The 55818-nt window shown below is 68.1% G+C and carries 58 protein-coding genes and 1 tRNA gene (2 of these 59 running past the window's edge); 25 read left to right on the forward strand and 34 right to left on the reverse strand.

Annotated features, from left to right (window positions below; genetic code table 11):
• Positions 1 to 167 carry the 3' portion of a MocR-like transcription factor YczR gene (gene yczR, locus EV650_RS35175; protein WP_134123463.1) on the forward strand. The gene continues 1267 nt to the left of window position 1, outside the view, so the window shows 167 of its 1434 coding nt (coding positions 1268-1434); the start codon falls outside the window, past its left edge; it ends in the stop codon at positions 165 to 167.
• A 184-nt stretch (positions 168 to 351) separates the two neighbouring features.
• The gene (msrA, locus tag EV650_RS35180) at positions 352 to 996 is read left to right on the forward strand and encodes a peptide-methionine (S)-S-oxide reductase MsrA (protein ID WP_134123464.1); all 645 of its coding nucleotides are present in this window, start codon (positions 352 to 354) and stop codon (positions 994 to 996) included.
• 5 nt (positions 997 to 1001) lie between these two features.
• On the opposite strand, the gene EV650_RS35185 is transcribed toward msrA, so the two are convergent.
• Positions 1002 to 1922 (reverse strand): lysylphosphatidylglycerol synthase transmembrane domain-containing protein, encoded by a 921-nt coding sequence (locus EV650_RS35185; protein WP_202875198.1) that lies wholly within the window; start codon positions 1920 to 1922, stop codon positions 1002 to 1004.
• Positions 1923 to 2013: 91 nt separating this feature from the next.
• Complete coding sequence (locus EV650_RS35190; protein ID WP_238174679.1) at positions 2014 to 3030, reverse strand: glycosyltransferase family 4 protein; 1017 nt, start codon at positions 3028 to 3030, stop codon at positions 2014 to 2016.
• Between the two features lie 81 nt (positions 3031 to 3111).
• Between EV650_RS35190 and EV650_RS35195 the strand changes: the two genes are divergently transcribed.
• Positions 3112 to 5412 (forward strand): CDP-alcohol phosphatidyltransferase family protein, encoded by a 2301-nt coding sequence (locus EV650_RS35195; RefSeq protein WP_202875199.1) that lies wholly within the window; start codon positions 3112 to 3114, stop codon positions 5410 to 5412.
• A gap of 14 nt (positions 5413 to 5426) precedes the next feature.
• Here EV650_RS35195 and EV650_RS35200 read toward each other — a convergent pair whose 3' ends face one another.
• On the reverse strand, positions 5427 to 6188 hold the full coding sequence (locus EV650_RS35200; protein WP_134123466.1) for a class I SAM-dependent methyltransferase: 762 nt from the start codon (positions 6186 to 6188) through the stop codon (positions 5427 to 5429).
• Between the two features lie 63 nt (positions 6189 to 6251).
• The gene (locus tag EV650_RS35205) at positions 6252 to 6872 is read right to left on the reverse strand and encodes a histidine phosphatase family protein (RefSeq protein WP_134123467.1); all 621 of its coding nucleotides are present in this window, start codon (positions 6870 to 6872) and stop codon (positions 6252 to 6254) included.
• A 190-nt stretch (positions 6873 to 7062) separates the two neighbouring features.
• Here EV650_RS35205 and EV650_RS35210 point away from each other — a divergent pair, with 190 nt between their 5' ends.
• Positions 7063 to 7428, forward strand: a complete 366-nt coding sequence (locus EV650_RS35210; RefSeq protein WP_134123468.1) for a YciI family protein — start codon at positions 7063 to 7065, stop codon at positions 7426 to 7428.
• Here the strand turns inward: EV650_RS35210 and EV650_RS35215 are convergent.
• The 4 genes from EV650_RS35215 to EV650_RS35230 form a co-directional block, all read right to left on the reverse strand.
• Positions 7423 to 8058 carry a hypothetical protein gene (locus EV650_RS35215; RefSeq protein ID WP_134123469.1) on the reverse strand — a complete coding sequence of 212 codons (636 nt, stop codon included), beginning with the start codon at positions 8056 to 8058 and terminating at the stop codon, positions 7423 to 7425. The genes EV650_RS35210 and EV650_RS35215 overlap by 6 nt on opposite strands.
• Positions 8059 to 8116: 58 nt before the next feature.
• A complete protein-coding gene (locus tag EV650_RS35220) occupies positions 8117 to 8638 on the reverse strand; it encodes a DinB family protein (protein ID WP_134123470.1) in 522 nt (173 codons plus the stop codon).
• A gap of 74 nt (positions 8639 to 8712) precedes the next feature.
• The gene (locus EV650_RS35225) at positions 8713 to 9225 is read right to left on the reverse strand and encodes an RICIN domain-containing protein (protein ID WP_134123471.1); all 513 of its coding nucleotides are present in this window, start codon (positions 9223 to 9225) and stop codon (positions 8713 to 8715) included.
• Between the two features lie 85 nt (positions 9226 to 9310).
• The gene (locus tag EV650_RS35230; RefSeq protein ID WP_134123472.1) at positions 9311 to 12037 is read right to left on the reverse strand and encodes an AfsR/SARP family transcriptional regulator; all 2727 of its coding nucleotides are present in this window, start codon (positions 12035 to 12037) and stop codon (positions 9311 to 9313) included.
• Positions 12038 to 12157: 120 nt separating this feature from the next.
• Between EV650_RS35230 and EV650_RS35235 the strand changes: the two genes are divergently transcribed.
• The 4 genes from EV650_RS35235 (at position 12158) to EV650_RS35250 (ending at position 15110) form a co-directional block, all read left to right on the forward strand.
• Positions 12158 to 12982: an alpha/beta fold hydrolase gene (locus EV650_RS35235; RefSeq protein ID WP_134123473.1), complete on the forward strand. Its 825-nt coding sequence runs from the start codon at positions 12158 to 12160 to the stop codon at positions 12980 to 12982.
• A gap of 63 nt (positions 12983 to 13045) precedes the next feature.
• A complete protein-coding gene (locus EV650_RS35240) occupies positions 13046 to 13489 on the forward strand; it encodes an alpha/beta fold hydrolase (protein WP_369409977.1) in 444 nt (147 codons plus the stop codon).
• Between the two features lie 87 nt (positions 13490 to 13576).
• Complete coding sequence (locus EV650_RS35245; RefSeq protein WP_134123475.1) at positions 13577 to 14077, forward strand: GNAT family N-acetyltransferase; 501 nt, start codon at positions 13577 to 13579, stop codon at positions 14075 to 14077.
• Between the two features lie 10 nt (positions 14078 to 14087).
• On the forward strand, positions 14088 to 15110 hold the full coding sequence (locus EV650_RS35250; RefSeq protein WP_134123476.1) for an NADPH:quinone reductase: 1023 nt from the start codon (positions 14088 to 14090) through the stop codon (positions 15108 to 15110).
• Here the strand turns inward: EV650_RS35250 and EV650_RS35255 are convergent.
• The 3 genes from EV650_RS35255 to EV650_RS35265 are packed head-to-tail and all read right to left on the reverse strand — an operon-like array spanning position 15094 to position 16842.
• Positions 15094 to 15918, reverse strand: a complete 825-nt coding sequence (locus EV650_RS35255; RefSeq protein ID WP_134123477.1) for an AAC(3) family N-acetyltransferase — start codon at positions 15916 to 15918, stop codon at positions 15094 to 15096. The genes EV650_RS35250 and EV650_RS35255 overlap by 17 nt on opposite strands.
• 9 nt (positions 15919 to 15927) lie before the next feature.
• Complete coding sequence (locus EV650_RS35260) at positions 15928 to 16326, reverse strand: nuclear transport factor 2 family protein (protein WP_134123478.1); 399 nt, start codon at positions 16324 to 16326, stop codon at positions 15928 to 15930.
• Between the two features lie 36 nt (positions 16327 to 16362).
• Positions 16363 to 16842, reverse strand: a complete 480-nt coding sequence (locus tag EV650_RS35265; RefSeq protein ID WP_238174680.1) for an NUDIX domain-containing protein — start codon at positions 16840 to 16842, stop codon at positions 16363 to 16365.
• Positions 16843 to 16861: 19 nt separating this feature from the next.
• Here EV650_RS35265 and EV650_RS35270 point away from each other — a divergent pair, with 19 nt between their 5' ends.
• On the forward strand, positions 16862 to 17602 hold the full coding sequence (locus EV650_RS35270) for a hypothetical protein (protein WP_238174681.1): 741 nt from the start codon (positions 16862 to 16864) through the stop codon (positions 17600 to 17602).
• On the opposite strand, the gene EV650_RS35275 is transcribed toward EV650_RS35270, so the two are convergent.
• A complete protein-coding gene (locus tag EV650_RS35275; RefSeq protein ID WP_134123480.1) occupies positions 17568 to 18926 on the reverse strand; it encodes an FAD-binding oxidoreductase in 1359 nt (452 codons plus the stop codon). The two genes, EV650_RS35270 and EV650_RS35275, sit on opposite strands and share 35 nt — an antisense overlap.
• A gap of 80 nt (positions 18927 to 19006) precedes the next feature.
• Here EV650_RS35275 and EV650_RS35280 point away from each other — a divergent pair, with 80 nt between their 5' ends.
• Positions 19007 to 20233 (forward strand): lactate racemase domain-containing protein, encoded by a 1227-nt coding sequence (locus EV650_RS35280; RefSeq protein ID WP_202875201.1) that lies wholly within the window; start codon positions 19007 to 19009, stop codon positions 20231 to 20233.
• Between the two features lie 126 nt (positions 20234 to 20359).
• Positions 20360 to 21811, forward strand: a complete 1452-nt coding sequence (locus tag EV650_RS35285) for a flavin-containing monooxygenase (protein ID WP_134123481.1) — start codon at positions 20360 to 20362, stop codon at positions 21809 to 21811.
• Between the two features lie 93 nt (positions 21812 to 21904).
• Here the strand turns inward: EV650_RS35285 and EV650_RS35290 are convergent, their stop codons facing one another.
• From EV650_RS35290 to EV650_RS35300, 3 genes are read right to left on the reverse strand one after another with little or no spacing between them, the layout of a single operon-like run.
• Positions 21905 to 23869 carry a PEP/pyruvate-binding domain-containing protein gene (locus EV650_RS35290; protein ID WP_166678383.1) on the reverse strand — a complete coding sequence of 655 codons (1965 nt, stop codon included), beginning with the start codon at positions 23867 to 23869 and terminating at the stop codon, positions 21905 to 21907.
• A gap of 44 nt (positions 23870 to 23913) precedes the next feature.
• Entirely contained in the window at positions 23914 to 24480 is a 567-nt protein-coding gene (locus tag EV650_RS35295; protein ID WP_134123483.1) for a hypothetical protein, read from the reverse strand.
• A 30-nt stretch (positions 24481 to 24510) separates the two neighbouring features.
• On the reverse strand, positions 24511 to 25629 hold the full coding sequence (locus EV650_RS35300) for a hypothetical protein (RefSeq protein WP_134123484.1): 1119 nt from the start codon (positions 25627 to 25629) through the stop codon (positions 24511 to 24513).
• Positions 25630 to 26140: 511 nt separating this feature from the next.
• Between EV650_RS35300 and EV650_RS35305 the strand changes: the two genes are divergently transcribed.
• Positions 26141 to 27484, forward strand: coding sequence for a helix-turn-helix domain-containing protein (locus EV650_RS35305; protein WP_202875203.1), 1344 nt, complete (start codon positions 26141 to 26143; stop codon positions 27482 to 27484).
• 547 nt (positions 27485 to 28031) lie between these two features.
• On the opposite strand, the gene EV650_RS35310 is transcribed toward EV650_RS35305, so the two are convergent.
• Entirely contained in the window at positions 28032 to 29405 is a 1374-nt protein-coding gene (locus EV650_RS35310; RefSeq protein WP_134123485.1) for a cystathionine beta-synthase, read from the reverse strand.
• Between the two features lie 88 nt (positions 29406 to 29493).
• Between EV650_RS35310 and EV650_RS35315 the strand changes: the two genes are divergently transcribed.
• Together EV650_RS35315 and EV650_RS35320 are read left to right on the forward strand one after the other, a co-directional pair.
• Positions 29494 to 30522: an SGNH/GDSL hydrolase family protein gene (locus tag EV650_RS35315; RefSeq protein ID WP_134123486.1), complete on the forward strand. Its 1029-nt coding sequence runs from the start codon at positions 29494 to 29496 to the stop codon at positions 30520 to 30522.
• Positions 30523 to 30636: 114 nt separating this feature from the next.
• Positions 30637 to 30867: a DUF4287 domain-containing protein gene (locus tag EV650_RS35320; protein WP_134123487.1), complete on the forward strand. Its 231-nt coding sequence runs from the start codon at positions 30637 to 30639 to the stop codon at positions 30865 to 30867.
• A 60-nt stretch (positions 30868 to 30927) separates the two neighbouring features.
• Here the strand turns inward: EV650_RS35320 and EV650_RS35325 are convergent, their stop codons facing one another.
• From EV650_RS35325 to EV650_RS35340, 4 genes are all read right to left on the reverse strand, one after another.
• Positions 30928 to 31767, reverse strand: coding sequence for an LLM class F420-dependent oxidoreductase (locus EV650_RS35325; protein ID WP_166678384.1), 840 nt, complete (start codon positions 31765 to 31767; stop codon positions 30928 to 30930).
• Positions 31768 to 31772: 5 nt separating this feature from the next.
• Entirely contained in the window at positions 31773 to 32909 is a 1137-nt protein-coding gene (locus tag EV650_RS35330) for a VOC family protein (RefSeq protein WP_134123489.1), read from the reverse strand.
• A gap of 110 nt (positions 32910 to 33019) precedes the next feature.
• Entirely contained in the window at positions 33020 to 33847 is an 828-nt protein-coding gene (locus EV650_RS35335) for a Bax inhibitor-1/YccA family protein (RefSeq protein ID WP_134123490.1), read from the reverse strand.
• Between the two features lie 137 nt (positions 33848 to 33984).
• Complete coding sequence (locus EV650_RS35340; protein WP_238174683.1) at positions 33985 to 34359, reverse strand: winged helix-turn-helix transcriptional regulator; 375 nt, start codon at positions 34357 to 34359, stop codon at positions 33985 to 33987.
• A gap of 78 nt (positions 34360 to 34437) precedes the next feature.
• On the opposite strand from EV650_RS35340, the gene EV650_RS35345 reads away from it, so the two are divergent.
• Positions 34438 to 35349, forward strand: a complete 912-nt coding sequence (locus tag EV650_RS35345; RefSeq protein ID WP_134123492.1) for an NADP-dependent oxidoreductase — start codon at positions 34438 to 34440, stop codon at positions 35347 to 35349.
• Positions 35350 to 35453: 104 nt separating this feature from the next.
• On the opposite strand, the gene EV650_RS35350 is transcribed toward EV650_RS35345, so the two are convergent.
• Entirely contained in the window at positions 35454 to 36203 is a 750-nt protein-coding gene (locus tag EV650_RS35350; RefSeq protein ID WP_134123493.1) for a DUF4118 domain-containing protein, read from the reverse strand.
• A gap of 74 nt (positions 36204 to 36277) precedes the next feature.
• On the opposite strand from EV650_RS35350, the gene EV650_RS35355 reads away from it, so the two are divergent.
• The 4 genes from EV650_RS35355 to EV650_RS35370 all read left to right on the forward strand — a co-directional run bounded on the left by EV650_RS35355 (position 36278) and on the right by EV650_RS35370 (position 39266).
• Positions 36278 to 36778, forward strand: coding sequence for a DinB family protein (locus tag EV650_RS35355; protein ID WP_134123494.1), 501 nt, complete (start codon positions 36278 to 36280; stop codon positions 36776 to 36778).
• A 43-nt stretch (positions 36779 to 36821) separates the two neighbouring features.
• Positions 36822 to 37280, forward strand: coding sequence for a GNAT family N-acetyltransferase (locus EV650_RS35360; protein WP_134123495.1), 459 nt, complete (start codon positions 36822 to 36824; stop codon positions 37278 to 37280).
• A gap of 26 nt (positions 37281 to 37306) precedes the next feature.
• The gene (locus EV650_RS35365) at positions 37307 to 37681 is read left to right on the forward strand and encodes a VOC family protein (RefSeq protein ID WP_134123496.1); all 375 of its coding nucleotides are present in this window, start codon (positions 37307 to 37309) and stop codon (positions 37679 to 37681) included.
• 277 nt (positions 37682 to 37958) lie between these two features.
• A complete protein-coding gene (locus EV650_RS35370; protein WP_134123497.1) occupies positions 37959 to 39266 on the forward strand; it encodes an NAD(P)/FAD-dependent oxidoreductase in 1308 nt (435 codons plus the stop codon).
• Here the strand turns inward: EV650_RS35370 and EV650_RS35375 are convergent.
• Positions 39263 to 39919, reverse strand: a complete 657-nt coding sequence (locus EV650_RS35375) for a response regulator (RefSeq protein ID WP_134123498.1) — start codon at positions 39917 to 39919, stop codon at positions 39263 to 39265. The genes EV650_RS35370 and EV650_RS35375 overlap by 4 nt on opposite strands.
• Complete coding sequence (locus tag EV650_RS35380; RefSeq protein ID WP_134123499.1) at positions 39916 to 41037, reverse strand: sensor histidine kinase; 1122 nt, start codon at positions 41035 to 41037, stop codon at positions 39916 to 39918. Before EV650_RS35380 ends, EV650_RS35375 begins: the two co-directional genes overlap by 4 nt.
• Before the next feature lie 104 nt (positions 41038 to 41141).
• On the opposite strand from EV650_RS35380, the gene EV650_RS35385 reads away from it, so the two are divergent.
• The 3 genes from EV650_RS35385 (at position 41142) to EV650_RS35395 (ending at position 42289) form a co-directional block, all read left to right on the forward strand.
• On the forward strand, positions 41142 to 41648 hold the full coding sequence (locus EV650_RS35385; RefSeq protein ID WP_134123500.1) for a glycine cleavage system transcriptional repressor: 507 nt from the start codon (positions 41142 to 41144) through the stop codon (positions 41646 to 41648).
• Positions 41645 to 42187, forward strand: a complete 543-nt coding sequence (gene def / locus EV650_RS35390; RefSeq protein ID WP_134123501.1) for a peptide deformylase — start codon at positions 41645 to 41647, stop codon at positions 42185 to 42187. The genes EV650_RS35385 and def overlap by 4 nt, the downstream gene beginning before the upstream one ends.
• Positions 42188 to 42206: 19 nt before the next feature.
• Positions 42207 to 42289 (forward strand) — tRNA-Leu (locus tag EV650_RS35395).
• A gap of 1 nt (position 42290) precedes the next feature.
• Here the strand turns inward: EV650_RS35395 and EV650_RS35400 are convergent.
• From EV650_RS35400 to EV650_RS35410, 3 genes are all read right to left on the reverse strand, one after another.
• The gene (locus EV650_RS35400) at positions 42291 to 43001 is read right to left on the reverse strand and encodes a hypothetical protein (protein ID WP_134123502.1); all 711 of its coding nucleotides are present in this window, start codon (positions 42999 to 43001) and stop codon (positions 42291 to 42293) included.
• Between the two features lie 39 nt (positions 43002 to 43040).
• Entirely contained in the window at positions 43041 to 43871 is an 831-nt protein-coding gene (locus EV650_RS35405) for a uracil-DNA glycosylase (RefSeq protein ID WP_134123503.1), read from the reverse strand.
• Between the two features lie 102 nt (positions 43872 to 43973).
• Entirely contained in the window at positions 43974 to 45416 is a 1443-nt protein-coding gene (locus tag EV650_RS35410; RefSeq protein ID WP_134123504.1) for an MFS transporter, read from the reverse strand.
• Between the two features lie 130 nt (positions 45417 to 45546).
• On the opposite strand from EV650_RS35410, the gene EV650_RS35415 reads away from it, so the two are divergent.
• Entirely contained in the window at positions 45547 to 46131 is a 585-nt protein-coding gene (locus tag EV650_RS35415; RefSeq protein ID WP_134123505.1) for a TetR/AcrR family transcriptional regulator, read from the forward strand.
• Between the two features lie 54 nt (positions 46132 to 46185).
• Here the strand turns inward: EV650_RS35415 and EV650_RS35420 are convergent, their stop codons facing one another.
• The 5 genes from EV650_RS35420 to EV650_RS35440 form a co-directional block, all read right to left on the reverse strand.
• Positions 46186 to 47142: a Ppx/GppA phosphatase family protein gene (locus EV650_RS35420; protein ID WP_134123506.1), complete on the reverse strand. Its 957-nt coding sequence runs from the start codon at positions 47140 to 47142 to the stop codon at positions 46186 to 46188.
• On the reverse strand, positions 47090 to 47569 hold the full coding sequence (locus tag EV650_RS35425) for a DUF501 domain-containing protein (protein WP_134123507.1): 480 nt from the start codon (positions 47567 to 47569) through the stop codon (positions 47090 to 47092). Before EV650_RS35425 ends, EV650_RS35420 begins: the two co-directional genes overlap by 53 nt.
• Positions 47566 to 48171: an FtsB family cell division protein gene (locus EV650_RS35430; RefSeq protein WP_202875207.1), complete on the reverse strand. Its 606-nt coding sequence runs from the start codon at positions 48169 to 48171 to the stop codon at positions 47566 to 47568. Before EV650_RS35430 ends, EV650_RS35425 begins: the two co-directional genes overlap by 4 nt.
• Before the next feature lie 17 nt (positions 48172 to 48188).
• Positions 48189 to 49469, reverse strand: coding sequence for a phosphopyruvate hydratase (gene eno / locus EV650_RS35435; RefSeq protein WP_134123508.1), 1281 nt, complete (start codon positions 49467 to 49469; stop codon positions 48189 to 48191).
• Positions 49470 to 49677: 208 nt separating this feature from the next.
• Positions 49678 to 50523, reverse strand: a complete 846-nt coding sequence (locus EV650_RS35440) for a phosphotransferase enzyme family protein (RefSeq protein ID WP_369409974.1) — start codon at positions 50521 to 50523, stop codon at positions 49678 to 49680.
• 179 nt (positions 50524 to 50702) lie between these two features.
• On the opposite strand from EV650_RS35440, the gene EV650_RS35445 reads away from it, so the two are divergent.
• Both EV650_RS35445 and EV650_RS35450 read left to right on the forward strand, forming a co-directional pair.
• Positions 50703 to 51164: a hypothetical protein gene (locus EV650_RS35445; protein WP_134123510.1), complete on the forward strand. Its 462-nt coding sequence runs from the start codon at positions 50703 to 50705 to the stop codon at positions 51162 to 51164.
• Entirely contained in the window at positions 51161 to 51451 is a 291-nt protein-coding gene (locus tag EV650_RS35450) for a transcriptional regulator (RefSeq protein WP_134123511.1), read from the forward strand. Before EV650_RS35445 ends, EV650_RS35450 begins: the two co-directional genes overlap by 4 nt.
• Before the next feature lie 24 nt (positions 51452 to 51475).
• Here EV650_RS35450 and EV650_RS35455 read toward each other — a convergent pair whose 3' ends face one another.
• The 3 genes in view from EV650_RS35455 to mfd are tightly spaced (at most 27 nt apart) and all read right to left on the reverse strand, a layout consistent with a single transcriptional unit that may run on beyond the window.
• Complete coding sequence (locus tag EV650_RS35455; protein WP_134123512.1) at positions 51476 to 52456, reverse strand: nucleoside triphosphate pyrophosphohydrolase; 981 nt, start codon at positions 52454 to 52456, stop codon at positions 51476 to 51478.
• A gap of 6 nt (positions 52457 to 52462) precedes the next feature.
• Positions 52463 to 53077 carry a hypothetical protein gene (locus EV650_RS35460; protein ID WP_238174685.1) on the reverse strand — a complete coding sequence of 205 codons (615 nt, stop codon included), beginning with the start codon at positions 53075 to 53077 and terminating at the stop codon, positions 52463 to 52465.
• A gap of 27 nt (positions 53078 to 53104) precedes the next feature.
• Positions 53105 to 55818, reverse strand: partial view of a transcription-repair coupling factor gene (gene mfd, locus EV650_RS35465; protein WP_134123514.1) — the 3' portion only. 916 nt of this gene lie beyond the right edge of the window; only the last 2714 of its 3630 coding nucleotides appear in the window; its start codon lies beyond the right edge, outside the window; it ends in the stop codon at positions 53105 to 53107.

Below are 55818 nucleotides of genomic sequence, written 5' to 3' on the forward strand. Positions count from 1 at the left end.
TCCTGGTCGCCGGCTCCCGCTTCTCCCCCGACGGCGGCCTCGAGTCCTTCATCCGCCTCCCGTTCACCCTCGACACGGACGCCCTCCGCGAAGGCGTCCGGCGGCTCGCCGAGTCGTACGGCGATCCGGGTACTCCGACCCGCCGAACCGGCGCGATGATCGCGTGACGGCGGACTCCCAGGCCATCACAATCGCGGTCGGCGAACGTACGTAGGCGGGGCTCCGGCGGGATCGCGCGATTGTGATGGCGTGGCCGTCCGGAGCGTCATCGTGCCGTAAGGGGTGCGGGGAAGGTTCGCCTTACATCCGGCGTTGAGAGACTATGAAAGTCACTCTGCGAGAGGCGTGAGAATGTCGTTCTTCACCCGCAACACCGCCATGGTCGAGGCCCAGGCCGCTCTGCCCGGCCGCGCCACCCCGGGCTTCGCCGTACCGGACGAGAACATCGTCCTGCACACGCCGCAGACCGCCGCCGCGCCCGAGGGGTTCGAGGAGGTCTGGTTCGGCACCGGATGCTTCTGGGGAACCGAGGAGATCTTCTGGCAGCAGCCCGGCGTGTACACCACCGCCGTCGGCTACGCGGGCGGTTACACCCCGAACCCGACGTACGAAGAGGTTTGCACCGGCCAGACCGGCCAGACCGAGGCCGTCCGAGTCGTGTACGACCCGACCAAGACCACCTTCACCGACCTGCTGAAGGTCTTCTGGGAGACCCACGACCCGACACAGGGCATGCGCCAGGGCAACGACCTCGGGTCGCAGTACCGCTCGGCCGTCTATTACACGACCGACGCCCAGCGCGCCGAGGCCGAACGCACCCGCGACCTCTACGCCCCCGTCATCAAGCCCCTCGGCTACGGCGACATCACCACCGAAATCGCCCCCGCCACCACCTTCTACTACGCCGAGGGCTACCACCAGCAGTACCTCTACAAGAACCCCAACGGGTACCGCTGCCACAGCAACACCGGCGCGAAGTTCCCGGCCGACGTCTGACGGATTTACCGCGATGCCTCTGGACTCTCTGAGTTCAGGGGCATCGGGCGTATTGGGGCGGGCGCGGTGCGGTGACGTGCGACTAGCAGGACGATGGCTCCGGGGAGGGTTGCGACCAGGGCGAGCATGCCGTAGACGACCGCGACGGTGACGCCTAGTGCCGCGCCCAGGCCGACCGCGCTGAAGGCCCAGGCGGCTGCGCCCTCGCGTGGGCCCCAGCCTGCGATGTTCGTCGGCACCGCCGAGGCCGTCAGCACGACCAGTGCGACAGGCAGCAGCCGAGCCGGCGATACATCCGCTCCGGTCGCTCGTACTGCGATCAGGAACACGGCGACGTGGCCGAGTACGGCGACGGTGGAGGCGAGCAGGACGCGCGGCCAGACCCGCGGCGCGAGGACCGCATTGCGGAGGTCGCTGGTGAAGGCGCGTCCGATCCGCGAGGAGAGGCGACGTCCGTTCAGAAAGAGGAGTACGGCGATCAGCACCACGCCTGCGACGACCACCACCGTCACGGCGATCGAGGGAACGAAGGAGCCGGCCAAGAACAGCACGCCCACCGTCAGCACGAGCTGTACCGCGAATCCCGACGCCCGCTCCCACGCGACGGCCCGCAGGCTACGGCCCAGGTCGCCGACCTCACGCCCGTGGCGTACGGCGCGGTGTACGTCGCCCACCACTCCGCCGGGCAGCGTGGCGTTGAGGAACTGGGATCGGTAGTACGCCGCCACCGCCGTCCTCAGCGGTAGCTCGACGCCGAGCCCGCCGGCGATGAGCCTCCACCGCCATGCACAGCACAACGTGGTCAGCGAGGTGATCGCGAGCGCGGCCGCGATCGGCCAACCGGTCGTCAGCCGGAGCCCGTCCACCAACGGGCCCGTGCCTACCCGCCAAACGAGAACGGCGAGGATCGCGGCGCCGCCCGCCACGCGGGCCCAGGTCCAGACGCTTCGGCTGATGGCGGTTCCGATCTCGTAGTAGGACGTCGTACCAGTAACACGACTGTCACCTGCTGCTGGTTCATCCGGCGACTTCCGACAGCACAGCCGACAGTTCGCGTGAGGTCTGTGACCAGTCGGTCAGAGTCAGGCGCCGGGATCTGGCCGCCACGCGCAGCCGTGTGCGCTCTTTCGGGTCACGCAGCCACCGACGCAGCGCCTGCGCGAGAGCCTGTGGGTCGCCCGGCGCGACCAGCAGGCCCGGTCGGCTGCCGTCGGGGGCGCGGCCAAGCGCCTCCGGCACGCCACCGACGTTCGTGGCGACGACCGGCAGCCCGCGAGCGAGCGCCTCGGTGACGACCATGCCGTAGGTCTCGAACTGGGAGGCCAGCACCAAGACGTCCGCCTCTGCGTAGGCGCGCTCGAGTTCGGCGCCTGTGAGCGGCCCGGTGAAGCACACCCGGTCGACCAGGCCCCGGTCCTTGGCCTGCCGCTGCAGTCCGTCGACGAACTCCACATCGAGGTTCAACGAACCGACGAAATCGCATCGCCACGCCGGATCGTCAACCGCGGCCAGCGCCTCAAGCAGGACGTCGGTGCCCTTGGTCGGGGTGACCGCTCCGACACAGAGCAACCGTCCTCCGGACGGCGAACCCGATGCCAGGTCGGCCACGTCGACACCCGGCGGTACGACGTACACGCGATCGTTGGGCAGCGGGTAGTGGTCGAGCAGCCACCGCCGGGTCCAGTTGCTCGTGGCCACGATCGCGGATGCCGCCGACAGCGTGGCGACCTCGCGCGCCTCGTCCCGCGGCATGTGCAGGAGTACGACGATCCGCAGGCGGTCGGCCTCCAGCTTCAGCACCTCGGGGACCACGGACGCCAGCAGGCCATCGACCAACACCAGTTCACCGTCCGGGACTCGGGCCAGCACCGCTCCCATGGCCGCCGCGTCCGGCTGGGGCCACTGGCCGGCCACGGCGTGCTCGTGTACTGACCAGCCGAGTGCCATGAGCCCATCACAGATCCGACGGTCGTAGACGTTGCCACCGCTGGGTCGCTGCGGGTCGTCGATCCCGTCCGGGACCAGGAAATGCACCGCAGCCTCCTTCGCTCGCACGGATGAACCGGTGCGACGCTGTTCTCGTATGACTGTCGTACCCGTAGCTACGGAGGCACTGTGCGTCTGGTTCAGGGTCGAGTGCGCAGCCGCATCCCGATCGGCCCGCTCGCCGGCTTCGCTGGTTTGCTCGTGCTGCTCGGCGTACTCGCAGCGGTCACCGACCTCGACGTCGCCGGCTGGGTGACCGGCGTCGCCTGCGGAGCCGGTCTTGCCGCGCTCGTCGCCCGCGCGATGGCCCATCACCGTCGTGACGGGCTCGGGCCTGCGGACAGAGTGACCCTGGCTCGCGCGGTCCTCGCCTGCGGGGTCGCGGCGCTCACGGCGGACTCGTTCGGCGGCCCGGCGCCGGTGGCGATCCTCGTGACGCTCGCGACGATCGGGCTGGTCCTCGACGGAGTGGACGGCAAGGTCGCCCGGCGTACCGGCACCGTTTCGGCGTTCGGCGCGCGGTTCGACATGGAAGTCGACGCGTTCCTGATCATGGTCCTGAGCGTGTACGTCGCCCGTACGACGGGCTGGTGGGTGCTTGCGATCGGTTTGGCCCGCTATCTGTTCGTGGTCGCCGGCTGGGCGTTGCCGTGGCTGCGCGGTTCGCTCCCGCCTCGCTACTGGGCCAAGGTGGTCGCCGCGATCCAGGGCATCGCCCTGACCGTCGCAGTGGCCGGCTTCCTGCCCGATGCCGTGACCACGGTCGTGGTGCTGATCGCACTGGGACTGCTGGCCGAGTCGTTCGGCCGTCAGATCTGGGGGCTGTGGCGCCAGGCCGGAAGTCCGCGCGGCACTCGCGCCACCGTGATGTCGGCGCTGGCAGTGCTGCTGGTTTGGGCCGCGCTCGTCGTACCGGACCACACCGGCAACCTGTCGCCGACCACCTTCCTCCGGATCCCGCTCGAGGGCCTGGTGTTCGTCGTCCTCGTCTGCGTGCTGCCGTCGAGACTCGCGCGGATCCTCGCGCTGATCGGCGGTTTCCTTGCCGGGGTGCTGCTGATTCTGCGGCTGCTCGACAGAGGCTTCTACTTCGCCTTCGACCGCGCCTTCCATCCCGTGTACGACGCGGCGTACGTCGGCTCCGGCCTTGGACTGCTCGGCGACTCGATCGGCCGCGTCGGCGCCCTCGCAGTCTTCATCGGAGTCGGAGTCCTCTGCCTGGCCCTGCTCACCGTGCTGCCGTTGTCGGCGGTGCGGGTGACCCGGCTCGTGGCGAGTCACCGGCGGCCGACGATCCGGATCGTCGCCGTCCTGGCCGCAATCTCGATCGTGCCCGCGCTGACCGGCGCCTGGCCGGAGCCCGTACGACCGCTCGCCTCGACCTCCGCGGCTCGGCTCGCCACGCAGGTCGGTGACGACCTCCGCGACCAGCGGGGGTTCGTCCAGGCGCTCAAGCAGGATCCCTTCCGCGACACCCCGGGCAACGACCTGCTGACCGGCCTGAAGGGCAAGGACGTGCTCCTGGTCTTCGTGGAGAGCTACGGACGTACGGCGCTCGACTCTCCTGTGGTCGGGTCGGCGCTGGAGGCCGGGGACCAGCGGCTGCAGCAGGCAGGCTTCTCCTCGCGCAGCGGCTTCCTCACCTCGCCGACGTACGGCGGCATCAGCTGGCTGGCGCACTCCACCCTGCAGTCCGGGCTGTGGGTGAACAGCCAGCAGCGGTACGACTACCTCGTCACCCTCGACCGGCTCACTCTCACCGACGCGTTCGGTCGCGCCGGCTGGCGGACAGTGGCCGACGTACCGTCCAACGACAAGGACTGGTCGGTGGCGACGACGTACTACCACTACGACATGGTCTACGACCGCAGGAACGTGGGGTACGCCGGGCCGTCGTTCAGCTATGCCTCGATGCCTGACCAGTACACCCTGGCCGCGCTCCAGCGGCTCGAGCTGGAGAAGCCGAACCGCGCTCCCGTCATGGCCGAGGTCGACCTGGTTTCCAGCCACACCCCCTGGGCACCGCTCCCCCGGCTGGTCGACTGGAGCCGAGTGGGTGACGGCTCGGTCTTCGACCCGATGCCGGCCGAGGGCGACTCGCCGGAAGACGTATGGCGGCAGCCGGACCGGGTGAAGGCCGCGTACGCACAGTCCATCGCCTACTCGCTCGACGCCCTGACCTCGTTCGTACAGCAACTCCACGACCGCAACCTGGTCCTCATCGTCCTCGGCGACCATCAACCGGCCAGCATCGTCTCAGGCAACGGTGCGAGCCACGACGTACCGGTAAGCATCATCGCCGCCGACCCAGCCGTAACGAACCTGCTAGCGACCTGGGGCTGGCAGACCGGCCTACGCCCAGCCCCCGCCGCCCCAACCTGGCCAATGGACACCTTCCGAGACCGCTTCCTAACCACCTACAGCCACTAGCGTCCGGCGTGTTGTCAGTGGTTGCGGCGGGCGAGGTGGGTGGTGATTTGGGCGTCGATTTCTACGGTTTCGGGGAGGGCTTCGAGGGTTCGGCGGAAGACGTGGTCTCGGTCTGTGGGCGGGAGCATGACGTACGCCGAGACGGTCGAGAGATATCCGATGAAGTCGTGGGCGGTCATCGTCAGACGCTGTTCGATGGTCGCTTGCCGGACGTCGGTGAACGACTCGGTCTGCTCGAGCTCGGTGCCGGGCCACTGCATCGGTCGATCCGCGGGCGTGCCGTCGGGTGACGGGACGCCGTCGTACCCCATGTACGGCTCACGTGCCACGCGCGCGGCCTCCTGGACGGCCGGGTCGGCCAGCTGGATAGGTACGCCGAACGAGGCGAACACACCACCCGGCCGGACCAGCGCGGCCATGCGGTCCCACCGGCCTTCGGGGTTGGTCCAGTGGAGCGCGGCGGCCGAGTACACCAGGTCGTACGACGTATCGAGCGGCAGGTCCTCGAATGCCGCCTGCATGGTGGTGACGTCTGCCGGCAGGTGCTTGCGCAGCTCCGCGAGCATCGCCGCGTCAGGCTCGGTCGCCGTAACCGCGATCCCGCCCTGCGCGAACAGCCGCGTCGCCTTCCCCGTCCCGGCACCGATCTCGAGAGCAGTCCGGATCGGCTCACCGGCGTACCCCGTCACCAGCTCAAAAAGCTCCACCGGATACCCCGGCCGAAACCGCTCGTACGCCTCCGCTACCGCCCCAAAACTCAACGCCCGAACAACCATGCCAGCATCCTGACAGCCCCACACCCACAGCGCCTGCCATTTTCCCCGGCGTCGCTGAGGTGCTCAGATGTGTTGCTCTGCGGGGAAGCCGGTCCAGCGTAGGTCAGCGGGTAGATGTTGCATGTCGTTGTACAGCAGGACCGTCGAGGGGCGGCCGGGTGTGTAGCGGATGACGGTTAGCGCGGCATTGCAGTGGGAAAGGCTGAGCCACCGCCACTTCGGCGCATCCATCGCGTCTCGGACGAGCCAGCCGATCAAGAAGTTGTGGGTCACCACGAGCTCGTGCACTTCGTCGTCCACCGGCCGGGTAAAGCGCTCCACGGCCAGGCGGGCCAACTCAGGTCCGCGCTCGAGTTCCTCGGGTGAAGCCTGCTGGAGGAATCTGAGCAGGTAGTCAGCGGACTCCACCGGTAACTCGTGCTTCTCCGGCGCGTACGGGACGTAGTCACCGGCCGCCTCCGAAACGTCCAGCGGGACGTCCTTCGTCAACTGCTCCCTGACCAGGCGCGCGGTTTGGGCTGCCCGTGGGAGCGGACCGTGATGAACGGCGGACAGAGGGACATCCTGCAGTCGCCGGCCGAGCAGGACCGCCTGACGACGACCTCGCTCGGTCAGCCCACTCTCGTCCGGCAGAGCCTCGGCATGCCTGACGAGGTACAGGTACCGGCTGACCGTTCTGTTCATTCGGTACTCCGTCCGCGGCTGACGACCCATCCCTCTTCTGTGGACGCCGCCTACCCAACCCCGGTTCGCTAACGCCAGCCCAGTGCCACACCGGCGTACCGTAAATCCGCGCCAGGTGTCGGATCGGGCTGCTCTTGTTCGTGGTGAGGGTAGAGGTGGCCGTGGGGGTCACTGTGGTGGAGGAGGAAGCATGACCGAGTACGTCATTCTCTTTAATGATGAGTGGGTGCCGGAGCATACGGATGAGGAGTTGCTCGGGAAGTCCAGGGCGCTCAGGCCGTTGCTGGCCGAGATGCGGGCTGCCGGGGTGCTCATCTTCACCGGCGGGCTCGACACCGATGCCCCCGTGTTCAGTGTTGACGCGTCCAGCGGTACGCCGTTGTTCACCGACGGGCCGTACGTCGAGTCGAAGGAGCACCTCGGCGGGTTCGCCGTCGTCGATGTGGCCGACGAAGAGGCGGCGCGCCTGTGGGCGGGAAAGATCGCGGTGGCCTGCGGTTGGCCGCAGGAGGTGCACCGCTTCCAGGTCCCCAGGCAATTCCCGGGGAACTCATAGGCTCTTGGTGTTGTTCTCGCGGTGCTTGCCCACGTAGCCCCTGGCGGCCGGACGTGCCGTGTCACGACCGGCGGACTTGTAGGGAGCAGCCAGCCCTGCGGTGATCGCTCGGGCAATGACGGCAGGATCCGGAGCCACAGCGCGAGGCAGACTGGGCGGCGGAACGATCGGAGCGGTGAAGCGCGGCTCGACGACCTTGCCCAAGGCAACCGTCCGCCGGAAGCTGTCCGCGATCACGTTGAGGGACGCGGCATCCGCGGTCCCGGCCAGCCGAGGGTGGTGCGCCGTACGCCGCAGTACTTGCGACGCCGCGAGCAGATTGCTCAGCTGCTGCGTGTGCTCCCGGCGCGGACGCCACCTGCGGACCTGGCACCGATCCACGGCCGTCTCGAGCTCGGCTGCGACGTCCAGCATCGTGTTCGCCAAGCTTCGAAGCGAAGGATCGTCGCCCGTCCACACCCGTAGTGCGACATCGCGCAGCGTCCTTCGCGTCTCGCCGAGGTACTTCGCGAGCTTCCGGAGCCGCCGGTTGTCACGGACCCAGCGGCGCGCGAGGACCGCGACCTCCCACACCGCACACCCGGCGGCGCCGATGAGCGCGCCCGAGACCACGAACCCACCGATCACCACCTCATCCTGCCTACGTCAGGACCGCGGATCCACCTTTCTCATAAGCCGCTAACGGCGGTCAGCCCATAGTTTTCTGGCCGTCGATGGATTCCCGGATGATGTCGGCGTGGCCGGCGTGCTGCGCGGTCTCGGCGGTGATGTGGAGGAAGACGCGGCGGACCGACCAGAAGACGCCCGGCGGTTGCCACGGAGCGGACGGGAGTTCGTAGCTGGTGTCGAGGTCCAGCGTGCGGACCAAGTCGTCGGTGGCGGCGGCCACCTTCTCGTACTCCACGAGTACGCCGGCCAGCGTCTCGCCGTCGGTGAGGCGGAACTGGTTCTGCCACTCGGCGATCACCTCCGGCGTGTACTCCGTCGCCGTCTGTTCCCCCTTGCCCTGGGCGAACTCGGCCCAGTGCTGCTCGACCGTCGACACGTGCTTGATCAGGCCACCGACCGTCAACTCGCTGGCGGTACTGCGGGTGCTCGCCTGCTCGTCCGTCAGGCCCTGCGCGGTGTGCCGCAGGAAGTACCGGTGCTTGGCCAGGAACTCGAGGATGTCAGCCCGCTCACCGGTCACCGTCTGCTCGTTCGTCGTCATACCCTGACTCTAGAAGCAGTAGCGGCCAAGTACTGGCCTCTACTCGAGAAGAGCAGAGGCCAGTACTTCGAAGTTCAGGACCAGCTCTGGTACGCGCGGTACTTGCTGGAGTCCGACCAGCACGGCATCGTGCGCAAGCCCTTCGAGCTGTCGTCGAGGCATCGACCGGTGCCCTGGTTCTGCAGCCGGATCGTGCCGTCGGAGTACGTCGCCTTCTTCCAGCTCTGCAGTTTCGAGTTCGGGTTGGAACTGGGCCAGCAGGAGATGGTGCGCAGGCCGTTCGAGCTGTCGTCGAGGCACTCGCCGGTTCCGACGCTCCTGAGCTGACGCGTCTGGTCGTTCCAGACGTGGATCTGCCACTTCTGCGTCGACAGGTTGTTACACCCGAGCGTCCGGAGACCCTTTCCGCTGTCGTCGAGGCAGCGCTGGGTCGCCTTGTTCTTCAGCGTCTGCACCGGGTCGGCCGCGACGACCATCTGCTTGCTCAGGTCGCGGTCGAGCGGCCGGGCAGCGGCCGGCCCGGTCGAGGTCCCGACCAGTGCGGCGCCAACGGCCAGGCCCATCAGTGCGATACGAAAGCTACTCATTGTTTCCTCCCGAGTTGTTGTCAGTTCGGGATCCACACTCACAACGAGCACTGGCGGCGCGATGGCGCGGCAATGGCGCGACCGCTCAGCTGAGCTTGGCGCGGACCGCGACGGCGGTCGGGTGGTCGAGCTCCTCGAGCATTCCGGCAGCGCGACCCCAGTACTCGCGGGCTGTCGCGTGCTCGCCGAGAGTTTCGTGGATGTCGCCGACCGCCTCGAAACTCTCGGCCAGTTCGAGGCGCCGACCGAGAAGCTCCTGCAACTCGATCGCCCGTCGGTAGCAGCGGAGAGCGTCGTCGGGTCTGCCGAGCCGCCCATAGGCGAAGCCGAGACTGTCCAGCGTGTCGGCCTCGCCGTGCAGTTCACCGATATCCCGCAGCTCGGCCAGCGCCTGCTCGCAACAGCGGACGGCTTCCTCGTAGTCCCCCAACTCGGCGTGATACCAACCGGCGTTGTTCAGCGCGTTGGCGTACCCGGACCGGTGACCGACCTGTGCATACCGGGTCTGTGCTTCCGTCGCCGCGACGATCGCGTCGGCCTTGCGACCTTGAGCCGACTGGATCCGGCCGATGCCGACGTACGCATGCGCCTCGCCGGTCACGTCCCCGAGCGACCGCGAAAGCTCGAGCGCCTGCTGTTCCTCGTCGAACGCCACGTCCAGCCGGCGCAGCCGAAGGTGCATGCGGGCGAGGCTGCGATGCGCCCGGGCCTGCTCGGCCACGAGGCCCAGCCTGGTCGCCGCGGCCAGGCCACGTCTCTGTACGGCGATGAGCTCGTTCCAGTCACCCTGCTGGTCCTGGAAGTCGGCCAGCGACCACGCCAACCGCCAGACCTGCTCGTCGAAGCCGTCGAGGTGGGTAAGCCCGCCCAGGGTGCGGTGCCGTGCGGCGAACCAGTCCATCGCTGCGGCACGCGATGCCGGTGGATCGACGACCACGGCCGGATCGGCCGGCAACAGGCTCGCCGGATCGCGGGTCGGGCTCAGTTGCAGCGCGGCGGCATGGCCTGTGTGCACCAGCAGGTCGAGCAACCGCCCGAGCGCGGCCCGGGCCTCGGCCGGCTCCGCGAGCTCGATCGCGTAGCTACGCAGCAAGTCGTGCATCGCGTACCAACCCGGCGCGGTCTCGCTGAGCTGATGCGAGTGACACAGCTCGTCGAGCTGCTGGTGAGCCTGTGCAGCGGTCACACCGGCCAGCGCCGCGGCTTCCGCGGTGTCCAGCTCCGGACCGGGATGTACGCCGAGCAACCGGAACAGCCGCGCCCCGGACGGACTCAACGATCGGTACGACCAGGAGAACACCGCTCTCGCATCGGTTGCCGGATCACCGGCAGACAACGCGTCCAGGACGTTCCGGCGGAGCTCGGTGACAAGGCTCGCCAGCGGCCAGTTCGGGTGCAGGTCGGCGAGCGCACCGACAACCGCGAGCGCGAGTGGCAGTCCTGCGCAGCCGGCCACCAGCTCGTCGAAGGCCGCTCGCTCCTGAGCGAACCGTTCCGGACCGATCCTTGCCTCAAGCAACAGTTGGGCCGCGTCGGCGCCGAACGGCTCGAGCGTTACCGCAGCCGCCTGCTCCGTGACCACGAGGCCGGCCAAACGGTCACGGCTGGTGACCACAGTCAGGCAGCCGGGGCCGCCGGCCAGCAGTGGCCGGGCCTGCTCGGCCGACCGGGCATTATCGAGAACCAGGAGTACCCGGCGGTCCTCGAGCAAGCTACGGAGCGCGGCTGTGCCGGCCTCGAGATCCGCGGGCACCCGGTCCGGCGGCGTCCCGAGAGCGATGAGGAACCGGGACAACGTCGTACCGGGATCGGCGGTCCGGCCGGACGGATCGAAACCCCGGAGGTCGGCGTACAGCTGTCCGTCGGGGAACTGCTCGGCGATCTGCCGGGCCCAGTGCACCGCGAGGGTGGTCTTGCCGATTCCCGCCGGTCCGGTGACCACGCACAGGCCCGCTGCCGGTCGGGTCCGGATGCGGTCGAGGTACTCGTCGAGCCGTTTGAGGGAGCCGCCGCGGCCGACGAATCCGGGCACGCCCGCCGGTAGCTGGCGCGGTACCAGCAGCTGCCGGGCCGGTTCAGGTTCATTTGACGCGAGGATGCGCGCCTGCAACTCTTGCGCGGCCGCCGACGGCTGCACACCGAGCTGCTCGTCCAGCACGCGCCACAACCGCTGGTAGGTGTCGAGCGCCTCGGCGCGCCGACCAGCGCGACACTGTGCCGTCATCAGCAGCTGCCACGGCAACTCCCGCAACGGATGCCGTGCAGTCAGAGCCTGCAGCTCCGGTACGACGGCACCGTGCCGGCCGAGGTCGAGCTCACCCTGCAAGCAGGTCTCCAGGACCGCGAGCCGACCCTCCTCGAGTTCGCCGGCGCGCTGACGGACCGCGGGCAGGTCGACGTCGGCGAGGAAATCCCCCGACCACAGCGCCAACGCCTCCCGGAACCGGGCCACCGCGTCCGGCACCCGCTGCTCGTCCAGCGCGGACCGGCCGGCGGCGACCAGCCGTTCGTACTCGGACAGATCGGATTCCCCTGCCGGCACCCGCAGTACATAACCGTCCGGCCGGCTGTCGATCCGCAACGCCGACCCCTCGAGCCGGCGCCGGATCCGATACACACACGACTGCAGAGTCGTGCGTGCGCTTCGCGGCGGCTCTCCACTCCAAAGCTGGTCGACCAGCCAGTCCGTCGGCGCGACCGCACCGGCATGTACGGCGAGCAGTGCCAGTACGCCGCGCTGTCGAGCCGCGTCGAGGCCAACCCGCTCGCCGTCGACCCGCAACTCGAGCGCTCCGAGCACCCTCAACTGCATGCTGGTCAGCGTAACTGCCGACGGTGGCACGGACGGGTTGTCGCGAGTACTGTGACTCGGGGGTGGCTGGGGGACAACCCGTTGTGGACAAAGGGTTTTCGAGCTGAGGGGGTCCGAATCATGGGCACGATCACGACCAGCGACGGCACCGAGATCTACTACAAGGACTGGGGCGAGGGACAGCCGATCGTCTTCAGTCACGGTTGGCCGTTGTCGGCCGACGACTGGGACAACCAACTCCTGTTCTTCCTGTCGAAGGGGTACCGCGTCGTCGCGCACGACCGGCGTGGACACGGCCGGTCGACGCAGACCGGTGACGGTCACGACATGGACCACTACGCCGACGATCTCAAGGCAGTCGTCGACCATCTCGACCTGCACGACTGCATCCACGTCGGCCACTCGACCGGCGGCGGCGAGGTCGTGCACTACCTCGCCCGGCACGGCGAGGATCGAGCCGCCAAGGCCGCGCTGCTCTGCGCGGTCCCGCCGCTGATGGTGAAGACCGACGCGAACCCCGAGGGCCTGCCCAAGGAGGTCTTCGACGACCTGCAGAACCAGCTCGCCGCGAACCGTTCGGTGTTCTACCGCGCGCTCCCGGAGGGACCGTTCTACGGCTACAACCGGCCCGGTGCCGAGCCCTCCGAGGCGATCATCGCGAACTGGTGGCGGCAGGGCATGATGGGCGGCGCCAAGGCGCACTACGACGGCATCGTCGCGTTCTCCCAGACCGACTTCACCGCGGACCTGGGACAGATCACCATCCCGGTGCTCGTCGTACACAGTGAGGACGACCAGATCGTCCCGTACGCCGACGCCGGGCCGAAGTCGGCCGCCTTGCTCAAGAACGGCGTCCTGAAGACGTACCAGGGTCTCCCCCACGGACTGCCCACGACGCACGCCGACGTGGTCAACGCGGACCTGCTCGAGTTCATCCAGTCCTAGAAGATTCCCCGGCTTCGTCACGCATTTGCGCGCCCTCCCGGCGACAGCCTGACGAAAGGCTTCATCGATGCATCACCGCACCAGAGTCCTCGCCGCGCCAGCCAGGACTCCGCACTCGCCGTCCCCGACCCGTCGACGGTCTTCGATTTCGTCCCGTACCCCGGGGCTCCGGCCGGTGACGTGGACCTGTACCTCAAGCACGACACGTTCGTGAAGTCGTTCGCGTCCGGGCTGTCGCGCAGCGCGGCCGAGAAGCTCTTCCCGTCGCAGCGTCCGCTCACCCTCAGCGCCGGCAACGGCATCTCCGGTCCGCCGGCCTGGGCCTCGATCAAGTCCTGGTACGTCCTCGGCACGAAGGACCTGATCATCACGCCGACCGCCCAGAACTTCATGGCCACCCGGGCCCACTCCACCATCACCCGCATCCCGGCGGGCCACCTAGGACTCATCTCCGACCCAGGCCCGATCACCAAGGTCATCGAAACCGCAGCCCGCGCAACCAGCTGACCAACCGCCGCGGGTCGTCCGGATAATTCGAGCGACCCGCGGTCGTGCGCGGGACTAGGCTGCCCCGCAACTTCCTGGGGAGGCCTGATGGGTGACGAGTTGGAGATCCGGCCGTTGCGGCCGGACGATCCGCCGGTGATTTCGGCTGCACTCAACGCGTTGGGCTGGGACAAGCCCGAGAGTCAGTACGTGCGGTATCTGGCCGAGCAGGAGGCCGGGACCCGCGACGTCTTGGTGGCGACCGTCGACGGCGCGTACGTCGGGTACGTGACCGTCTACTGGGTTTCGCCGTACTTCGAGACCATCCCGGAGATCTCGGATTTCAACGTGTTGCCGTCGTACCGCCGGCGTGGGATCGGATCCGCGTTGATGGATGCGGCGGAGGCGAAGGTGGCCGAGCGGTCCGCGGTGGTGGGGATCGGGGTCGGGCTGTACGCCGATTACGGGAGCGCACAACGGATGTACGTTCGCCGTGGATACATTCCGGATGGCCGCGGAGTGCTCTACAAGCTCGAGCAGGTTCCGCCGGGCGAGACGGTTCGGATTGACGACGACGCCATCCTCATGTTCACCAAGCGGCTGAGGTAGCGTCACAGGTGTGCGTGCCATCGAGTATTCGCGGACCGGTGAACCTGACGTCCTGACCCTCGTGGACAGGCCGCTGACCGATCCGGGACCAGGTGAAGTGCGGGTCCAGATCCATCGGTCGGGCGTCAACCCGACCGACTGGAAGTCGCGCAAGGGCAGCGAGGCCGGTACGCCGGTCGATCCGCCGCAGGTGCCGAACCAGGACGGCTCCGGTGTCGTCGACGCCGTCGGTCAAGGCGTCGACGCAGGCCTGGTCGGCCGTCCGGTCTGGATCTGGGAAGCCGCTTTCGGGCGACCCTCCGGAGGCACCGCGCAGGAGTACGCCGTGGTGCCGATTCGGCACGTGGTTCCGCTGCCGGACGGAGCGTCGTACGACCTCGGCGCTTCGCTGGGCGTGCCGTTCCTGACCGCGCATCGCTGCCTGACGGTGACCGAGGACGGGCCCGATCGGCTCGGTCCGGGCAAGCTGGCCGGCCGTACGGTCCTGGTTGCCGGTGGCGCCGGCGCGGTCGGCAACGCGGCGATCCAGCTCGCGCGCTGGTCCGACGCAACCGTGATCACCACCGTCAGTAGCCCGGAGAAGGGCAACCTGGCCGCGCTGGCGGGCGCCGACCACATCATCAATTACAAGCAGGAGGACGTGGTCGCGGAAGTCCGCGCGATCTCGCCGCACGGCGTGAACACGATCGTCGAGGTGTCGCCCGCGGCCAACGCGGCCATCGACGCCGCGGTCGTCGCGATGCACGGCTCGGTCGCGGTCTACGCGACCGACGGCGGCGAGTCGATGGAGCTCCCGGTCCGGGCATCGATGACGCCGAACGTCCGCTGGCAGTTCGTCCTGGTCTACAACGCGCCGGAGCCGTGGCGTCCGCGTGCCATCGACGACGTCACCGCGGCGATCCAGGCCGGCGCCGTTCGGGTCGGACCCGAGGCCGGGCTCCCGTTGCACCACTACTCGCTCGAGCAGGCAGCCGAAGCACACGCGGCCGTCGAGCAGAGCATCGTCGGCAAGGTCCTTATCGACGTCCGTTGATCTGCTGGAAGGCTGCTGCGCAACGGCATTCGGGGTCGTCGGTGCAGAGCAGGGCAGCCGGGTCGTCCAGGATGAGCTGCCGAGTTGCCGCGAGTACGGCATCCTTGGGGATTCGTCGTACGCGCGCCTGACCGATCTGGACCTCCTTCGTCGCAGGACGGAGTACCGGCTCGATGTCGTCGAAGCGGTGGCTCTCGCCGGGCACGTTCGGGAGCTCGACCCAGAGGCCGTCGGCCGATTTCGCGTAGCGGTAGAAGAGGGAACGGCCGAGGTACTGCTCGGCGAGATGGATCGTGGTGTTGGAGGTGTGGGTGACGCCGAGGAGGAGTACGTCGCCGTTGAGGGCCTCGATCGGGCCAAGCGGCCAGTCGGGGCGCTGCGCCTCGAGGAGCCGTTCGGCGGCTGGACCGGCGGCCTGGTAGGCGAAGAGCGGGTGTGAGGTGCGCTGCGGCCAACTGATCCGGCGGAAGTCCTCCGGGATCCGGCCGAGCCAGCGGTCGACCGGCAGATCGGTCCGGAAACTGGTTGCCTGCGACAACTTTTTGTCGAACTCGTCCCAGTCGGCGGCATTCCAGTAGGCGTTGTCCGGTCGGACCATCCCGGGCGGCGCCGGGATTCCGGTCAGGTCCCAGGTCCCGGCCGGCATCAGCACGGTCCCGCACACCTCGGTCAGCGCCGAACAGACCGCCTCCGCCCCACCGTCGACGTACCCGAACGAACTGAGCGACGAGTGCACGATCACCTCAGACGTCTGATCCAACCCAAGCTGGCGCAGCCCGTCGACAACATCCGCCCTGGCCACATCCATGCCGGAAGACTATGTGGTCAACGTGTCGCCGTGCCGGTGAAATACCTTCCAGCTACCGGCCTCGCGGCGGTAGAGCTGGGTGACTCGGAGGGTGTACGTGCGCGGCTCGCCGTTCACGCTCACCGACGTGTGCTCGTAGCCGATCGTGTACGCGAGATCGCCGATCGCGTCGGCCGAGACGACCTCGTGCACGTACGACGTACAGTCCGAGAAGTCCTGCTCCAGCCGATGGAAGACCTCCTCGGCGCCGGCGGCCGTCGTCGCGCTCTTCCAGGCACCGAACAGTGTCACCGGGTCCTGCGTCGACCAGATCGCGCGGCGAGGATTTCCGTCGCCGTTGTGGATCGCGACTTCCGCGTCCCGCAGCTCACTCTCCACCCACTTCAGAAACTCCGCTCGCTCACTCATCTTCCGATTGAAAGCCCGCCGGCCGAACGCGACAACCTAGTAGGCCTGAAACAGTCCGGTCTTCCGGAACTCGGCGTGCAGCTTCAGGACCACCTCGGTTGGCGGGTGCAGCGGACCGGGCGGGTCGGAGAAGAAGCCGGCTTCCAGGACCTCGTCTGGGGCGGGGCGGAGGGTGCCGGTCCAGTGGCGGGTTTCGAAGCAGAGGGCGAAGCATTGGACGACATCGCCGTTCGGGTAGGTCAGCGTGTGGACGTCAGCCCGCGACAGGCTGGCGAACGGGACGAGGTCCTCCGGGGCGACTGTCAGTCCGGTCTCCTCGTGGAACTCCCGGGCCGCCGTACTGCGGAAGTCGTCGCCGGGCTCCGCTCCACCGGCTGGGAGCTCCCACAGACCGGAGTCGCGACTCCTTTGGAAGAGGATGCGGTCCGTCGAGTCCACCGCGAGTACCTGGGCGCCAGGCAGCAGCAGGAGGCGGGAGCCGACGTGGTGGCGGAGCTGGGTGAGGTAGGAGTCCACCAATGAGAGGGTAGGGCGCGTGGATTGGGTGAGGCGGCGGGCCGGGTGGGTGCTGGGACTGGGACTGACCGGTGCGCTGGTGTGGACGGCAGTGGTCACGTTGTCGCAGCCCAACTGGTACGACCCGAGCGAGGACTGCACCAAGAGACTCGGCGGCGACCCCACGGCGATCCACACCGGCTGGTTCCCGCCTTCGGCGAGCTGCGTGTACGGCGACGAGGTCCGCCAATACATGTCGACGACCCGCTCCGTCGTCCTCTCCATCATCGGCGTACTGCTCCTGATCGTCGTCGCAGCCGGCCTGATCCTGACCGTACGTCGACTGACCGGCAACGCCGGCCCGGTCCGTACCGCCGACACCGTCGACCTCCGCAAACGGCGCATCACCCACCTGGCCTTCGGAGCTCTCGACACAGCCGTCGTCTTCGCGGTCGTGACCGTCCTCAACGCGTCCGCGATCGTCTTCGGCGGTCTCCCCGGCGGCATCCTGTTCGTCGTGATCACCCTCGTCGGCCTCAGTGCACTCTGCACAGCGCTCGACCGTCACATGGGTCCGCTCCCCAGCAGCGCGATCGAGAGCCGTCGTCGCGGCACGATCGCCGGCGCCGCGGTCTTCGGCGTGGTCTTCGCCGCGACCGCGATCACCGGACAGCTCCCGTTCTTCCGGCTCTGGTCCATCCCGGTGGCCGGGGTCGCGTACGCCGTGATCGCCGGCGTGCAGTGGTCTAGGTCGACCACCCAGGCTCAATATTCTGGTTGAGCTGGAAGACGTTCTCGGGATCGTACTGACACTTGACCCGGGCCAGCCGCTTGTAGTTCGCCGTACCGAATCCGGCGATCACCCGTTCTTGCCCTTCGTGCCCGATGAAGTTCAGGTACACGTGCCCGGTCGACCACGGCTCCAGGTCCGAACACACGTCCCGCGCCCACCGGATCCCGCGCTCGTCCGCACACGGATCCGTCCAGGCCCCGAACGGATGCGCGACCCACTCCGCATACCGGTACGCCTGCGGCCAGTCCCCGGCACCACGCCGTACGGCGCCACCCCACGGCAGCACCACCTGCTGCGACGGTGACGGCGAGATCATCTCCCGGGCCCGATCGCAGAACGCCAGTACGGCGGGATCAGGGAACGCCCGCAGGTGTTCGGCGGACCAGTAGTTCCGGAACCCGGCCGGACTGTCCAGCGCAGCCTGGAGCTCGGTGTACGGCATCTCCGCGATGAACTGCCCCTCCGGCGCCAGCGCGAACATCGGCTCGAAGGCCTCGCGCGTCTCGTCCACCCCACCGGCGTACACCGCGACTGCCATCACAACCGGCTGCCCCTGCAGACCCTCCGGCACGAAGGAAGCCGGCGGCCCGGTCAGAAACTCCACGCCACCGCCAAGGTCCTCAGATGCGCCCGCCTCGAAGAGATCGCGGTACGCACGGAGCACCGACGGACCGGCCGCCTGCGGCCACACCAGCAACGCCAGCGTCGTCGTCACCACCTGAGTGAGCCGGAACGTCAGCGAAGTCGCCACCCCGAAGTTCCCGCCACCACCGTGCAACGCCCAGAACAGCTCGGTGTTCTTGGTCTCGTCCGCGATCAGCAACTGCCCGTCCGCGGTGACGAGCTCGACGGAGATCAACGCGTCCGACGCCAGCCCGAGCTTCCGCTCCAACCAGCCCGAACCGCCACCCAGCGTCAACCCGGCCACCCCGGTCGACGGGACCCGGCCGCCGGTCGTCAGCAAGCAGTACGGCTGCCCGGCTCGATCGAGGTCACTCCACGTCGCCCCGCCGCCCACGCGGGCGATCCGGGCGAACGGATCGACCTGCACGCTGTTCATCCGCCGTAGATCCACGACCAGGCCGCCATCGGAGACAGCCGCCCCGGTCACCGCGTGACCACCGCCGCGGACCGAGATCTCGAGCTCCCGAGCGACGCCGTACCGGACCGCGGCCTGGACGTCGGCCGCCGACTCACACTGCGCGATCATCGCCGGCTTCCGGTCGACCATCGCGTTGAACACCGTCCGGGCCGCGTCGTACTCCGAGTCCCCGGCCTGCAACAGAACGCCACCAAACCCCGTTGGTCTCATCGCAGTTCCCCCACTCCCCTCGCTGAGAATGCGCCGAGACCTTTGCCCCGGTCAACATCCTGAGTGAGTAGGGTCGTGGTGTGACCAGTGCGGCGGTGATCGGTGGTGCGGACCAGGTCCTGACCGAGGACGAGGTGACGGCGTTCGTCGGTGAGGCGCTCGCGGGCGCCGGGCTGGAGGGCCGCAGCGTCTGCGTGATCGTCCCGGACGCCACGCGTAGTTGCCCGCTCCCCTTGCTCCTCAAGGCCGTCACGCAGGCCCTGCAGGGCAGTCAGGTCACGATCTTGGTTGCCCTTGGCACCCATGCGGAGATGACGCCGGAGCAGTTGCGCAAGCACCTCGGTGGTGACTACCCGAACGTGATCAACCACGAATGGTGGAAGCCGGACACCTTCGCCGACCTCGGCACGATCAGCTCCGACCGGGTCGGCGAGATCTCCGACGAGATGCTCCGCGACGAGGTCCCCGTCCGGCTGAACCGCGCCGTCGTCGAACACGACGTCGCGCTGGTCGTCGGCCCGGTCTTCCCGCACGAGGTGGTCGGCTTCTCCGGCGGCAACAAGTACTTCTTCCCCGGTGTCGCCGGTCAGGAGGTCATCGACCTGTCCCACTGGCTCGGCGCCCTGATCACCAGCGCGCACATCATCGGTACGCCGGGCATCACGCCGGTCCGCGCGTTGATCGACGAGGCCGCCTCGATGATCCCGGCCGAGAAGCTCGCACTGTCCGTGGTCGCCCAGTCCGGTACGGACGCCCTGCACGCGATCGCGTTCGGTGACACGCGCTCGTCCTGGCAGGCGGCAGCCGAGATCTCCGCGCAGACCCACGTCCGCTACCTCGAGCACCCCGTCCAGCGGATCGTCTCGGTGATGCCACCGAAGTACGCCGACATCTGGACCGCGGCCAAGGGGTTCTACAAGGTCGAGCCGATCGTCGCGGACGGCGGCGAAGTGATCCTCTACGCGCCGCACGTCACCCAGCTGGCCGCGATGCACCCGGAGATCGAGGAGATCGGCTACCACTGCCGCGACTACTTCCTCGGCCAGTGGGACCACTTCCGCGACCTGCACTGGGGCGTCCTCGCGCACTCGACCCATCTCCGCGGCGCCGGCACCTGGGACCCGGTGACCGGCGAGCACCTCCGGGTCCAGGTCACGCTCGCGACCGGCATCCCGGAGGACGTCGTACGCCGGGCCAACCTGGGCTACCTGGACCCCGCGGCGTTCGACCTCGCGGCCTACGAGGCCGACCCAGACACCTTCGTCGTACCGAACGCGGGCGAGACGCTGTACCGGCTGTTGGCTTAGGCGGACCGCCAGGCATGCAGAACCCCGGTTTTCGGGGCTCAAAGTGCCCGATTCGGGCACTTCTGCATGCATGGCGGTCCGCGCACCCTTCCACCCTCACGTGACCCACCGGTAACCTCAGGCGGTATGACTGAGGTCGTCATCATCGGGTCCGGGTTCGCCGGGTTGTGCATGGGCATCAAGCTGAAGCAGGCCGGTTGCGAGGACTTCGTCATCCTGGAGAAGGCGGACGACCTCGGCGGCACCTGGCGGGACAACACCTACCCCGGCTGCGCCTGCGACATCCCGTCGTACCTCTACTCGTTCTCGTTCGAGCAGAACCCGCGGTGGACGCGGATGTTCGCGCCGTGGAGCGAGATCCTCGCCTACCTGCGGCACTGCGCGGACAAGTACGGGATCGCCGACAAGATCCGGTACGGCGCGGAGGTGACCGAGGCCGCGTTCGACGAGACGACCGGCCACTGGACCGTGACCGTGAACGGCGGCGAGACCATCGAGACCCAGGCCCTGGTCACCGGCGTCGGCAGCCTGCACGAACCGAAGCTGCCCGACCTCCCGGGCCTCGACTCCTTCGAAGGTACGACGTTCCACTCGGCGCAGTGGGATCACTCGGCGGATCTCCGCGGGCGCAATGTCGCCGTGATCGGGACCGGCGCATCGGCGATCCAGTTCGTCCCGCAGATCGCCGGCGAGGTCGCGCAACTGGACCTCTACCAGCGGACGCCGGCCTGGGTCACGCCGAAGCCGGACCGCGCGATCGGCAGCTGGGAACGCAAGCTGCACGAGCGGTTCCCGGCCGGGCAGCGGACGATCCGCAACGTCATCTACTGGGGACTCGAAGGCCGCGGCGCCGGCTTCGCGGGCAACCCGAAGTTGATGAAAGGCCTTGAATTACAGGCGAAACGGCACCTGCGCAAACAGGTCGCCAATCCCGAGCTGCGCGCCAAGCTGACCCCGGACTACCAGATCGGCTGCAAGCGGGTGCTGATCTCGAACGACTACTACCCCGCGCTGACCCGGCCGAACGTCGACGTCGTCAGCACCCCGATCGCGCGGATCACCCCGACCGGCGTGGTCACCACCGACGGGACCGAGCGGGCCTGCGACACGATCGTGTTCGGCACCGGGTTCGCGGTCTCGGCGAACCTGACCCGGATGCCGATCCTCGGCCGGGACGGCGTCGACCTCGCCGACCACTGGAAGCGCAACGGCATCGGCGCGCACCTCGGCATCACCGTCGCCGGGTACCCGAACCTGTTCCTGCTGGTCGGCCCGAACACCGTCCTCGGCCACTCCTCGATGGTGTTCATGATCGAGGCCCAGGTCCGCTACGTGATGCAGGCCCTGCACCTGCTCCGGCGGCGCAACGCGACGTACGTCGAGGTTCGGGAGGAGAGCCAGGAGCAGTTCGTCTCCGAGGTCCAGGGCGAACTCGGCGAATCCGTCTGGCAGTCCGGCTGCACGAGCTGGTACATGGACGCGTCTGGGCGGAACTCGACCATCTGGCCGGAGTGGACCTTCGCCTACTGGCGCCGCACCAGAATACTCGACCCCGCCGACTTCGCGGTCGTCCACTAGGTAGCAGACGATGACGGCGGAAGGCTCGGGATATCGGCGCTGAGGAACCGGTCCCGTCACGTCGCTGTGACGGCGTCGCCCGGGCCGGTTTCGTCAGGTTTGCGCGGGCGCTCTGAGGTGGAGACGGCCGTTGTCGATGATGGCGAGGTGCCCGTCGCCTACGTCGTCGGGAAGGTTGGCGACGATGGCCGGTACGTGGTCTTCGCGGATGAGGATCGCAAGGTGGCACAGGTCAGATCCGCCGGCAAAGGCGAATCCGGCGACGTGCCCGATGAGTCGGGACAAGATGACGTACGGTCGGTCTGCATAGACGATCGGGGGTGTCGGGAGTTCGGCGATGCGTTCGAGCAGGTTGGTGATGTAGTGGCTTTCGGGCACGTCGGCATCGCCCTTGATCGACACGATTGGTGCGATCGACAGGCGAGTCAGGGTCTCGTCGTCGGGCAGGATCAGCAGTGGGCCGCGAGCTGCACCGGCGCTGAGCGTGCTTCCGGTCCAACTGCTGGCCGGACCGGTGTCGGTGATCGAGTAGTCGATGAAGTGCGGTGCCTGCTTGTCGTGGACCCATTCGAGATAAGTGCCTGGATAGAGCTCAGTCAGGGTGTGGGTGAAAGCGGCCACCTGCCGCAGCTGGTCAAGGCTCCAGGGGTCTGGTGCCTCGAGTGCGGCCCAGGACTGCTCATCGTTCAATGCAGGCAGGTCGAGCGAGCCCGGGCTGGTAAGGCCGCGGTTGATGGCCAGCAGGCTCTCGGCGGAGTGTTCCATCGTGGTAGACCCGTCAGGTTTGGCGCAGGTGACGGCGCCGGAGGCCCCACGGATGAATGGCCGCAGCAGGAGGGTGTGCCGGGCGTGTGGGTCGCCCTGGAGGTTCAGGACTGTGCTCAAGAACCGTGGCAAGTCCTCGGAGGGCAGGATGTTCTGGCGTGCGGACGGGCCAAGGTCGAGGATGACTTCGCCTGGCAACTGGTCCCACCACTGCGGCCGCATGGCCGGGTCGTTGAGACCGTTTCCGTTGAGGGTGATCAGCCAGCCATCGTCGACGGTGACACCATGCCGGACAGCGAGCCCGAAGGCCGGGCTGCGCTTGGTAGTGACGCTGAGGTAGACGTCGGCACAGTCACCGAGCTCAATGCCGGTGGGAAGGTCCTCGCTGTTGTACAGCGAGGTCGTGGCGAAGACCGGTCCGGCGGGTGGAGCCATCGACAGGGCGGCGGTGACCGGCCGGACCTGGAGCAGCCGCAGCCCTTCCGGGTGCCATGCCCACTCGATGTCGACCTCGTGTCCCAGTTGAGTTCGCAGTTCGCCTGCCAGGTCAGCGATCTGGTCGTACGGCGGTGGCGGGGCAGCGTGGTCGGTGATGTCGTAGCGGTGAGCTGCGGTCAGGCCGGAGACGAGGTGCTCACCGGTGCCGACGGTCGCGCAGACCAGGGTTCGGTCGTCCTGGGTGAACGCGACGCCTGCGAGGTCGGCATCCACCATCCGCTGGACGATGACCGCGATCCGCGGCGCCGGGTCGGTGTCTCCGGCTCGGAGCCGGGCTAGGACGGCTCGCGGGCTGTAGAACGATGTCCAGCAGGCGGTGACCGCTTCGGCGATGTCGGAGAGCGTCGTCAGGTGCAGGAACGACTCGTACAGGCCGGCATGGCTGCGAACGGTGCCGTCTTCGACGAGGCTGGACGACCTGACAGCCCACGGACCGTTCTTGCTGGCATCGGCGCACCAGCCGGCCAACGCCTTCCACAAGGCCGATGGCAGCGTGAGCGATTCGAGAATCGCGGCGAGCCGTGCGTCGAGGTTGATCAGTTCGTTGCCGGCTGTGGCAGCCACCTCATGAAACAGCTCCGCCAGTGCCGAGGTGCCATCAGACCCGAGCGCGTCCGTGAAGGCGCTGGCAGGGATGCCAACAGCATGCGGCACGGCAGCGCGGCCGTCGAGCCGGTCGGCTACGGCGGCGAGGTTGGCGAACTTCGCTCCGACCACGTTCAGATCACGGCCAGCTGGGGAGTCGAGCGCGATGAGGAGAGGGAGTTGCTTCGGTACGGAGTTCGTGGAGTTCACGGTTTGGTCCTCGCTGTCCAGCTCAGGGCTGGACGCGCGGACCGCTAGTCGAGCGGTTGGGCCAGCCACTTGGTGAGAAGGGTGTCGACCTGGTCGTGCAGATCGCGCGGCGTGAGCGTTGTGGTGTCAACGCTGTAGTCCGCGCAGATCGTGTCGTAGCCCCAGGTGGCGTTGGAATCGGGGACGATGGTGTGGTCTCCGCGGGCGTGCAGACGCTGAGCACGCACCTCGTCGGTACAGCTGACGTGAACGAACGCAAACCCGTCGGCCGCCAGCCTGGGGTAGTCGACAGCCGCGTCGCGGAGGTCGTCGTTGATCACGACCGAGGTTGTGGCTTGCGCGACTCGGGTGAGGAAGTCGTTGGCCAGGTAGCCGGGGTTGATGCGGCGCAACCAGGTCGCCACGGTGCGCAGCACGTCGTTGTCGTGCTCCCATGGTCCGATTGGTCTGCCAGCCGTTGCGTAGACATGGCCCTGGATCCGGTAGAGCGGTTCGGCGAGCTTGATGACCTGCACGGTGTGGCCGCGCTCTTCCAGCCCGGTCTTGAGTCCTGCGGCGACGGTGGACTTGCCGGAGCCGGCCAGCCCATAGAGGGCTAGCTTGCGCGGCATACCCACTGCGGATCCCCCTCTTGAGGCCGTTCACGTCGACTGCAATCCGGCTGCAGGACGCAGCCAGGATAGCTTCGACCAGTGATCCTCCAGGCTGGCCACACCGTGGCTCGCCAAGAACTCGCGACTGAAGGCAACCAATTGCTCGTATTCGCTGTGCAGCAGGCTGAAGTCGACCGGGCGGAGCGTGCGGGTGCGGACGTACTCGACCTCGACTTGGTGCAAGGGATCAACCAGCCCGGCGCGGTCGGTACACCTGTCGAGCATGATCGAGAAGACATGTCCCGAGGCCAGTGACTCCAGCAAGACGTTGTACCGGACCCTTCGGTAAACCTCTCCCCAGGCCGGCCGCAGCCCCCAGCGGTCGGCGATCACGGCGGGTAGGTCTGGGTTCGGCCCGAGCACCACTCCCTCGATCAGGTCCTCGTGACGCATCTCGGCATCGGCGATGAACCTCTTGCGGCGGATGATCCAGGTGCCGTTCACGGCCGGGATGAACGCGATGTAGCCGCGATCGGTCCGAGGCGTGGTGATCTCGAACAGGTGGTTGTCGAAGTCCCATTGCTCGAAGCCGCCGTTGTTGCCGTGTTCGCAGATCCAGTCTTGCAGGCCACCGTCGCGAACGGCGTCCAGGATTAGGGTGGTCAGACGCCACAGGTCAGGCTGGCCCTGGAGGGTGAATTTGTACTCGAGCTCTTGACCGGGCAGTGCGTTGACGAACCAGCGTTGATGGTTGACGGCCTTCGGCCCACAGGCACGGTGACGTTCAGCCAGTTGGCCGGTCCAGATGACCTGGTTCGCGCTGGACAGATCGCCGGTCAGCGTGGGACCTGGCAGCACGACGAACAGGACATCGTCACCGGTGAAGGACTGCTGTGTGTACGGTGTCCACCGGCCGTCGAAGGCCCGGAGCAGGAACAAGGGTGCCAGGCCGCGACATTGCGCGCGCATCGGTGCATCGAGCCTTACGACCGCGGTGTTCGCTGCAACGGTGAGTGCGTCCGGGGCGACCTGTATGGCTACCGTCACGGGCTCGGGACCTTGGGCTTCGTGACGAAGGCCGGCCGGCCCGGCCAGCAGAACGGATCGCTCGGCCGGGGCAATGCCAGTGCTGGTTGAGTGGGGCAGGATCATGGTATCGGTCGTCATCGGTTCCGCTCCTCGGTGTGGTGTCCGGATTGAGTTTGGTGTCGGCGAACGGGCGCAGACGCAGGGGTCAGTACGCCCGCCCACCGAGCTCGGGAGGGGGTCCTCAGCCCACCGGAACAAGCGCCTCGCCGCGCCAGGGGCACAGGTGAGCTGAGGACTCCGGGTTTGGGGCGGGCCTGCGCCGGGCGGGTGACGAATCCGCGTACGCGTCCTGATGCGGTGAGGAGGTCCGCCCGGAGGTGTTGAGTGGCGCAGGCCCGCCGGTTCAGGGAGCTCACAGAGCGGCACTCGCTTCTGAGCGCCGGCACCTCGCGATCCGGGCCAGTCAGGCCGATACCGCCGGTCAACATGGTCTGATGTCGCATCGTGGGCTCCCTGTCAGCTCGAGTTCGCTGCTCCTAGGACACCGGCCCGCGAGGCCCCGGATAGAGATGTGACCACTCAGAGTGCAATCGGCTTGCACAACCTGCAAACATGGGTCACGCTCAAACTCCCGCCGTAGTGCATCGAGGTGACCGTGGGTACTTCCTCCGCCTGGACCACGATGTCGGCCGTCGCACAGGCAGCCGACGACGGCGACTTCGGCACCGTTCTCCGAATCGCCCGCGTGGCCGCCGGACTGAGCCTGAAGGACGCAGCGCAGCTGGCCGGGGTCTCCGCGTCGACGTTGAGCCGGATGGAGACGAAACCTGGCCGTGCCTGGGACGTCCGCGACCTGCGCCGTCTCGCGGAGGTTTTCGGGATCCCTGAGCCTCTGTTCGGACTGTCGCGCCCGGTCTCCGGCCTGAGCACCGCTAGCCTGAGCGCAGGTGTCGATGAGGATGGTGATCCGATGCGCCGACGCGACCTGCTCGCGACGACCGCCGCGGTCGTGACCGGCGCAGCAGTGCTGCCCCTGGGCCAGGCGGCCGCCGCGTACGGAATGGCCGACACCATCGAGGACGTGCTGTTCGGGCGAGCCACCGCCGCGCCCATTCCTGATCACCAAGTGGGGGCGCAGATCGCGGCGGCGCGTGCCGACTTCCGCGCCACCCGCTACAGCCAGCTCGCCCGCCGCCTTCCCAAGCTGCTCGCGCAGGCAGTCGCTGGCCGCGACGCCGCATCCGCCAGCGAGGTCGGACCGTCGTCCACGCGGCTGGCGCAGGCCTACTGCCTGGCTACGGAATTGCTGGTCAAACTGCATGACGACGGGATGGCCTGGGCCACAGCGGACCGCGCGGTCCAAGCCGCCCGCGCCGGCGACGACCCACTGACGTTGGCCGAGTCCCGCCGCTGGGCGGCCACCGTGATGCGGCGAACCCACCACCGTGAAGGCGCCCAGCGGCTCATGCTCGACGCGGCAAGCCAACTACAGACCGATACGGGCCTGATCGACACCAGCGCCGCCGCTATTTACGGGCAATTACTTGCCACCGCCTCCTACACAGCCGCGCTGCGCGATGACCGCGACAGCGCCTGGACATTGCTCGGCGAGGCCGAGGCTGCCGCACGCCGTACGCGCCTCACCAAGAACGATCGCTTCAACATGCTCGACCTGGCCGTCTACAAAATCAGCATCTCGCGGGTTCTCGGCGACTTCGGCACAGCCGTCGACTACGCCCGCCTGGTCGACCCCGCCGGCATTGCCGCCCCCGAGCGTCGCGCCCGTTACTGGGAAGACACCGCCCTCGCCCTCCACGGACGTGGCAACAGGCAAGCCGCTTTCCAAGCCCTCGTCACCGCCGAGCGAGACACCCCACAGGAAGTCCGCTTCCGTCCCTGGGCACAGCAACTGACCCGCGACCTGCTCTCCGGCGACCGCAGCAACAGCCTGCACGGCGTACGAGACTTCGCCGGTCGCATCGGCACGCTCTGAACATCGAGGGTCCGCATCGCTAACGTCTGTCTGTCCTTGGTGCGGGCGATCGTGGTCAGGCCTCGCAACTGCTTCGCGTCGGGCCACCCAACATCTCAAGAGCCCTGCAGATAACGCTCGTTGACATTGCGAAACCCTGCCCGCCGCAGTACCTGCCAGATTGCTTCCACGTGGACAGCCAGCGCGCAATGGTGACCTTTCCCCGCCCCCGCGGGAACACCTGACCAGGCTTTATAGCTTTCGCTCCAGAGCGGTAGCACGCCGCCGAAGGCGGCCAAAAGGCAGCCGCCGCGCAGCGGTGTCCTTTGCGGGCGGTGGCGTTCCATGGGTGATGTCCCGGACTCCTGAAGTAGGAGTCCGGGGGTCACCGCGTACGACCTTGGGATGAGCGAAAGACCGATCCAGAGGCCGATGTCTGCAGCGCGTCGTTGAAGGACTCTTGAGACATGGAAATCCTTCAGATCGCAGGCGCGGCAGTCATCGTGATCGGCATCGTGATCACGGCACTGATCGCCATCATCCCGTCAGTCGTAGACCGCTAACCAACTCAGTCGGCGGACAGGTGGACCAGTAGGTCCTGCCGGGTCAGCACGCCCACCGGCTTGCCGTCGTCCAGCACCATCAGGGCGTCCCGACCTTCGAGCAGCTCGACCGCCTTCGTGACCGGCTCGCCGGCGCCCAGCGACGGTAGCGCCTCGTCCATGTGCAGCTCGACCATGTCGGCCAGTCGCGCCTTGCCGGAGTACAACGCGTCCATCAGCGTCCGCTCCGACACCGCGCCGGCCACCTCGGCCGCCATCACCGGCGGCTCCGCCCGGACGACGGGCATCTGCGAGACGCCGTACTCGCGCAGGATGGCGACCGCCTCGGCGATCGTCTCGTGCGGGTGGGTGTGCACCAGCGGCGGCAGGCTGCCGTCCTTGCCGGCCAGCACGTCGCCGAGCGTTTTGCCCTGGCGGGCGTGCGCGAGGAAGCCGTACTGCGCCAGCCAGTCGTCGTTGAAGACCTTGGTCAGGTAGCCCCGGCCACCGTCCGGCAGCAGTACGACGATGACCGCGTCGGGGTCGTCGAGCTCATGCGCGAGCCGGATCGCCGCCGCGGCCGCCATCCCGGCGGAACCGCCGACCAGCATGGCCTCTTCTCGGGCCAGCCGCCGGGTCAGCGCGAACGAGTCCGCGTCCGACACCTCGATGACTCGGTCGCAGATGTCCCGGTCGTACGTCTCCGGCCAGAAGTCCTCGCCGACACCTTCGACCAGGTATGGCCGGCCGGTGCCGCCGGAGTACACCGAGCCCTCGGGGTCGGCGCCGATGATCTGCACCTTGCCGCCGGAGACCTCCTTGAGGTACTTGCCGGTGCCGCTGATCGTGCCGCCGGTGCCGACACCCGCGACGAAGTGGGTGATCTTGCCGTCGGTCTGCTCCCAGAGCTCCGGGCCGGTCGTCTCGTAGTGCGAGCGCGGGTTGTTCTGGTTCGCGTACTGGTTCGGCTTCCAGGCGCCCTCGATCTCGCGGACCAGACGGTCGGAGACGTTGTAGTACGAGTCCGGGTGCTCGGGGGCGACCGCGGTCGGGCAGACCACGACCTCGGCGCCGTACGCCTTGAGCACGTTGCGCTTGTCCTCGCTGACCTTGTCCGGGCAGACGAAGACGCACTTGTAGCCCTTCTGCTGGGCAACCATCGCCAGCCCGACACCGGTGTTGCCCGACGTCGGCTCGACGATCGTTCCACCGGGCTTGAGCTCGCCGGAGGCCTCGGCGGCCTCGATCATCCGGACCGCGATCCGGTCCTTCACCGAGCCACCGGGGTTGAAGTACTCGACCTTCGCGAGCACCAGCGGCTTGGCGCCGTCCGTTGTCTTCGACAACCTCACGAGAGGAGTGTTGCCGACCAGGTCCAGGAGTGTCTCTGCGTAGCGCACGCCTTTACTGTAGTGATGTGCGCGCCACTTGGTGGACACGGACCCTATTTTCACTTGCGTCGTCATAACACCGTGTAATCCTTGACTCATGAGTAGAGCCGGGGCTGCCAAGAAGCTGGCCCAGGCCGCAGCCTTCGGGGGCGGGGGACTCGGACTCATCGGTGCCACGTTGTACGGCGTACTGACCGCGGAGGCCGAGTACGCGAAGCACGTGATCGGACCGACGAGGTACTACCCCACTCCGGGCAACGGTCTGTATGGCCGGTATCCAGGACATCCGATCACGTTCGCCATGATCGGCGACTCCAGTGCGGCCGGTTACGGCACCGAGTCGCCGGACGAGACTCCCGGAGTGATGCTCGCCTCCGGCCTGGCTGAACTGGCCAAACGCCCGGTCCGACTCGTCGACGTGTCGAAAACCGGGGCGAAGTCGACCGACCTGGCTGCTCAGGTGGACACCGCTCTGCAGGCCGGCCCGCACGTGGCCGTCATCCTGATCGGCGTCAACGACGTGAAGGCGAAGATGCCGCCGTCGACCTCGGTCCGCCTGCTCTCCGCCGCTGTCCGCCGGTTGCGGGCCGCGAACTGTGAGGTGGTGGTGGGCACCTGCCCGGACCTGGGCGTGGTCCGGACGATCATGCCGCCGCTGCGGCAGGTCGCCCGGTCCTGGAGTCACCGGCTGGCCGCCGCTCAGACCATCGCAGTGGTCGAAGCAGGCGGCCGATCCGTGTCCCTCGGCTCGCTGCTCGGCGAGGCGTTCCGCACCAACCCGTCGATGTGGGGCCGGGACAACTTCCACCCCTCGGCCACGGGGTACGCCGCCGCGTCCGCCGCGCTGCTGCCGTCGGTGGCTGCCGCGATGGGAGTCGGGCCTGAATCGTTCGTCCACCCGGAGCCGTTCCGCGGCGAGGCGATCCTGCCGATCGCGGAGGCCGCCGTACAGGCTGCCCGCAAAGCCGGCACGGAGGTCGCCGCCACCGAGGTGGCCGGCCGGGAGCGTGGGCCGCGCGGTCGTTGGGCGGAGCTCCGGCACCGCCGCCGGCACCCGAAGGCCGAGGTCGATCGGGTCGACGAGAACCATGACGAATCGGCCGAGACGGTGCCCGTCGGTCAATAGTTGTTGGGTTGTGCGTCCGCTGAGCGACACCTTTCATGTCGGGAGTCTTGCCTCCGGGCGGCCGGGTGGTGCACAGTCGATAACTACGCGGTACCCCGATCACGGGAGGCGAAGATGGGCTTGAACCACTCCGAGGAGACGCATCAGCGTTTAGTGGAGGCCGTGCCCAGGTGCACCGGACGCCAGATGACCGAGTGGTTCCAGCTGATGAACGACGGACCGTCGTTCCTGCGCTTTGACGACAGAGTGCGGTGGCTCTCCAGCGAGTATGCACTCGCGCACGGGCACGCAACCGCCATCGTTCACGAGTTCGACCTGGTCAAAGCGCACCGGCGAATGGGCTGAGCCGCAAAGGAGACAAAGAGAAGACCTGCCCTACCAGGTGGAAGGGCAGGTCTTTCACGTTCAGCGCAGTGATTCGAGAGCCTTGGCCAGCGGCTCGAGAACGGCGGGCGTGTGTGGCGGCGGCAGGTACACGATGGCCAGATCGAGCCCCACCTCACCGAGAGCCTCCGCGTCCGCGGCGACCTTGGCATAGTCGGCGTCAGGCCCCAGCCGGACGTGTGACGAAAGGGTGATCTCGCTCGGATCGCGGCCGACGTCCGCGCAGTGCGCGTAGAGCACCTCGCGCTTGTGGGCGAATTCGTCCGGCGTACCACCGACGAAGTTCCAGTGCTGGGCGTACTTCGCCGTGGTCCGCAGCGTCCGCTTCTCCCCGCTGCCGCCGATGCAGATCGGGGGATGCGGCTTCTGCACGCCCTTCGGCTCGCAGCGGGCGTCCGTGAACTGGTAGTGCTCGCCTTGGAAGGTCGTGGTCTCCTGCGTGAGCAGGCCGACAAGCACCTCGCAGGCCTCCTCGAACCGGTCGCTGCGCTCCTTCAGCGATCCGAGCTGCATGCCGTACGCGCCGGACTCCTCTTCGTTCCAGCCCGCGCCGATGCCGATCTCCAGCCGGCCGGCGGAAACGATGTCGAGTGTCGCGGCCATGTTCGCGAGCAGCGCGGGGTGCCGGTAGTGGATTCCGCTGACCAGCGTGCCGATCCGGAGCCGCTTGGTTGCCTGTGCGAGCGCGGTCAGCGTCACCCACCCTTCCAGGCACGGGCCGCTCGAGTCGGAGTGGATGGGATAGAAGTGATCGAAGGTCCAGCCGGACTCGAACAGGTCGATCTCGTCGGCGGCCTGCCAGACGGCGAGCATGTCGGCCCATTGGGTGTTCTGGGGCGAGGTCTTGATCGCGAATCGCATGACGCTCATCGTAGGTCGATCTCGTTACCCTCCGGGTCGCTGATGAGACAACGCTGTGGGGTCTGATCCAGCACCCGCCCACCGGCGGACAGGGCTGTCTCGATGCGAGCCTGGACCTGGTCGTCGGGTACGACGAGCTCGAAGTGGATGCGGTTGCGCTGCTTCGTCCGCTCGTCGTTCGCATCCAACTGCTGGAAGAACAGGACCGGATTCAGCCGACGCGGATCGTAGATGTCGGACACCTGCGCCCGCGGATCCGGCTGGTATCCCAGCAGCGCCACCCAGAACGCGCGCACTGCCTCCACGTCCACCGCGTCGATCCCGAACTGCACGAATCGCAGCGGCTCTGCGTCCGGTGCGAGACCCAGGTCGTGCGCCGCGCTCTCGATGCGCTTGGCCAGCTCGACGAAGGCCGCGCCGCTGTTCGGTGCGTCGTCCTCCCACTGATCCTTGCTTCCGTCGATCGTCACCCCCGCCGGCCGCAGGTCGATCTGCAGCGGAGTACCGGCGTCGTCGGCCAACTTCGCGACAGCGGATGCCAGTCGCCTCGCCTCGAGCGCAGAGGTCGTCGGGTAGAACGTCATCGCGCTGAACACCGTCTGCCAGCCGGTCGTTTCCGGCAGCGGGTCACCTGGGACCAGGTCGACCTCGTTTCCCTCGTCGTCGGCCAGCATCACGCCCCATGGGCCGGATGGGTCGCGGCCCGTCGTCACCCTCGCGCGGTCCACTACGTCCGACGGACGAACCACGTCGACGTGGATGCGGTTCCGGAGCGGCCGGGGCTCGTCGAGGCGTCGTACCGTCAGCTGCGGGTCCCGTCGCGACGGATCCTCTCCCGACGGCTCGTACCCCAGGACGGTCTCCCAGAACGACCGCACCGCCACGGGATCGGCCGCCGCGATACCGAACCGGATGGTCTGGAGCGCCGTCGGATCGGCCGTAAGGCCCAGGTCCTTGGCCGCTGCCGAGATCTCCCGGGCGGATTCCTCGGACGGGGTCCGCAGTCGCAGACCGTTCGGCCGGAGGTCCACGTCCGTCCCAGCCGCTTCGAGACGCTCGACCAGTGCGGCACCGGCGGAGTGCGAGGGAGCGTCGTACCAGGTGGTCAGGGTGTCGTCGAGGAGCCGCCATTCGGTGGTCATGGGCACACGCTAGACCCGGAACCGGACGGACCGCGTCCGGAAATGCCAGAAGGGCCGGTCCACCTGAACCGGCCCTTCCGTAGACATTACGGCTGTCCTGCCGCCGTGGTTCAGTCGCCGCCGCGGAGGATGGCGAGGATGCGCAGGATGTTCCAGTAGAGCCAGACCAGCGTGACGGTCAAGCCGAACGCGGCCCGCCAGGCCTCGTTCTGCGGGGCGCCGTGCCTGACGCCCTGCTCGATCATGTCGAAGTCGAGGATCAGGTTGAACACCGCGAGACCGGCACCGAGCGCGGCGAACAGCAGCCCCATCGGGCCGAAACCGTTGATCCCGGTCTGCACACCGAACAGGCTCAGCAGCAGGTTGATCACCAGCACGCCGGCGAAGCCCATCGTGCCGATGATGACCATCCTGGTGAACTTCGGCGTCACCTTGATCGCGAAGTACTTGTACGTCGCCAGCGTCAGACCGGCCGTCACCATCGTGGCCAGCACGGCCTGCACGATGATGCCGGAATCACCGACCCAGTGGGCGATGAACTTGCTGCCGATCCCGAGGAACACACCCTCGGCGGCGGCGTACACCATCAACAGCACCGGATTCACCCGGCGGGAGAACGACAGCACCATCGCGATCGCGAACGCGACCAGGGCGCCGGCGAGGAAGGCGGGCCGGACGAGCTCCACCGGGACGGCCTTCCAGGCGATCGCCGCGACCACGGCGACGACACCCAGGGTGGCGGCGGTCCGGACGATCACGTCGTCCATCGTCATGGGGCGGCTCGCGGCCGGAGCGCCTTGGTACTGCTGCGGCGGCATACCCGACCCGCCGTAGCCGTAGGAACTCGGCTGACCGTACGGAGCGGCGCCCGGATAGGCCTGGCCCTGGCCAGGCGCGAACGCACTCGACCGGTTCAGCACCGGGTTACTGCTCTGCATTGTTTCCTCCTGATGACCCACATCCGGGGCCGTATCGAGATACTACGGTCCCACCCTTAACAACATCTGAGAATCGGCCCACCGAAACCCCTGCAAATCAAAGCGGTTGCGCAATCCAATCGCTTTGCTATCAAGTTTTATTCCCGACCGTCGTAGTCGGCCCGCGAGGCGTGAATCTGGTGGGCGTGGGAGACGGACCATTCGGCGATCGCGGTGGTCAGGTGGCCGGCCTCCACACCCAGCGGGGTGAGGGCGTACTCGACCCGGACCGGGACCGCCGGATAGATGGTCCGGGTGAGCAGGCCGTCGCGCTCCAAGGTGCGCAGGGTCTGGGTCAGCATCTTCTGGGTGACGCCGTCGAGGAGCCGGCGGAGCTCGTTGAAGCGCAGCGGGCGGTCGAAGCGACGGAGCGCTCCGAGGACGTACAGGGCCCACTTGTTCGCCAGTACGTCGATCACGGTCCGCGACGGGCAGTCCCGGCCGTAGGTCTTGACCCAGTCGTCGAAAGCCATCGCGGTATCCATGAGGTACCTAGATACCAAACAAGTGCCTTCTTCACAACAGATACCGCTGAAGTCGAGGATGGGGACATGACGATGAACGCCATCACCCAGTACACGTTCGGCGATCCCGACGTCCTCGAACTCGCCCAGCTGGACCGCCCCGAACCAGGCCCGGGCGAGGCCCTGGTCCGGGTCCACGCGGCCGGGGTGAACCCGAGCGACTGGAAGATCCGCTCCGGCCTGCTCCCCCGCTTCGGCCCACCGCCGTTCGTCCTCGGCCTCGACTTCGCCGGCACCCGCGAGGACACCGGCGAGGAGGTGTACGGCGTTGTCTACCCGCCGCACGGCGCGTACGCCGAGTTCACCGTCGCGAGCCTGGATCGCCTTGCCCGCAAGCCGTCCACGACCGACTGGGTCCACACGGCAGCGCTTCCCACCGCCGGACTTACGGCGTACCAGCCGCTGGCCGGCATCGCGAAGATCGGGCCGGGCGACCGGGTCCTCGTCCACGCCGCGGCGGGCGGTGTCGGGCACCTCGCGGTACAGATCGCCAAGTCCCGCGGCGCGTACGTGATCGGGACGGCGCGAGCGGCGAAGCACGACTTCCTTCGCGGTCTCGGCGCCGACGAACTGATCGACTACACCACGACCGACTTCACCAGCGCGGTCGGTGACGTGGACGTCGTACTGGATCCGATCGGGGCCGAGTACGCCGTACGGTCCCTCGAAGTACTGCGGCCGGACGGCATCCTGCTCGATGTCCGTGGCACCGGACCCGACCGCGACGAGGTGCGAGCGAGGGCTGCCGACCGCGGGATCCGGTACGTCGAATTCCGGATGGCGCCGACGACCGAGGACCTGGACGCGATCGCGGGCCTGGTGGACGAAGGGGCGATCCGGGTCTCGGTGGATCAGGTGTTTCCGCTGGAGCACGCGGCGAAGGCCCATGAGCTGAGTGAGACCGGCCGCGCGGCCGGGAAACTGGTACTCACGGTCTGACGGCTACTCACGGTCTGGCGGCGTCGCGCCCGTATGGGCAGGCGCGACGCCGGGACCGGCGGCCACCCGGGACGTCTTGCTCCCGCAGGCCGGATCGGGGGGGGTCACACGTGCGGCTGGGTGGCCTGCTGGGTGGCCAGGGCGGCGCCTACCTGGTCGGCGAGGGCTACCGCGACCAGGCGCTGTTCCAGGTCGGGGCGGGCGATGCGGGTTGCGGCGGTGAGCAGGAAGCGTCCGCGGGTCTCGCCGGCGTGCTGGACGGGGAGCTCGATCTCGGCGTTCGTCGGCAGGCCGTCGCGTTCCACCTTCAGGAGATGGGATCCGCGGGTCACCGAGCCGTCCGGGTTCAGCCGGGGCGCCTGGGTCTCCTTGCTGCCGGCAACGAACTTCACCCCGTCGATCCCGAGCAGGGCGGTCAGCTCGGCCCGCACCTGCTCGATCAGGTCGTCCGTCGACGCACCGGCCGCGACCGCCTGCGAGGTGGTGAGTACGCCGTCCAGGTAGCCGCGGCGACGGGAGGCGTTGGCTTGTTGCCGTCGGCCCCAGATCGCGATCTGGGTGACCGCGATCCCGATCGCCAGCAGCAGCACGGCCTGCTCGACGTCGTCCTGGTTGTTGATGGTGAAGCTGTAGTAGGGCACGGTCAGGAAGAAGTCGAACCACACCGCGCTCGAGATTGCCGCGAGTACTCCGGCCAGCCGGATGCCGAACACCGCCACCGCGACGATCACGACCACCAGCAAGAGTGCCGCGTTCGCGTTGTCGAAGTGTTCTCGGAACGGGATCAGCAGCGCACAGACCGCCGGGGGCGCGAGTAGAGCTGCGGTCAGGACCGGGTTGCGGTAGTTCTCCACACCCTATTGACGCGCACAACACCGCGTTGGAGCAACAGCTCTCACAAAGGTCTCTCACCCGTAAGGTGATCCCCATGTCCGAGATCACCCGGGTCCGGCCCGCCGAGGACACCGACGAGCGCGGCACGCTGACCGGCCTGCTCGACTTCCTCCGCGCCACCGTCGAACGGAAGCTCGGCGGCCTCACCGACGAACAGGCGTCCGCCCGCCCGGTCCACCCGTCCGCGCTCACTCCCGGCGGAATCGTCAAGCACCTCACCGCCGTGGAGCGATTCTGGTTCGCGATCGACTTCGCCGGCCTGGACGTCGAGTGGCCGTGGACCGAGGAGGATCCGCACGGCTGCTTCCCGCTCGATCCCGAGGACACGGTCGATCGGCTGTTGGCGTCGTACCGGGCCGAATGCGCGCGTTCCCGCGAGATCACGGCGGCGTCGCCGCTCGACGAGCGGGCACACTCGGACGGCATGACTTTCACCCTCCGCTACGCGCTCGCCCACCTGATCGAGGAAACCGCTCGCCACCTCGGCCACCTCGACCTCCTCCGCGAATCCACCGACGGAGTCGTCGGCGAATAAAGCCGTGGCAGGGCGCGGACCCGCGCGCCTAGGTTGCTGTGCCATGTACCGAATCCGCCCCGCCACGCCGTCCGATGTCACCTTCCTGGGCAACGTCTCCCTGGCGGCGACCCGCGCCCAAGGGCGCCTGCCCGCCGACTTCGACGAGGACGCCTGGCTAGCCGGGTTCACCGAGTGGAGCCTCGAGTCCATCGACGACCCGTCGACCGACCTGAACGTGATCGAGGTCGACGGACGACGGGCCGGTCGCCTGCGAATCACCCGTACGGCGAACTCCGTCGAGCTGAACGGGATCCAGCTGCACCCCGGCGTACAGAACCGTGGGATCGGTACGGCGATCATCGGCGAACTGCAGTCGGAGGCGGCGGGCCACGGCGTACCGCTGCAACTGCACGTCGAGCGGGACAACCCGAACGCCCGCCGCCTCTACGACCGCCTCGGCTTCACCAAGATCGGCGAGGACGGCGCGGAAGACGTCCTGCAGTGGTCACCGAAGGGCTGAGCTGGCGGCGGGGAACACTGGTCGGTATGGCTGAGAAAGCGTTGTTCACCCGGTTGGCGCCGGTGCTGAACGTGTCTGACCTTGCGGCGGAGCGGGCCTTCTACGAGAAGCTCGGTTTGCCGGTGATCTATGAAGGGTCGGAGTACCCGGACTTCATCGCGTTCGGGACCGACACGATCCACTTCGGCATCCAGCAGGCGTCGGTGGAGAACGATCCGCCGAGCGTGCTCACCTGGCAGATCGGGGTCTCCGATATCGACGCAGCGGCGGCTCGCTGCGAGGCGGCCGGGCTCGAGTTCGAGCTCGAGCAGAACGACCCCGCGCCCGGCTGGACCTACCGTCGGCTGTTGCTCCGGACCCCCAGCGGTTACCGGCTGGCGCTGGAAGGCGAGTCCGAGTAGCTGGCTTGCGGTTCCGTGACGGCTGTCGTGGGCACTGGCTCGACAGGCGGGAAGCGGCCCACCATGAGATTCATGCACCTCCACGCAGGCAGAACCCCGCTCCGAGCGGCTCAGGACGGGCGTTTGCAGGGGTTCTGCGTGCGTGGCGGTCCGGTCCCCCGAGCGGGGGAAGTTCGGTGGGTGAGATCACTCCGGAGAGGGTTTGTGAAATCTTTCACGAGCGCTTAGCGTTGAAGTGAACATGAAGTCGGAGAACCACTCAGGGAGAGTGAACAGGATGACAGCCCAGGTGCCGCACATCCTCGTCGTCGGAGGCGGCTACGTCGGGATGTACACCGCGTACGGCCTGCGCCGCGCCGCCCGCAAGGGCCGGATCCGCGTGACCGTCGTCGACCCACGGTCGGTGATGACGTATCAGCCGTTCCTGCCGGAGGCAGCCGCCGGCTCGGTGGAACCGCGGCACGTCGTGGTGCCGCTGCGTAAGACCCTCAAGGGCTGCCGGGTGGTGACCGGTCGCGTCACCGGCATCGACCACGGACACAAGGTCGCCAAGGTGATGCCCGAGGAAGGCCCGGAGTACGAACTGGCCTACGACCAGATCGTGGTCGCGCTCGGCTCGATCGCCCGGACCCTGCCGATCCCCGGCCTGGCCGAGGAGGCCACCGGGTTCAAGAACGTCGAAGAGGCGATCGCCCTTCGCAACAAGGTCATCGACCGGCTCGACGTCGCGTCGTCGCAGCCCGACCCGGCGCTGCGGAAGTCCGCGCTGACCTTCGTCTTCGTCGGCGGCGGGTACGCCGGTGTCGAGGCGTTCGCCGAACTCGAGGACATGGCCCGCTACGCCACCCGGTACTACGACAACATCAAGCCCGAGGACATGCGCTGGGTGCTGGTCGAGGCGACCGGCCGGATCCTGCCCGAGGTCGGCAAGGATCTCGGCGAGTACACGGTGAACCAGCTCCGCAAGCGCAACATGGACATCCGGCTGGAGACCCGGCTGGAGTCCTGCGAGAAGGGTCACGTGATCCTCAGTGACGGCGAGGAGTTCGACTCCGACACGATCGTCTGGACCGCCGGCGTGAAGGCGAACCCGGCGCTCGCGGCGACCGACTTCCCGCTGGACGAGAAGGGCCGGATCAAGACGCTGGCGAACCTGCGGATCGACGGTGTCGACGACGCCTGGACCGCCGGCGACAACGCCGCCGTACCGGACCTGACGTCGGAGACCGGCGCGTACTGCGCTCCGAACGCGCAGCACGCGGTCCGTCAGGCGCACCGCCTCGCCGCGAACATCCTCCGCGTGGTTGACGGTCAGCCGCCGCAGGACTACGAGCACAAGTACGTCGGCTCGGTCGCGAGCCTCGGCCTGCACAAGGGCGTCGCCCAGCTGTACGGCGTGAAGGTGAAGGGCTGGCCGGCGTGGTTCCTGCACCGGACGTACCACGTGTCCCGCGTCCCTACCTTCAACCGGAAGGCCCGGGTCATCCTCGACTGGACACTGGCGCTGTTCTTCGCGCGCGAGGTCACGTCCCTGGGCAGCCTGCAGATGCCCAACGAGGAGTTCCGCCGAGCCACCCGGTCCTAATACAGGAGGCCGGCGTCGTGGACCAGGAGGGCGATCTGGACGCGGTTGTTCAGGTCGAGTTTGGTGAGGATGCGGGAGACGTGCGTCTTCACGGTCGGGACGCTGAGGTACAGCGTTGCGCTGATCTCGGCGTTCGACTTGCCCTCCCCCACGGCGACGGCGATCTCGCGTTCGCGGTCGTTCAGGCCGGCGAGCCGGGCGACCGCTTTGGCCTTGCGGTCGTCCTGACCTGACGCGGCGACGCGGGTGATGAGTCGTTTGGTGACGGCTGGTGAGAGGACGGGCTGGCCGCCGGCAACCCGCCGTACCGAATCGACGATCTCGGCCGGCGGGGTGTCTTTGAGGACGAAGCCGGCCGCACCGGCGCGGAGGGCGCGCAGTACGTGCTCGTCCGCGTCGAACGTAGTCAGGATGACGATCTCGGGTGCGCCCGGCCGGCGTCGTACCGTCTCGGTCGCGGTCAGCCCGTCGGTGCCCGGCATCCGAATGTCCATCAGGATGACGTCCGGGGCGAGCCGATCGATGAGGCCCTGCACACCGGAGCCGTCACCGGCCTCGCCGACCACGCGGATGTCCTGCGCACCGCCCAGCATCAACTTCAGCCCGGCCCGCAACAACGGATCGTCATCGACGATGAGCACTCGAATCGTCATGCCGGCCACGGTAACCAAGCGAAGAGGCGGAAGTCGCCTTCGGGGGTGCGGCCGTGTTCGACGCGACCGTCGACCAGGGCTGCGCGTTCGCTGAGTCCCTTCAAACCTTGGCCATCTCCTCGTCTGCGGTTCGGCGCGGGATTGCGCACCTCGACCTCCAGGCCGTTGCCTGGGGCACCGGTCACGGTGATGGTCACCTGCTCGCCCGGTGCGTGTTTCAGCGCGTTGGTGAGACCCTCCTGAACGATCCGGTACGCCGTACGCCCGACGTGATCCGGCATCGCGCCAGGTGCGTCGAGGGTCAGGTCGACCGGCAGGCCGGCCCGGCGGGATCCCTCGACCAGCAAGGGCAGATCGGCGAACGTCGGCTGAGGGAGCTCGCCGACCGGAGCCCGCAGTACGCCGATGACTTCGCGGAGGTCCTGCAAGGCCTGGTGGGCGCTGGCCCGGATGATCTCGGCAGCGCCAGCAACCTCCTCGGTGGACGCGTCCGGGCGGTACGCGAGGGCGCCGGCGTGCACGCTGAGCAGCGACAGCCGATGGCCGAGTACGTCGTGCATTTCGCGGGCGATCTCCTCGCGGGCCCGGAGTTGGGCCTGCTCCGCCTGGAGAGTGGCCACCGTCTCGGCGCGGTCGGCGCGATCCCGGAGGGTCTGCAAGAGCTGGCGGCGGGATCGGATGTAGAAGCCCCAGCCGGCGACCGCGAGGTAGATCGCGATGGCGGCGATGACGATCGCTTCCGGGTCATTCTTGTGCCGGACCTGGATGTAGGCGAGCAGGGCAAGCGCATTCACCGCGAAAACGAGCAGCGAGGTCCGCCAGGGCTTGTAGATCGCGACGGTCATGATCAGGACCAGCGTCGGTCCGCTGGCGGCGTCGGAGTAGATCGAGATCACGGCCGCGATCAGGGCCAGCTGGACCGGCCAGCGGCGGCGGAACCACAGTGCCAGGCACAGCGCAATACCGGAGTAGAAGTCCAGCGCGAGCAGACCCGAGTTCACCGGGTCCTTCTCGCCGTCGCTGTAGGTCCACAGGCCGAGCAGCACCGCGAGCACGAAGACGATGCTGTCGACGACCCAGTCGCGCGTACTCCGGCGGCGGTTGGCGGACTCGGTCATGGTCTGAATCTAGCGGTGTGTAAGCGTTCTCCGGCGTCTTGGGGGCTGTCCGGATACCGAAGTCGCTTTCTTGAGCTACTTAGGTCGACGGTAGGTTTCCGGGCATGAGTCAGCTCGCTGTCACTGTCATCGGCCCGGACCGCCCGGGGATCATCGCGGACGTCACCGAGGCCCTGGTCGGCACCGGGGTCAACCTCGAGGACTCCACCATGACGCTGCTGCGCGGTCATTTCGCGATGATGATCGTCTGCGCGGGGCCGTTCGACGAGGTGAAGTCGGCGCTGGAGCCGTTGCGTGGCGAGCTGGTGATCACGGTCCGGAAGATGGGTCCGGAGCACGAGCACGCTCCGATCGGTGCGCCGTACATGCTGAGCGTGCACGGCGCCGACCGGCCCGGGATCGTCGCGGCGGTGACCCGGATGATCGCGGCCGCCGGTGGGACGATCACGGATCTGGCGACGCGGCTGAGCGGTGGGCTGTACGTGCTGACCGCGGAGGTCGAGCTGCCGCCGACGGCGGAGCTGGAGATGCTGGACCGGGCGCTCGAGATCGCCGCCGAGGAGCTCGGAGTGGGCGTGACCCTGCGACCGGCGGAGAGCGACGACCTGTGATCACCTCGTGGTCTCCTAAGTTGCTCGACGTCGAGGGCCAGGTCCTCGAAGTCGTCCGGGCCCCACACCCGGTGCTGGCGACTGAAGGCGCGACCGTCGACCCGCTCGATCCCGGGATGATCCAGCTGGCGGCTGATCTGGTCGCGACCATGCGGGTCTCGCCCGGCTGCGTCGGCCTGGCCGCGCCGCAGGTGGGCGTCGCCGCTCAGATGTTCGCGCTGGATGTGACCGGGCACTCGAAGGCTCGTACCTGCCATGGGGTGTTTGTTCTCTGCAACGCGGTCGTCGTCGAGGCCACCCGCAACGAGAAGGCCCGCGAGGGCTGCATGTCCGTGCCCGACTTCACCGGCGACGTCAAACGCGCCACCCGCGTGACCGTGACCGGGGTCCTGCCCGGCACGACCGACGAGCTCACCATCAGCACCGACGCCTTCGAGGCGAGAGCCCTCCAGCACGAGATCGACCACTGCAACGGCAAGCTCTTCCTGGACCGGGTAGCCGGCGCCCACGCCGTCTACCCCCGAAAGGTCTACCAGTAGCTTGTACCCTCAGTCCGACGCCCGGGTGGCGGAATGGCAGACGCAGGGAGCTTAAACCTCCCGGCCTTCACAGGCATACGGGTTCGAGTCCCGTCCCGGGCACTCAGCGGGTGACGTCCGCCTGGTAGCAGGTCAGGCGCCAGGATGCCTGCTGCGGGTCGGCGCCGTTCGGCATCGTGCGGTGTCCGGACGCGAAGGTGACGGTCTGGTCGCCCGCGAGGTAGCACCACAGGTCGAGCTCTTCGTCGGTGCCGTAGTAGTACGAGCGGTAGTGCTGGATGACCTGCGTCCCGAGGAACGGTGTCTGCAGGCGTTGCTGGGCTTCCAGCGGCAGGTTGCCGAGGATGCCGCGCATGTGCTGCGTGAGCTCCAACTGTGGCGCGGCCGTCGGCTCGTCCCGGTTGAAGAACCCACGACGTTTTCTCGTGGGTTGTTGCTGTACGACGGCGTGCGTGAGGCTCGACGGTACGAACGGATCGAAGCGCACGCTCTGGGTCCGCTGGCCTTGATTGTTGACCTTTGGCGTCGTCACCGCGAGCCCGTTGGGTCCTAGCACGACGGCGTACGGCCGGTCGCGCTCTCGCTCATGGAGGTCGGCCCACCATTCGATCGGCGGTCCTACCTTGCGCTCTAGGTGGGTCTTGACGTCGGCGTGGATCTCGGCCCACCAGTGGTACCGGTCGGGACTGGGGACGAACCCCAACTGCGCGGCCTCGTGTGCGCCGGGGAGGTCCGGGGCGCGCTCGACGCCGCCTGCTGGGCGTTGCGCGGCTGGGCGGCCCCGAGACTGCTCGGGGAGGTTGTCAGGCGCCATGGTCGGCAGCCTCCAACAGGTGCGGTGGCCGGGTCAACTTCATACGCCGGCGAGGGTTTTCGCGCGCCTGAGGACGGCGTCGATCATGGGTTCGGTGAGTTTGCCGGTGAAGGTGTTCTGCTGGCTGGGGTGGAAGCAGCCCAGAACGGTGATTTCGCCTTGTGGGGTTGGGATCTGATGCTCTACCGCGTGACCGAACTTGGGTCGCGGGCGGGGTACGTCTGCCCCTAGCGAGGCGAGTCCGGCGAGCAGGGCGTCGTACCCGAACTTGCCCAGGCAGACGATGGCCTTGGTGGTGGGGAGGACGAGCTCTAGTTCGCGGCGGAACCATGGGGCGCAGGTGTCGCGCTCCTCGGGGGTGGGTTTGTTGGCGGGTGGCGCGCAGCGGACGGCGGCGATCATGCGGGTGCCGATGAGGGTGAGGCCGTCGCCCGCGTGTTCGCTGGTCGGTTGGGTGGCTAGGCCGACCCTGTAGAGGCTCGCGAACAGCCAGTCGCCGGACCGGTCGCCTGTGAAGACTCGGCCGGTACGGTTCCCGCCGTTGGCCGCGGGGGCGAGGCCGGCGATGAGGATCTTGGGCTCTCGGGCACCCCACCCCGGGATGGGTCGTCCCCAGTACGGCTGGTCGGCGAAGGACTTCCGCTTGCCGATGGCAACGTCTTCCCGCCATTCCACCAGCCGCGGACAGGCACGGCAGACGGAGACTCTCGCCTCGAGTTCTTTCAGGTCGTCGGTTGCGGCGAGCTTCACGACCTCGACGGCGTCGTGGGCCACCGGAGTACGCCGTACCGCGGGGTCCTCGGGCCAGCCGGTGCCGGGCGGGACCGGACTGTCGAACAACTCCCCCGTCAACGGGTGCGGAAACTTCACCCCCTCAGACTAGAGACACTCGTCTCTCAGCGAGGGCCACTTTGTGCACCAGATCCGTGGCGGCGGGCTCTTGACGTACGGATCTGGTGCACAAGGTGGTTGTTAGGCGACCAGGTCGTCGGCTGACTGGGGTTGGATGGCTGGGGTTTGCGGCGCGACGGCCGGAGTACGGCGGGGGCTTGGGATGGCTAGGGCTAGTACGACGGCTGTGGCGGCGAAGGCTGCTAGGAGGAGGAAGGTGTTGGTGAAGCCTGACTCGGCGGGGAGGCCGGAGGGTTGGACGTGGCCGGTGATGATGGAGCTGGCCAGCGCCGTACCGATGGAACCGCCGATCGTGCGGATGTTGGTGTTCATGCCGGTGGCCGCGCCCGTCTGCTCGCGCGGGACGTTCTGGACGATCAGGCTGGTCATGGACGCGTAGGCGAGGCCCAGGCCCATGCCGAAGAGGGCTGTGGAGACCGCCACCTGCCACTGCTGGTCGTGGAACTCCGCGAAGAGCAGCGCCGCGACCAGGCTCAACGCCGACCCCGAAATAACCTGCGCCTTCACGTTGAACCACGGTGCGAGCGGACCGCTCAGCGTCCCGGTGATCGCCATCGTGACCAGCATCGGCAGCATCAGCAACCCGGCCTGCGTCACGCTGGCGCCGAAACCGAACCCGGCGGCCTTCGGGATCTGCAGGAACTGCGGTACGAACGCGTACACCGCGAACATCGCCGCCCCGAACAGCAGCGCCACCAGGTTCGTCGTCCACACCGCCGGGCGGCGCATCATCCGCATGTCGATCAGCGGGTTCCGCGACCGCAGTTCGACGGTGATCCAGCCGGCCAGCAGTACGGCGGCCAGCGCGAACAATCCCGTCGTACGCAACGAGCCCCAGCCCCACGAGCGACCGGTGCTCAAGGGCAGCAGCAACGCGATCAGCCAGCCGGACAGGAACGCGGCGGCCAGCCAGTCGATCCGGCCGGGCACGCGGTTCGGCGACTCGGGCACGTAGCGGCGGACCAGCAGGGTCGACGCTGCGACCACCGCCATCGGGATCCAGAACAGCCAGCGCCAGCCGAGCCACTCCACGATCGGGCCGGCCAGGACGATCCCCAGCCCGCCGCCGGCGGCGATGATCGCCGACACCACGCCGACCACGGACGGCACGCGCTGCGGCGGGAACTCGTCCCGGATGATGCCGAACGCCAACGGGAACACGGCCCCGCCGACGCCCTGGAAGACGCGGGCGGCGATCAGTACGCCGATGTTCGGCGCGAGCGCGGCGATCAGGCAGCCGACGGCGAGCGCGCCCAGCGCGATGAACAGCGTGCGCTCCTTGCCGACCATGTCGCCGATCCGGCCGAGCAGCGGCGTTGCGACCGAGACTGAGAGCAGAAGTGCGGTGAAGACCCAGGTGACCGTGCCAGGGGTGGTGTGCAGGTCGTGCTGGATGACGGGCAGCGCCGGGCTCACCAGCGACTGCAGCATCGAGAACGAGGCGACGACCGTGGCGAGTACCGCCAGGGTCACTCGCGGGTTGCCAGACCTGATGACAGGCATGCAGAAGTCCTTCGAAAGGGGTGTGAGTGCGCCTGAAGGCGGCGCAAGAGTTCCCCGGCCTGGTAAAGTCGAGGTGTGCCTCCACTATAGCGGAGGCAAGCCTCCGGTATTAACTGGCTAAGGTGAGCGAATGGTGAGTGAGCAGAGCAGGCCCGCCCTGCGGGTCGACGTACGGCGGCCGCAGCGAGCGGACGCACGACGGAACTTCGACGCCCTGCTCGCCGCCGCCCGGGACGCGTTCGCGACCAAGGGGGTCGGGGCCTCGCTGGAGGACATCGCCCGCCAGGCCGGCGTCGGGATCGGCACGCTGTACCGCAACTTCCCGAACCGGCGGGACCTGATGCACGCGGTCTACTTCGGCGAGATCGAGGAGCTGTGCATCGCGGCGGAAGACGTCGCCGACCTGCCCCCGTGGGAGGCGCTCACGACCTGGCTGCACCGGTTCGTCGAGTACGCCGCGACGAAGCGGGCGATCTGGGAGTCGCTGAACCGGGAGACCGAGAACTTCAAGGCCGCGCGCGAGGCGATGTATGCCGCCGGTACGCCGCTGTTCGAACGCGCCCAGGCAGCCGGCGCGGCGCGCAAGGACGTCTCGTTCGACGACCTCCTGCGCATGGTCAGCGGCCTAACCGCAGCCGGCTTCGTCGACCAGGCCCAACGCGACCGCGTCCTAGCAATCGCCCTCGAGGGCGTCCGCGCGCGTGCTTCCTTCTGACTTGAGCGTACAGCGAACGGCGTTTGCCCGACCGAGGTTATCCACAGCCGCCCGCTAGGCGAGGGTGAGGGCTACGCCGTCGAGGATGTCTTGTTCGGAGATGGTTACTTCGTCGACGGTCATGCGGTCGAAGAGGCGTTGGAGGATGACGGCGCCGGCGCCGATGACGTCCAGGCGGCCGGGGTGGATCGACGGTACGGCGGCTCGTTGGGCGCGGGTTGAGGTGGTCAGCCAGGTGGTTGCCGTGCGCAACTCCGCGCCGAGCAGGTGAGCGTGGTGAACGGCGGTGCGGTCGTACTCCGGGAGGTTCAAGGCGACCGCGGCCACGGTGGTCGCAGTCCCGGCGACGGCGATCAGGGCGCGGGCTCTGGTCAGCGGGACTGTGGTGGTGCCGAGCAGGGCCTCAACGTCCCGGGTGATCGCGGCCAGTTCGGCTTCTGAGGTTGGGTCCGTGGTGACATGGCGTTCGGTGAGACGAACCGACCCGATGTCGAGCGACTCAGCCGCGAGTACGCCGTTCGCATCGCCCAGGACCAACTCCGTCGAACCACCGCCGATGTCGGCAACGAGGTACGGCGCCGGCAGATCAAGGGATGCGGTCGCTCCGCGAAAACTGAGCTCGGCTTCCGAACGGCCAGAGATGATCTCGGGATCCACGCCGAACCGCGATCGGATCCCCGCAAAGAACTCGTCCCGATTGGACACGTCCCGGGCAGCCGAGGTCGCAACGAACCGCATCCGGGAGACGCCGGCCGCACGGACCACGTCGGCAAACGAGTCCGCAGCCTTGAAGACTCGCTCCAACGCCTCCGGGGCAAAAGCACCGGTCGCGTCCACACCTTGACCAAGGCGGACGATCGTCATCCGACGATCCACTTCCACCAGCCGACCGTCAATCAGATCGGCGATCAGCAGCCGGATCGAATTCGTACCGCAGTCAACTGCCGCAACTCGCACCTCAGACACACGGCCCTCGGCGACCCCAGTCGTCCAGGGCTTCCAGCGCCTCATCCCCCAACGGGTTCACGCCAGGACCGACCGCCAGCGAATGACCAACGAGAACGTGCAAGCACTTCACCCGATTAGGCATGCCGCCAGCGGTGATACCGGCGATCTCCTCAACGTGTTCGATCGACTCGCGATGAGCGAGGTACGACTCATGGGCCGCGCGATACCGCGCAGCGAGCTCCGGATCCTCCGCCAGACGGTCCGTCATCTCTTTCATCATCCCCGAGGCCTCGAGAGTCCCGATGGCGGACGCGAGACGCGGGCAAGTCACGTAGTACGTCGTGGGGAACGGCGTACCGTCCGGCAGTCGGGGCTCGGTCTCGACCACGTCGGGGAGACCGCAGCCGCAGCGGTGGGCGATGGAGCGGATCCCGCGGGCGGTCCGGCCGAGCTGTTTGCTGACCGCCTCGGAGTCTTCTGTACTGCTCAACGAGAGGCCTTCGGCGAGGGGGTCAGGATCGGCTTGGGCTTCGGCTGGACGGGCGTCGGCGTCGCGACGACGGGCGGCTTGCCCGCACCTTCGACGCTCCCCCACAGCTTCGTGTACCAGGTCGGCTTCTGTGTGTCCGTCGCACCGTCCGAGGGCGTCGACGGCTCCGGCGGGGCGCCGACCGGCTTCCCGTCCGCGCCGATCACGCGGTACCCGACCTCGCCCGGCATCACCCAGCCGAGCCGCTGGCGGGCCTGTGCCTTCACGTACGCGTCGTCGCCCCAGCGGGCGATCTCGTCGTTCAGTTCACCGACCCGCTTCTGCCGGTCCCGGATCTCCTGCTGCAGCGCGCTGACCTGCTGGTGCTGGTCGAACCAGACCCGCAGGCTCTGCGCGTACGACACGATCAGTGCGCCGAGCACGAGCAGTACGACGGCCGCCCGGCCGGTCAGGTTGCGGGAACCGCGGGTCCGAGCCGGGTCGGCCTGGGCTCCCGCCGTACGGCGTTTCGGCTGGTCGCCCCGCCGGGCCGGTGGACGCGACTGGGTCCGGCTCGACGGACGCGAGCCAGGTCGTGCACCGGATTCCCGACGGGACGGCATGTCAGTAGCTCCTCAGGTCAGCCCTGGAAACGCGGGAAGGCCGAGCGACCGGCGTACGTCGCCGCGTCGTCGAGCTCCTCCTCGATCCGGAGCAGCTGGTTGTACTTCGCGGTACGGTCGGACCGGGCCGGGGCGCCGGACTTGATCTGGCCGCAGTTGGTCGCGACCGCGAGGTCGGCGATCGTGGTGTCCTCGGTCTCGCCCGAGCGGTGGCTCATCATGCAGCTGAAGCCGCTGCGGTGGGCCAGGTCGACGGCGTCCAGCGTCTCGCTCAGCGAGCCGATCTGGTTCACCTTGACCAGCAGGCTGTTCGCCGACTTCTCGGTGATGCCGCGCTGCAGCCGCTCGACGTTGGTGACGAACAGGTCGTCGCCGACGATCTGGATCTTGTCGCCGAGCTGACCGGTCAGGCTCTTCCAGCCGTCCCAGTCCTCCTCGTTCAGCGGGTCCTCGATCGAGACGATCGGGTACGACGACACCAGGTCGGCGTAGTACGCGATCATCTCGTCGGCCGACTTCTTGCCGCCCTCGAACGCGTACACACCGTCGGTGAAGAACTCGCTCGCGGCCACATCCATCGCCAGCGCGATGTCCTTGCCCGCCTGCAGGCCGGCCTTCTCGATCGCGACCAGGATCAGGTCGAGCGCCTCGCGGTTGCTCTCCAGGTTCGGCGCGAAACCGCCCTCGTCGCCGAGACCGGTGGACAGGCCGCGCTCCTTCAGCACTGCCTTCAGCGCGTGGTAGACGCCGGCGCCCTGCATCAGTGCCTCGGCGTACGTCGGGGCTCCGATCGGGGCGATCATGAACTCCTGCACGTCGACGTTGCTGTCCGCGTGCGCGCCGCCGTTCAGGATGTTCATCATCGGCACCGGCAGAACGTGCGCGTTCGGGCCGCCGACGTACCGGAACAGCGGCAGGCCGGAGCTGTCCGCCGCCGCCTTCGCGACCGCCAGGCTGACGCCGAGGATGGCGTTCGCGCCCAGCTTGGCCTTGTTCGGGGTGCCGTCCAGGTCGAGCAGGGCCTGGTCGATCAGCCGCTGCTCGTGGACGTCGTACCCGACGATCTCCTTGTCGATGTCCTCCAGGATCGCGGTGATCGCGTTCTGGACGCCCTTGCCGCCGTACCGGGCCTTGTCACCGTCCCGCAGCTCGACGGCCTCGAACTGACCGGTGGACGCGCCCGAAGGCACTGCCGCCCGGGCGACGGTGTCGTCGTCGAGCAGTACCTCGACCTCGACAGTGGGGTTGCCGCGCGAGTCGAGGATCTCGCGGGCGCCGACGGCCTCGATGGTGGCCACTATTGACTCCCAAGTTCTCGATGACGAATCGGTCCCGAGCCTAGCCTCCAGACCACCAGCCTCAGTGGACCGCGTCGACCCTAACGATCGCATCCACCGGTACCTCCCGCGTCAATAACACACCGTTAGCCGCCAGAAACACCTCGAGATCGCCAGAATCCACACCCAGCAAGACTTCTACGCCCGACACCGACTGTTCTCCAAGGCTTCACGCTTCGAAACAACGGCGGGCGTCGGATAGGCCTCTGTGGTTTTCGGTGGGGGTGGAGATGCCGGTGAGGATGTTGTTCGCGGTTCGCCAGGCGAAGTAGGTGGCTTGGACGGCCCAGCGGATGTGGAGGTAGGGGGTCAGGCCTCGGGCGAGTTCGTGGGTGAGCTCGGGGCGTTGGTGTAGGTAGGCGGGTACGACGTGATCCGGGGAGCCGGCGTACATGACGGCTGAGGCGACGTCGTACAGGATCGGGCCCTGCATCGCGCTGCCCCAGTCGATGAGGGCTACTTGGCCGTCGGGTTGGCGGAGGAAGGCTTCGGCCGCGGGGTCGCCGTGCAGCCAGGCCCAGGAGACGGGTCCGAGCGCCCAGGCTCCGGCGATCGCGTTCTCCACCGCGGGACGGATCCATGGCTCAAGGTCCAGGTACTCATCGAACTGGGTCAGCAACTGGAGCCAGTCATCAAGGTCCCCGGGCTCCAGAGCGGCGATCGTGTGCACCCGCCCGAGCAGGTCGCCGATCGCCGCCTGATCCTCCGGGCTCTCAGCCAGCTCGGTGCCACCGACGTACTCCAGCACGGCGACCTGCGGACCGTCTACGCGCTCCACGAGACGCCCACCCTTGCTCAGCCGCGGACGCCCAGTCATCACACCACCGTCATCCAGCCGAGCCGCCAACTCCAGCCCAGGCTCGAACGCCGAGTCCCCCAACTCGACAGCCTTCAACACCACCCGCCACCCATCCCCAGCAGCCAACCAAGCAGCCGAGTTCATCCCCCCAGTCAAAACCTCCACCCGCAAAGGCTTCAGATCCCACCGCTCCCGCAGCACCCCAGCAACATCCACCCACCCACCCTCTCAGCTACCCAGGTTCGTGCCCGAAGGACAGGTAGTACACCGCCGATACGCCGTACGCACGGCGACCCCGACGCTCAGGTGTACTACCTCCCGCCCGACACCTCCTGTCGTTAGGCACGCAGACCGCCTACTTGCCAAAGTGGAAAGTTATTGGTTAGCTTTCCGGTGTGGAAAGTGATGCGGAGGAGCAGCTGCGGATCATCGAGCGGGCCGAGGCGGCGCCGTACGTGAGCTACCCGAAGACGCCGTGGTGGTATCCGCCGGTCGTCGGGCTCTGGGTGGCGGGTCTGATCGGGGTCTTCGCCTGGTGGCGGGAGAACGGCGTGCTGTTCGTCGGATCGCTGGTTGTCCTGATCGCGCTGGAGGCCGGATTCCTGACCTGGATGCAGCGGCGGCACGGTGCGATGCCGTTTCCGGGGCGCGGCCGCCCGCCGCGGGAGATCGCGCGAATTTGGGTTCGGTACTTCGTCGCGGTGCCGGTGGTCGCGCTGGTCGTCGGGCTGGTCTGGTGGTTGGCCGGACTGCTCGCGGCCGCGGTGACCGCGTTCGTGCTGGTGACGGCCGGCATCTGGTACTACGAACGCCGGTACGCCGTCGCCGCCGCGCAGGTCCGGGAGCGTCTCGGGTGATCGATGGACTCGACCCGGTGATCCACGCGCCGAAACGGCTGGCGGCGATGGCCGTGCTGGCCAACGCCACCACGGTGACCTTCCGGTTCCTCAAGGACTACCTGGAGGTGAGTGACTCCGACCTGTCCAAGCACATGTCGGCCCTCGAGTCGGCCGGGTACGTCGCCACCACCAAGACCGGTCACGGCCGCGGCGCCACGACGACGTACCGGATGACGAAGGCGGGGACCCAGGCGTACGCCGCCCATCGAGACGCGCTCCGCGCCCTGCTGGACGGGCCCAAGTAGGTCAGCTGGACGGGCCCTAGGAGGTCAGGCGGTTTCGGCGGCGCGGACCTGGTCGGCCAGCTCGCCGACCGCGGTCCGGAGCGCCTGCTCCGCGTCGACGCCGAGGCGGCGGGCTTCGCGCACGATGGCGAGCAACTCCGGGCCGATCTCCTGCGCGGAGGCGACCGTCGGCTCGGCCTCGGGCGAGGCATCCGGCGGCAGGACCTTCGCGGACCGGCCCAAGACCTTGTCAGCCAGGGCCAGAGCGGGCAACGCCAGGGGGATGCCTTCGAGGACTGAGTTGCGTTGTTTCTCCGCGGCCTTGATGGTTTCCCAGTTGGCTTCGACCGCGGCCGCGTCGGCGGCGTCGACCGTGCCGAAGACGTGGGGGTGGCGGCGGATCAGCTTCTCGACGATGCCTCCGGAGACGTCGTCGATGGTGAAGCCGTCTTCGGAGTCTTCAGCGATGCGGGAGTGGAACGCGACCTGCAGCAGCAGATCACCCAACTCCTCCTGCAGGTGCGAGAGGTCGCCGGTGTCGATCGCCTCGAGGGTTTCGTACGTCTCCTCGAGCAGATACTTCGCCAGGCTCTCGTGCGTCTGCTCCTGGTCCCAAGGGCAGTTCCGCCGCAGCCGGTCCATCACCCGGACCAGATCGATCAGCCGAGCCCCCGGTACGTCGTACGACCCGTGCAGGATCTCCACTTCATACGGCGCGTGAGGATCGCGGGTCCGTGCATCCGCGACGACCCGCAGCAGACCGGGCTCCCCGTCATCCCCCGTCAGCCAGACCACCTGACGGCCGGCGACAGCCGCGGACGACAGCCACGACCAGGCGTCCGCCTCGACCTGCGTGACCACCAGCCCGGAGCCGATCACAGCCTGTACGTCGGGATGCTCTGGACCGCCTGCCGCGCCGATCTCGTCGGCTGCCTCGAGGGCCTGCCAGGTGGCGCGGGTGAGCAGCCCGGGAGCGATACGAGGACTCGTGAGGACGACCTTGATCCCGCCCGCGGGCTCAACCATCAGGCGTCAGCCCTGGCCCGGCTCTGGCGTGGCGGTGGCCTCGCGCTTGGCCTTGGTCTGGTCGGACTCCTTCGACAGCGACCCGGAGATCGTGCTGTTGATCTGGCCGTCGGTCCATTGGCCGAAGCGCGGCGCGACCGTGACGTCGATGCTCTTCGAGGCGTCGCGCATCGCCAGCGTGCCCTTCTGCAGGACCGCCTGGTCCTGCAGGTTCTGGACCGTGCCGCCGCCGAGCTTGACCGTGACCATCACCGACGTCGCGACCGCGTTCAGGAAGTCCTTCGACACCGAGTCGGTCTGGAACTTCTGGTACGTCGCCTCGTCGCCGCCGACCGCGCTCTTCGCCGCGGCAGCGGTCTCCGCGGCGCTGACCGGGATCGACTTCTCCTGCTGGATCTGCGCAGCGAGCACGTTCGTCACCAGGTCACTCAGCGCGAACTTGCTGGTGTAGTCGTTCCCGAGCGCCGCGCTGACCGCTCGCGAGGTCTTGTCGACCTGGTTGATGCTGATCTCGGTCCCGCCGACCACAGCTGCCGCGCCCGGGTGCGTGCCCGCCGCGCATCCACCGGTCAGCAGCACCATCGCCACCACCGCACCGAGAGCCCGAAGCCGTGTGCTCACCGAATCTCCTCGCATGTTTTTGCCCACCTACGCCGGCACCACAATAGGTTCGGCGATCACGTCGTCGATCAACCGGGTGCACCATTGCAGCAACTCCTGGTCACGGAGCGGCTGACCGCCGATCTGCCGGGTGGCAGGTCGTGGCACCAGAATGGTATGCAGTTGCGGCTTCACCAGACTCTTCGGGTACAGCCTGTTCAGCCGGAGCACCTTCGAATCGGGCAGCTCGACCGGCCCGAACCGGATCAGATTGCCCTGCAGCGTGACGTCGTGCAGCCCTGCCCGGCGGGCGTGGTTGCGGAACTTCGCCACCTCGATCAGGTTCAGCACCGCCGGCGGAATGTCGCCGTACCGGTCGTGCAACTCCTCGACCAGCTCGGCGATGCCCTCCTCATCCCGGACCGCCGCGAGCCGCTGGTACATCTCCAGCCGGAGCCGCTGCGACGGGATGTAGTCGTGCGGCAGGTGGGCGTCGATCGGCAGCTCGATCTTGACCTCGGGCTCCTCGGCCTGGGTGTCGCCGCGGTACTCCGCGACCGCCTCGCCGACCAACCGCACATAGAGATCGAACCCGACGTCCGCGATGTGTCCGGACTGCTCGCCGCCGAGCAGGTTGCCGGCGCCGCGGATCTCCAGGTCCTTCATCGCGACCGCCATACCGCCACCCAGGTCGGCGTGCTGCGCGATCGTGGCCAGCCGGTCGTGGGCGGTCTCGGTGAGCGGCTTCTCCGGCGGGAAGAAGAAGTACGCGTACGCGCGCTCCCGGCCACGACCGACGCGACCGCGGAGCTGGTGTAGCTGGGACAGACCGAGCAGATCGGAGCGCTCGATGATCATCGTGTTCGCGTTCGAGATGTCGATCCCGGACTCGACGATCGTCGTACACACGATCACGTCGGACTGCTTCTCCCAAAAGCCCTGGATCACGTTCTCCAGGGTGTGTTCGTTCATCTGGCCGTGTGCGACCGCGACCCGGGCCTCGGGCACGAGCTGGCGGATCCGGGCGGCGGCCTTCTCGATCGTGTTGACCCGGTTGTGGACGACGAAGACCTGGCCCTCGCGGAGCAGTTCGCGCCGGATCGCGGCGGTCACCTGGTGCTCGTCGTACGCGCCGACGAAAGTCAGCACCGGGTGCCGCTCCTCCGGCGGGGTCGCGATCGTCGACATCTCCCGGATCCCGGTGATCGACATCTCCAGGGTCCGCGGGATCGGCGTCGCAGACATGGTGAGTACGTCGACCGCGGTCCGCAGCCGCTTGAGCTGCTCCTTGTGCTCGACGCCGAACCGCTGCTCCTCGTCGACCACGACCAGCCCGAGATCCTTGAACGCGACCTCGCCGCTGAACAGTCGGTGCGTCCCGATCACCACGTCGACCGACCCGTCGGCGAGACCGTCGATGGTGGCCTTCGCCTCCTTGTCGGTCTGGAATCGCGACAGCGGGGCCACGTTCACCGGGAAGGCGGCGTACCGCTCGGCGAAGGTCGCGTAGTGCTGCTGCACGAGCAGGGTCGTCGGCACGAGTACGGCGACCTGCTTGCCGTCCTGCACTGCCTTGAAGGCCGCGCGTACGGCGATCTCGGTCTTGCCGTAGCCCACGTCGCCGCAGACGATCCGGTCCATCGGCATGACGCGTTCCATGTCGTGCTTGACGTCGTCGATGGTGGCGAGCTGGTCCGGCGTCTCCACGAACGGGAACGCGTCCTCGAGCTCACGCTGCCACGGGGTGTCCTTGGCGAACGCGTGCCCCTTGGTCGCCTGGCGGGCGGCGTACAGCTTGATCAGCTCGCCGGCGATCTGCCGGACCGCCTTGCGGGCGCGGCCCTTGCGCTTGGCCCAGTCGCCGCCGCCCATCTTGTCCAGCGTCGGCTGCTCGCCGCCGACGTACCGGGTGACCTGGTCGAGCTGGTCGGTCGGCACGTACAGCCGGTCGCCGGGTTGACCGCGTTTGCTCGGCGCGAACTCGATCACGACGTACTCGCGGGTGGCCTTCTGAGCCCCCGTGCCGACGGTCCGCTGCATCATCTCGACGTACCGGCCCACGCCGTGCTGCTCGTGGACGACGTAGTCGCCGGGCTGCAGCTCCAGCGGGTCGATCGTCTTCTTCCGGCGCGACGGCATCCGTTGCTGGGAACGGCGTTCGGCCATCGACCGCTGGCCGGCCAGGTCGTTCTCGGTCAGTACGGCGAACTTGATGCCGTCGGCAATGAACCCGTGTTCCAGCTGACCTTGCGAGATCAGTACGACGCCGGGCTCGGGGATCTCCTCGATCCCGTCGACCACCCGGGCCGGCAGCTCCGCCTCGGAGAACACCTCGGCCAGCCGCTCCGCCGGACCATGTCCTTCCGTGACGCAGACGACCCGCCAGCCGTCCCGGAGCCAAGCACGAATGTCCTCGGCCGCGGCCGCCGTCTCACCGCGGTACGGGTCGACCTCGTGGACGGCAAGAATCTTGCTGGTAACCGATCCGGTGTCGGTGTCGATGTCGAACGCGATCCGCTCGCCCATTGAGTCCCGCAGCTCGGGCACATCGGTCGGGGCTGCGGCGAACGGCGAGAGGCTCCACCAGGCCAGGCCCTTGCCCAGGGCATGCGATCGGACGTCACCCAGCGACATGTACGCCGCCGCGCCGAGGTCGATCGGGGCCTCGCCGCCACCGGCGGCCGCGGCCCAGGATGCGTCGAGGAACTCCTGGCTGGTCGCGACCAGGTCGTGCGCACGAGCCCGGACCCGCTCGGGGTCGC

The sequence above is a fragment of the Kribbella kalugense genome, assembly GCF_004365875.1.
Taxonomy (GTDB): Bacteria; Actinomycetota; Actinomycetes; order Propionibacteriales; family Kribbellaceae; genus Kribbella; species Kribbella kalugense.

Bases quoted from the DNA above. Each gene is read 5' to 3' on its own strand.
- EV650_RS35295 (WP_134123483.1), bottom strand. From the start codon at position 24,480: ATGCCGCGCAAGCTAGCCCTCTATGGGCTGGCCGGCTCCGGCAAGTCC.
- EV650_RS35260 (WP_134123478.1), bottom strand. From the start codon at position 16,326: ATGAGTGAGCGAGCGGAGTTTCTGAAGTGGGTGGAGAGTGAGCTGCGG.
- EV650_RS35225 (WP_134123471.1), bottom strand. From the start codon at position 9,225: ATGAGTAGCTTTCGTATCGCACTGATGGGCCTGGCCGTTGGCGCCGCA.
- EV650_RS35300 (WP_134123484.1), bottom strand. From the start codon at position 25,629: ATGACGACCGATACCATGATCCTGCCCCACTCAACCAGCACTGGCATT.
- EV650_RS35255 (WP_134123477.1), bottom strand. From the start codon at position 15,918: ATGGATGTGGCCAGGGCGGATGTTGTCGACGGGCTGCGCCAGCTTGGG.
- EV650_RS35230 (WP_134123472.1), bottom strand. From the start codon at position 12,037: ATGCAGTTGAGGGTGCTCGGAGCGCTCGAGTTGCGGGTCGACGGCGAG.
- EV650_RS35455 (WP_134123512.1), bottom strand. From the start codon at position 52,456: ATGGTTGAGCCCGCGGGCGGGATCAAGGTCGTCCTCACGAGTCCTCGT.
- EV650_RS35320 (WP_134123487.1), top strand. From the start codon at position 30,637: ATGGGCTTGAACCACTCCGAGGAGACGCATCAGCGTTTAGTGGAGGCC.
- EV650_RS35355 (WP_134123494.1), top strand. From the start codon at position 36,278: ATGTCCGAGATCACCCGGGTCCGGCCCGCCGAGGACACCGACGAGCGC.
- EV650_RS35380 (WP_134123499.1), bottom strand. From the start codon at position 41,037: ATGACCGAGTCCGCCAACCGCCGCCGGAGTACGCGCGACTGGGTCGTC.
- EV650_RS35400 (WP_134123502.1), bottom strand. From the start codon at position 43,001: ATGGCGCCTGACAACCTCCCCGAGCAGTCTCGGGGCCGCCCAGCCGCG.
- EV650_RS35365 (WP_134123496.1), top strand. From the start codon at position 37,307: ATGGCTGAGAAAGCGTTGTTCACCCGGTTGGCGCCGGTGCTGAACGTG.
- EV650_RS35245 (WP_134123475.1), top strand. From the start codon at position 13,577: ATGGGTGACGAGTTGGAGATCCGGCCGTTGCGGCCGGACGATCCGCCG.
- EV650_RS35415 (WP_134123505.1), top strand. From the start codon at position 45,547: ATGGTGAGTGAGCAGAGCAGGCCCGCCCTGCGGGTCGACGTACGGCGG.
- EV650_RS35335 (WP_134123490.1), bottom strand. From the start codon at position 33,847: ATGCAGAGCAGTAACCCGGTGCTGAACCGGTCGAGTGCGTTCGCGCCT.
- EV650_RS35360 (WP_134123495.1), top strand. From the start codon at position 36,822: ATGTACCGAATCCGCCCCGCCACGCCGTCCGATGTCACCTTCCTGGGC.
- EV650_RS35205 (WP_134123467.1), bottom strand. From the start codon at position 6,872: ATGAACAGAACGGTCAGCCGGTACCTGTACCTCGTCAGGCATGCCGAG.
- EV650_RS35420 (WP_134123506.1), bottom strand. From the start codon at position 47,142: ATGAGGCGCTGGAAGCCCTGGACGACTGGGGTCGCCGAGGGCCGTGTG.
- EV650_RS35285 (WP_134123481.1), top strand. From the start codon at position 20,360: ATGACTGAGGTCGTCATCATCGGGTCCGGGTTCGCCGGGTTGTGCATG.
- EV650_RS35385 (WP_134123500.1), top strand. From the start codon at position 41,142: ATGAGTCAGCTCGCTGTCACTGTCATCGGCCCGGACCGCCCGGGGATC.
- EV650_RS35430 (WP_202875207.1), bottom strand. From the start codon at position 48,171: ATGCCGTCCCGTCGGGAATCCGGTGCACGACCTGGCTCGCGTCCGTCG.
- EV650_RS35220 (WP_134123470.1), bottom strand. From the start codon at position 8,638: ATGACGACGAACGAGCAGACGGTGACCGGTGAGCGGGCTGACATCCTC.
- EV650_RS35210 (WP_134123468.1), top strand. From the start codon at position 7,063: ATGACCGAGTACGTCATTCTCTTTAATGATGAGTGGGTGCCGGAGCAT.
- EV650_RS35315 (WP_134123486.1), top strand. From the start codon at position 29,494: ATGAGTAGAGCCGGGGCTGCCAAGAAGCTGGCCCAGGCCGCAGCCTTC.
- EV650_RS35200 (WP_134123466.1), bottom strand. From the start codon at position 6,188: ATGGTTGTTCGGGCGTTGAGTTTTGGGGCGGTAGCGGAGGCGTACGAG.
- EV650_RS35235 (WP_134123473.1), top strand. From the start codon at position 12,158: ATGGGCACGATCACGACCAGCGACGGCACCGAGATCTACTACAAGGAC.
- EV650_RS35325 (WP_166678384.1), bottom strand. From the start codon at position 31,767: ATGCGATTCGCGATCAAGACCTCGCCCCAGAACACCCAATGGGCCGAC.
- EV650_RS35370 (WP_134123497.1), top strand. From the start codon at position 37,959: ATGACAGCCCAGGTGCCGCACATCCTCGTCGTCGGAGGCGGCTACGTC.
- EV650_RS35330 (WP_134123489.1), bottom strand. From the start codon at position 32,909: ATGACCACCGAATGGCGGCTCCTCGACGACACCCTGACCACCTGGTAC.
- EV650_RS35410 (WP_134123504.1), bottom strand. From the start codon at position 45,416: ATGCCTGTCATCAGGTCTGGCAACCCGCGAGTGACCCTGGCGGTACTC.
- EV650_RS35275 (WP_134123480.1), bottom strand. From the start codon at position 18,926: ATGAGACCAACGGGGTTTGGTGGCGTTCTGTTGCAGGCCGGGGACTCG.
- EV650_RS35345 (WP_134123492.1), top strand. From the start codon at position 34,438: ATGACGATGAACGCCATCACCCAGTACACGTTCGGCGATCCCGACGTC.
- EV650_RS35340 (WP_238174683.1), bottom strand. From the start codon at position 34,359: ATGGCTTTCGACGACTGGGTCAAGACCTACGGCCGGGACTGCCCGTCG.
- EV650_RS35375 (WP_134123498.1), bottom strand. From the start codon at position 39,919: ATGACGATTCGAGTGCTCATCGTCGATGACGATCCGTTGTTGCGGGCC.
- msrA (WP_134123464.1), top strand. From the start codon at position 352: ATGTCGTTCTTCACCCGCAACACCGCCATGGTCGAGGCCCAGGCCGCT.